Origin of the sequence: Iodobacter sp. CM08 (assembly GCF_033446605.1) — a bacterium.
Lineage (GTDB): Bacteria > Pseudomonadota > Gammaproteobacteria > Burkholderiales > Chitinibacteraceae > Iodobacter.
The window spans coordinates 1-57,671 of sequence record NZ_JAWQUO010000028.1; the positions used below are offsets into that span (position 1 = coordinate 1).

General features: G+C 46.7%; 41 protein-coding genes and 2 rRNA genes (1 of these 43 running past the window's edge). 20 read left to right on the forward strand and 23 right to left on the reverse strand.

Features of this window, described 5'->3' with window-relative positions:
* Positions 1–1,153 (forward strand): 23S ribosomal RNA (locus tag R6242_RS15550); the annotation flags it as partial.
* A gap of 260 nt (positions 1,154–1,413) precedes the next feature.
* Positions 1,414–1,527 (forward strand): 5S ribosomal RNA (gene rrf, locus R6242_RS15555).
* 196 nt (positions 1,528–1,723) lie between these two features.
* Here the strand turns inward: rrf and R6242_RS15560 are convergent.
* Together R6242_RS15560 and R6242_RS15565 are read right to left on the reverse strand one after the other, a co-directional pair.
* A complete protein-coding gene (locus R6242_RS15560; RefSeq protein WP_318428465.1) occupies positions 1,724–2,770 on the reverse strand; it encodes a glycosyltransferase family 1 protein in 1,047 nt (348 codons plus the stop codon).
* Positions 2,767–3,585, reverse strand: a complete 819-nt coding sequence (locus R6242_RS15565) for a UDP-2,3-diacylglucosamine diphosphatase (protein WP_318428467.1) — start codon at positions 3,583–3,585, stop codon at positions 2,767–2,769. The genes R6242_RS15560 and R6242_RS15565 overlap by 4 nt, the downstream gene beginning before the upstream one ends.
* A gap of 135 nt (positions 3,586–3,720) precedes the next feature.
* Between R6242_RS15565 and R6242_RS22315 the strand changes: the two genes are divergently transcribed.
* On the forward strand, positions 3,721–3,924 hold the full coding sequence (locus tag R6242_RS22315) for a DUF1289 domain-containing protein (RefSeq protein WP_412100312.1): 204 nt from the start codon (positions 3,721–3,723) through the stop codon (positions 3,922–3,924).
* Positions 3,925–4,382: 458 nt separating this feature from the next.
* On the opposite strand, the gene R6242_RS15570 is transcribed toward R6242_RS22315, so the two are convergent.
* Positions 4,383–6,356: a DUF2298 domain-containing protein gene (locus R6242_RS15570; protein WP_318428469.1), complete on the reverse strand. Its 1,974-nt coding sequence runs from the start codon at positions 6,354–6,356 to the stop codon at positions 4,383–4,385.
* A gap of 342 nt (positions 6,357–6,698) precedes the next feature.
* Here R6242_RS15570 and R6242_RS15575 point away from each other — a divergent pair, with 342 nt between their 5' ends.
* From R6242_RS15575 to R6242_RS15590, 4 genes are all read left to right on the forward strand, one after another.
* Complete coding sequence (locus tag R6242_RS15575; protein ID WP_318428471.1) at positions 6,699–8,705, forward strand: site-specific recombinase; 2,007 nt, start codon at positions 6,699–6,701, stop codon at positions 8,703–8,705.
* Positions 8,680–9,279 (forward strand): 2OG-Fe(II) oxygenase, encoded by a 600-nt coding sequence (locus tag R6242_RS15580; protein WP_318428474.1) that lies wholly within the window; start codon positions 8,680–8,682, stop codon positions 9,277–9,279. The genes R6242_RS15575 and R6242_RS15580 overlap by 26 nt, the downstream gene beginning before the upstream one ends.
* Before the next feature lie 127 nt (positions 9,280–9,406).
* Positions 9,407–10,588, forward strand: a complete 1,182-nt coding sequence (locus R6242_RS15585; RefSeq protein WP_318428477.1) for an ABC transporter substrate-binding protein — start codon at positions 9,407–9,409, stop codon at positions 10,586–10,588.
* Positions 10,589–10,650: 62 nt separating this feature from the next.
* A complete protein-coding gene (locus tag R6242_RS15590; RefSeq protein ID WP_318428479.1) occupies positions 10,651–12,468 on the forward strand; it encodes a GGDEF domain-containing protein in 1,818 nt (605 codons plus the stop codon).
* Here the strand turns inward: R6242_RS15590 and metF are convergent.
* Complete coding sequence (gene metF, locus R6242_RS15595) at positions 12,440–13,270, reverse strand: methylenetetrahydrofolate reductase [NAD(P)H] (RefSeq protein ID WP_293933146.1); 831 nt, start codon at positions 13,268–13,270, stop codon at positions 12,440–12,442. The two genes, R6242_RS15590 and metF, sit on opposite strands and share 29 nt — an antisense overlap.
* Positions 13,271–13,539: 269 nt before the next feature.
* Between metF and R6242_RS15600 the strand changes: the two genes are divergently transcribed.
* On the forward strand, positions 13,540–14,853 hold the full coding sequence (locus R6242_RS15600) for a glycosyl hydrolase family 18 protein (RefSeq protein ID WP_318428483.1): 1,314 nt from the start codon (positions 13,540–13,542) through the stop codon (positions 14,851–14,853).
* Positions 14,854–14,908: 55 nt separating this feature from the next.
* Here the strand turns inward: R6242_RS15600 and R6242_RS15605 are convergent, their stop codons facing one another.
* From R6242_RS15605 to R6242_RS15620, 4 genes are all read right to left on the reverse strand, one after another.
* Positions 14,909–15,799 carry an endonuclease gene (locus R6242_RS15605; RefSeq protein WP_318428485.1) on the reverse strand — a complete coding sequence of 297 codons (891 nt, stop codon included), beginning with the start codon at positions 15,797–15,799 and terminating at the stop codon, positions 14,909–14,911.
* A gap of 116 nt (positions 15,800–15,915) precedes the next feature.
* The gene (locus R6242_RS15610; protein ID WP_318428488.1) at positions 15,916–16,635 is read right to left on the reverse strand and encodes an EAL domain-containing protein; all 720 of its coding nucleotides are present in this window, start codon (positions 16,633–16,635) and stop codon (positions 15,916–15,918) included.
* 146 nt (positions 16,636–16,781) lie between these two features.
* Complete coding sequence (locus tag R6242_RS15615) at positions 16,782–17,465, reverse strand: LrgB family protein (protein WP_318428490.1); 684 nt, start codon at positions 17,463–17,465, stop codon at positions 16,782–16,784.
* Complete coding sequence (locus tag R6242_RS15620) at positions 17,462–17,941, reverse strand: CidA/LrgA family protein (protein WP_318428493.1); 480 nt, start codon at positions 17,939–17,941, stop codon at positions 17,462–17,464. Before R6242_RS15620 ends, R6242_RS15615 begins: the two co-directional genes overlap by 4 nt.
* A 130-nt stretch (positions 17,942–18,071) precedes the next feature.
* Here R6242_RS15620 and R6242_RS15625 point away from each other — a divergent pair, with 130 nt between their 5' ends.
* The 3 genes from R6242_RS15625 (at position 18,072) to R6242_RS15635 (ending at position 26,820) form a co-directional block, all read left to right on the forward strand.
* Positions 18,072–21,518, forward strand: a complete 3,447-nt coding sequence (locus R6242_RS15625; protein WP_318428495.1) for a DUF748 domain-containing protein — start codon at positions 18,072–18,074, stop codon at positions 21,516–21,518.
* Positions 21,519–22,093: 575 nt separating this feature from the next.
* The gene (locus R6242_RS15630; RefSeq protein WP_318428497.1) at positions 22,094–23,929 is read left to right on the forward strand and encodes a diguanylate cyclase; all 1,836 of its coding nucleotides are present in this window, start codon (positions 22,094–22,096) and stop codon (positions 23,927–23,929) included.
* A 332-nt stretch (positions 23,930–24,261) separates the two neighbouring features.
* Positions 24,262–26,820, forward strand: coding sequence for a TonB-dependent receptor (locus R6242_RS15635; RefSeq protein WP_318428499.1), 2,559 nt, complete (start codon positions 24,262–24,264; stop codon positions 26,818–26,820).
* Between the two features lie 50 nt (positions 26,821–26,870).
* On the opposite strand, the gene R6242_RS15640 is transcribed toward R6242_RS15635, so the two are convergent.
* From R6242_RS15640 to R6242_RS15650, 3 genes are all read right to left on the reverse strand, one after another.
* Positions 26,871–27,155 (reverse strand): GyrI-like domain-containing protein, encoded by a 285-nt coding sequence (locus R6242_RS15640; RefSeq protein ID WP_318428502.1) that lies wholly within the window; start codon positions 27,153–27,155, stop codon positions 26,871–26,873.
* Positions 27,156–27,503: 348 nt separating this feature from the next.
* On the reverse strand, positions 27,504–29,024 hold the full coding sequence (locus R6242_RS15645; RefSeq protein WP_318428503.1) for a thioredoxin family protein: 1,521 nt from the start codon (positions 29,022–29,024) through the stop codon (positions 27,504–27,506).
* Positions 29,025–29,154: 130 nt separating this feature from the next.
* The gene (locus R6242_RS15650) at positions 29,155–29,763 is read right to left on the reverse strand and encodes a class I SAM-dependent methyltransferase (protein WP_318428505.1); all 609 of its coding nucleotides are present in this window, start codon (positions 29,761–29,763) and stop codon (positions 29,155–29,157) included.
* A 168-nt stretch (positions 29,764–29,931) separates the two neighbouring features.
* On the opposite strand from R6242_RS15650, the gene R6242_RS15655 reads away from it, so the two are divergent.
* Positions 29,932–31,851 carry a S9 family peptidase gene (locus tag R6242_RS15655; protein ID WP_318428507.1) on the forward strand — a complete coding sequence of 640 codons (1,920 nt, stop codon included), beginning with the start codon at positions 29,932–29,934 and terminating at the stop codon, positions 31,849–31,851.
* A gap of 456 nt (positions 31,852–32,307) precedes the next feature.
* Here the strand turns inward: R6242_RS15655 and R6242_RS15660 are convergent, their stop codons facing one another.
* The 7 genes from R6242_RS15660 to R6242_RS15690 form a co-directional block, all read right to left on the reverse strand.
* A complete protein-coding gene (locus R6242_RS15660; RefSeq protein WP_318428509.1) occupies positions 32,308–34,341 on the reverse strand; it encodes a M3 family metallopeptidase in 2,034 nt (677 codons plus the stop codon).
* Between the two features lie 171 nt (positions 34,342–34,512).
* Positions 34,513–35,166 (reverse strand): glutathione S-transferase family protein, encoded by a 654-nt coding sequence (locus R6242_RS15665; RefSeq protein ID WP_318428511.1) that lies wholly within the window; start codon positions 35,164–35,166, stop codon positions 34,513–34,515.
* Between the two features lie 9 nt (positions 35,167–35,175).
* Positions 35,176–35,670 (reverse strand): DUF1993 domain-containing protein, encoded by a 495-nt coding sequence (locus tag R6242_RS15670; RefSeq protein ID WP_318428513.1) that lies wholly within the window; start codon positions 35,668–35,670, stop codon positions 35,176–35,178.
* Positions 35,671–35,825: 155 nt separating this feature from the next.
* Positions 35,826–36,887: a DUF1513 domain-containing protein gene (locus tag R6242_RS15675; protein ID WP_318428515.1), complete on the reverse strand. Its 1,062-nt coding sequence runs from the start codon at positions 36,885–36,887 to the stop codon at positions 35,826–35,828.
* 176 nt (positions 36,888–37,063) lie between these two features.
* A complete protein-coding gene (locus tag R6242_RS15680) occupies positions 37,064–38,044 on the reverse strand; it encodes an imelysin family protein (protein WP_318428517.1) in 981 nt (326 codons plus the stop codon).
* 374 nt (positions 38,045–38,418) lie between these two features.
* Positions 38,419–39,819 (reverse strand): di-heme oxidoredictase family protein, encoded by a 1,401-nt coding sequence (locus R6242_RS15685; RefSeq protein WP_318428519.1) that lies wholly within the window; start codon positions 39,817–39,819, stop codon positions 38,419–38,421.
* Positions 39,820–40,127: 308 nt separating this feature from the next.
* The gene (locus R6242_RS15690; protein ID WP_318428521.1) at positions 40,128–41,291 is read right to left on the reverse strand and encodes an imelysin family protein; all 1,164 of its coding nucleotides are present in this window, start codon (positions 41,289–41,291) and stop codon (positions 40,128–40,130) included.
* A gap of 139 nt (positions 41,292–41,430) precedes the next feature.
* Between R6242_RS15690 and R6242_RS15695 the strand changes: the two genes are divergently transcribed.
* Positions 41,431–41,958 carry a gamma carbonic anhydrase family protein gene (locus R6242_RS15695; RefSeq protein ID WP_412100331.1) on the forward strand — a complete coding sequence of 176 codons (528 nt, stop codon included), beginning with the start codon at positions 41,431–41,433 and terminating at the stop codon, positions 41,956–41,958.
* Between the two features lie 74 nt (positions 41,959–42,032).
* Here the strand turns inward: R6242_RS15695 and R6242_RS15700 are convergent, their stop codons facing one another.
* Positions 42,033–43,655 (reverse strand): methyl-accepting chemotaxis protein, encoded by a 1,623-nt coding sequence (locus tag R6242_RS15700; RefSeq protein ID WP_318428526.1) that lies wholly within the window; start codon positions 43,653–43,655, stop codon positions 42,033–42,035.
* Positions 43,656–43,963: 308 nt separating this feature from the next.
* Between R6242_RS15700 and zapE the strand changes: the two genes are divergently transcribed.
* Entirely contained in the window at positions 43,964–45,115 is a 1,152-nt protein-coding gene (gene zapE, locus R6242_RS15705) for a cell division protein ZapE (protein ID WP_318428528.1), read from the forward strand.
* Between the two features lie 46 nt (positions 45,116–45,161).
* On the opposite strand, the gene R6242_RS15710 is transcribed toward zapE, so the two are convergent.
* From R6242_RS15710 to R6242_RS15720, 3 genes are all read right to left on the reverse strand, one after another.
* Positions 45,162–46,082, reverse strand: coding sequence for a lipase secretion chaperone (locus R6242_RS15710; protein WP_318428536.1), 921 nt, complete (start codon positions 46,080–46,082; stop codon positions 45,162–45,164).
* Positions 46,082–46,996, reverse strand: a complete 915-nt coding sequence (locus R6242_RS15715) for a triacylglycerol lipase (protein ID WP_318428539.1) — start codon at positions 46,994–46,996, stop codon at positions 46,082–46,084. Before R6242_RS15715 ends, R6242_RS15710 begins: the two co-directional genes overlap by 1 nt.
* 251 nt (positions 46,997–47,247) lie before the next feature.
* The gene (locus tag R6242_RS15720) at positions 47,248–48,399 is read right to left on the reverse strand and encodes a benzoate/H(+) symporter BenE family transporter (RefSeq protein ID WP_318428541.1); all 1,152 of its coding nucleotides are present in this window, start codon (positions 48,397–48,399) and stop codon (positions 47,248–47,250) included.
* 358 nt (positions 48,400–48,757) lie between these two features.
* Between R6242_RS15720 and R6242_RS15725 the strand changes: the two genes are divergently transcribed.
* From R6242_RS15725 to R6242_RS15750, 6 genes are all read left to right on the forward strand, one after another.
* Complete coding sequence (locus tag R6242_RS15725; protein WP_318428543.1) at positions 48,758–49,591, forward strand: phytanoyl-CoA dioxygenase family protein; 834 nt, start codon at positions 48,758–48,760, stop codon at positions 49,589–49,591.
* A gap of 148 nt (positions 49,592–49,739) precedes the next feature.
* Complete coding sequence (gene typA / locus R6242_RS15730; protein ID WP_293935959.1) at positions 49,740–51,560, forward strand: translational GTPase TypA; 1,821 nt, start codon at positions 49,740–49,742, stop codon at positions 51,558–51,560.
* A gap of 66 nt (positions 51,561–51,626) precedes the next feature.
* A complete protein-coding gene (locus R6242_RS15735; protein ID WP_293935958.1) occupies positions 51,627–52,031 on the forward strand; it encodes an RNA-binding S4 domain-containing protein in 405 nt (134 codons plus the stop codon).
* 128 nt (positions 52,032–52,159) lie between these two features.
* Positions 52,160–53,422, forward strand: a complete 1,263-nt coding sequence (locus R6242_RS15740) for a diguanylate cyclase (RefSeq protein WP_318428546.1) — start codon at positions 52,160–52,162, stop codon at positions 53,420–53,422.
* A 167-nt stretch (positions 53,423–53,589) separates the two neighbouring features.
* Positions 53,590–55,398, forward strand: coding sequence for a M61 family metallopeptidase (locus tag R6242_RS15745; RefSeq protein ID WP_318428548.1), 1,809 nt, complete (start codon positions 53,590–53,592; stop codon positions 55,396–55,398).
* Positions 55,399–55,565: 167 nt separating this feature from the next.
* Positions 55,566–57,638 carry a putative bifunctional diguanylate cyclase/phosphodiesterase gene (locus R6242_RS15750; protein ID WP_318428552.1) on the forward strand — a complete coding sequence of 691 codons (2,073 nt, stop codon included), beginning with the start codon at positions 55,566–55,568 and terminating at the stop codon, positions 57,636–57,638.
* Positions 57,639–57,641: 3 nt separating this feature from the next.
* Here R6242_RS15750 and R6242_RS15755 read toward each other — a convergent pair whose 3' ends face one another.
* Positions 57,642–57,671, reverse strand: partial view of a PLP-dependent aminotransferase family protein gene (locus R6242_RS15755; RefSeq protein WP_318428550.1) — the end only. 984 nt of this gene lie beyond the right edge of the window; only the last 30 of its 1,014 coding nucleotides appear in the window; its start codon lies off the right edge, out of view; the stop codon is at positions 57,642–57,644.

The window sequence follows — 57,671 nt, forward strand, 5'->3', positions numbered from 1 at the left end:
GAAATGGGTCGCAGAGAAATGGGGGCTGCGACTGTTTATCAAAAACACAGCACTCTGCAAAGTCGAAAGACGACGTATAGGGTGTGACGCCTGCCCGGTGCTGGAAGATTAAATGATGGGGTGCAAGCTCTTGACTGAAGTCCCAGTAAACGGCGGCCGTAACTATAACGGTCCTAAGGTAGCGAAATTCCTTGTCGGGTAAGTTCCGACCCGCACGAATGGCGTAACGATGGCCCTACTGTCTCCTCCTGAGACTCAGCGAAGTTGAAATGTTTGTGAAGATGCAATCTCCCCGCTGCTAGACGGAAAGACCCCGTGAACCTTTACTGTAGCTTTGCATTGGACTTTGAAGTGGTTTGTGTAGGATAGGTGGGAGGCATTGAAGCATGGACGCTAGTCTGTGTGGAGCCGACCTTGAAATACCACCCTGACCCCTTTGAGGTTCTAACCTTGGTCCGTTATCCGGATCGGGGACCGTGCATGGTAGGCAGTTTGACTGGGGCGGTCTCCTCCCAAATTGTAACGGAGGAGCTCGAAGGTCGCCTAGGTACGGTCGGACATCGTACTGATAGTGTAATGGCATAAGGCGGCTTAACTGCGAGACAGACAAGTCGAGCAGGTGCGAAAGCAGGACATAGTGATCCGGTGGTTCTGAATGGAAGGGCCATCGCTCAACGGATAAAAGGTACTCCGGGGATAACAGGCTGATTCCGCCCAAGAGTTCACATCGACGGCGGAGTTTGGCACCTCGATGTCGGCTCATCACATCCTGGGGCTGTAGCCGGTCCCAAGGGTATGGCTGTTCGCCATTTAAAGTGGTACGTGAGCTGGGTTCAAAACGTCGTGAGACAGTTTGGTCCCTATCTGCAGTGGGCGTTGGAAATTTGAGGGGGGCTGCTCCTAGTACGAGAGGACCGGAGTGGACAGATCTCTGGTGTACCGGTTGTCACGCCAGTGGCATCGCCGGGTAGCTAAATCTGGAAGAGATAAGCGCTGAAAGCATCTAAGCGCGAAACTCGCCTCAAGATGAGATTTCCCCAAGGCTTTAAGCCTTTTAAAGGGTCGTTCGAGACCAGGACGTTGATAGGTCGGGTGTGGAAGTGCAGTAATGCATTAAGCTAACCGATACTAATTGCCCGTAAGGCTTGATCCTATAACCTGAGACGCGTGTTGTGCGACAGGATACAGGTATCAGTAGGCAGGAGTCAGGAGACAAAACCTGAAGCTGTACTGATACTGACAATCTACCTAATTCTGATTTGAGTTTAAAAGTGAGCAAGCAAGCAGATTGTTTGCGATATCTACGCGTGGGCACAGGTGCCCACCCTACTTCTTCTATTGATTGCAGGGCCAGTATTGGAGGACGTGTATTTTACCTGTCCCCCGTTACCTGTCCCCTGAAACCCGTTAAAGTCTGGCGACCATAGCGAGGTGGTCCCACTCCTTCCCATCCCGAACAGGACAGTGAAACACCTTAGCGCCGATGATAGTGCAGATTACCTGTGTGAAAGTAGGTCATCGCCAGACACCTTATGTAGTAAACAGAACCCCCGTACTCGAAAGAGGCGGGGGTTTTGCTTTGCGCGAAAGGAATGTGGGGAGTGGGGAGTGGGGAGTGGGGAGTGGGGAGTGGGGAGTAAAAATGCCCATCGACTTCCCACTCCCGACTCCCCATTTACTGTCGGGTGACGCATCAAGCTGCTAACCCGACCCAAGGGAGGGGCTATTCGCCCGTATTGGCCATGCTGAGTGCGAGCTCGTTCTGTGCTGTAGGGGTGAATGGGTGTAGGTGAGTTAAGAATTGCTGGCTGGCTGCGGCCCATGAGAATTTTTCGGCGTGTTTGCGTACGTCTTCACGGCTGATTTTTAATGAATCAAGGCAGGCTTTTTGCAAGTCTTCACAGAGTGCGCCTGGGCCATCTTTACCGATCACATCAATGGGGCCAGTCACTGGATAGGCGGCAACAGGGCAGCCACATGCCATGGCTTCAAGTAATACCAGCCCGAAAGTATCTGTTTTGGATGGGAAAACAAAGGAATCTGCTGCGTTATAAACCTTGGCTAATTCTTCCTGGCTTAATACGCCCAGCCAATTGATGTCTGTGTATTTCAAGCGTAATTGAGCAGCGGCTGGGCCATCACCGCAGACCCATTTAGAGCCTGGTAAATCGAGCTGTAAAAAGGCTTCGATATTTTTTTCGACCGCTACGCGTCCTACATACACAAAGATAGGGTGGCGGGTTTGCAGGCGGTCACGTTCGCCTGGGCTGAATATTTTTAGATCTACGCCGCGCGACCACATCACTACTTTTTTGAAGCCACGCGCTTCTAAGTCTTTGACTACTACGTGAGTAGGGGCCATCACAGCTTCGGCGGCGTTGTGGAAACGGGCCAGCCAAGCGTAAGTCCACGAAAGGGGAATACCAAAGCGCAGCTGAACGTATTCTGGAAAACGCGAGTGATATGCCGTGGTAAAGGGAAGCTTGTTTCTGATGCAATAGCGGCGTGCTGCTAAGCCAAGCGGCCCTTCGGTGGCGATATGAATGGCATCGGGGTGGAAGGCCTTGATGCGCTGGGCTATTTTTCTGCCGGGAAATAATGAAAGCTGAATCTCTGGGTATGTAGGGCAAGGAATGGTACGAAATTCCAGTGGAGAGAGCACGTCAACGATGTGCCCCAAGTGTTCTAATTCTTGACGTGTTTGCTTAAGTGTACGCACTACGCCGTTGACTTGAGGTTCCCATGCATCTGTCACAATCAGAATATTCATGCTGCAATTCCTTCGAAGAGAGGAGGATGAGGAGCGTATAAATTGATCAGCTCTGCTTGTTGATCGATAAAGAATTTTTGCCAAGTAATAATGCGTAATTCACCATCGGGTAATTCAACTAAGGCGGTGAGGCTTTCTACCCAATCGCCATCATTACAGTAGAGAACACCATCAATTTCGCGCATTTCTGCTTTGTGGATATGGCCACAAATCACCCCATCTAAGCCTCTTTCCTTTGCTTCGCTGGCGACAGCGGCTTCAAAATTAGAGACAAAATTAACCGCAGACTTTACTTTGTGCTTCAGGAATTGTGAAAGCGACCAGTAACCGAGGCCTAAGCGGGCGCGAGCCCGATTGAACCAATGATTCAGTTTCAATGTAATGGTATAGAGGCGATCACCGACAATCGCCAGCCATTTTGCGCATTGCACCACGCCATCAAATTTATCGCCGTGTAGCACTAGGAAGCGTTTACCATTGGCCATGGTATGAATCACTTCATCTTCAATGATAATGTCACCAAACATGAGGCCCAAAAATTGCCGAGCACCTTCGTCATGATTGCCGGGTATATAGGTTACTTTGGTGCCTTTTCGGGCTTTTCTGAGGATTTTCTGGATCACATCATTATGGCTTTGTTGCCAAAACCAAGAGCGCCTTAAGGCCCAGCCATCAATGATATCGCCCACTAAATAGAGATGGTCTGAATCGCAGTGTTTTAAAAAATCAAGTAGGTATGCAGTTTGGCAGCCTGAAGTGCCAAGATGAAGGTCAGAGATCCATATACTACGAAACTTGAGAGTGCTCTCCGACATACGAGTAACTCAGCTAGGTGATTGGGTAATAGTGACGATGTTTGATGACAGATTCGAGTAGCTTATGTGACAGCTTAATTTATTTTAAGTTTTGCGCTGGTGGAGCTGCCGCTAGCGATTCATTGTGGAGATCATATGTTGAAAAAAGAGCGCCCTAGCTCACCTTGTATCGCTGTTTGCTCAACGGCGTTAGGGGATGAAATATGCCGTGGCTGTGGGCGTAGTGTTGTAGAAGTGTCAACTTGGGTAATGATGAATGAGGAACAGAAGGAGCTAATCTGGGCACGCTTGGAGGAGCAATGGCGGCTAGGGGGAAAAACTGCGCCATGGCTGAGGTGAGCATGCTTCAAATATAAATAAGAAAGTGCAGCGTAGAGTCTTTTTTACGCGGCGCTTTCTTATGTCAAGCACATCTTTTTTAGCAGTCTGTCGGACTTAGGCGTCCGTAGCGAAAAAATGATCGGTTCGAGACAGATTTTGTGCATTTTTGAGGCGAATAGCTGATTATTTAACGAAAAAATGCGCGAAATATGGCCGAATACGGTGTTTTTGCAGTAGGACAGTCCTTAGTCCGCCAGGCTGCTAGGGTCTGTTGACGTTTCATTCACGGCTGCGTTTAGCCCAGTTTTAGGGCTGAACAAGGCAAAAATTGCGACATGGCACGAGTACCATTAGCGATTTTTAACGCTGTGCAGCCCCAAAACTGGGCTAAACCCTCTGCGTGCGAGGGATTTTCCTCGCTCAGCGCAATTGCGAATGAAACGTCAACAGACCCTAGCTAAATAGAGCTTAGAAAACTAGTTCCGTCGTTCCCACACGCCCAATTCAACGCCATTTTCTGCAAGCAGGACGCGCCATGCGTATTGTGCGTCAAGTTGTTGGCGAAGTAAGGCAAAGGCAGCTGGGGCGCGGGCTTGATCGAAGCGGCTCCATACAATGTAGCGAATATTTTGGCTGACTAACCAAGGCCCTGCATCGGGCAAGGCACCGTGGTAAAAAGCACGGATTTTACCCGCTTGGGTTTGAATAAAGGCCGCTTGATTGCGCCAAAGACTTTCATGATCTGGCCAACCTAAGGCGGCGGCTTGGCCACTATGTAGGGCAAAGGCGCTGGCTGCGGTGTAGGAGCCAGCATCTAATCCCTCCAATACCAAACCTTTCTCGGCACTACGCAGGTGTTTAAGAATGGCCTGATGGGCAATATCATTTTTTAACCAGCCATCTCCGGCAAATTGGCCAAGGCTGGTTTTAGGTTGATAAAGCCAATATTGCGCTTGCGGTAGCGCATACGTGCAGATGGCAAGCAAGGGGACAACAGCAAGGCAACGCCTCCAGTAGGCTTGGCTGCTTAAGGCCATTGAGCCCAGTAATAAGAGTGCTGCAGGATAAAGCCAAGACCACCATTTTAAGGTGGAATTAAACCGGTTATAGCTGCCAGAAAGGGGATCATCGATATAGATTATTTCCATGGCAGCAAGTAAAAGTAATACGCCTATGGCACTCCACAGTGCAAGTCTGTTTTCTTTTCCTTGGCTGATGGCCAGGGCGGCCAGCCATAACACCGGCCACCAAATAGCTAAGCCTTGGCGTAATGGGGTGTGATCTTCGGCGGCAACAAAGGCAAACCCCGCTGAAAGCGCATTGGGTGCATAGCTATTCATAAAGGGGTAAAGCAGTAGCAAGGCTAAGCTTGCGCCAAAGATTAGATATTTTAAATAGCAGCTTTGCCCTGTGCAGCGGCGATAGCCACACCATGCTAGTAGCAGCAAACCTTGCAAGGGCAGATTCCAAGCATTAATGGCCAAGAGCAGCGGCACGCTTGCCCCAAGCGCTATAGAAAGTGACTTGGTTTGTTGCGTGTTTTCTAATTTAATCATCAGTGCTAACGCAAAAAACAGCAGCGCAAATCCTGCCAATGGCGGATGTAAATCACCGAGGTAGATATAGTAAGCTAGCGTTTCAAGGGGTAGCTCACGTGCTGTGCCCTCTACGGCTTTAGGAAAAAGGGCCGTGCCGACGGAGGTATTGATTTGCTGATCATATAGCCCTACAAAGCGGGTATTGGCCCATAGCTGATTTATGGCGGCTTGCGTGCTAGCAATTGGGCTAGAGTCGGTTTGTGCGTAAAGTATGGGTAAGAGTGGAGAAACGCCCGTACCACCGATTAATAAAGCAGCGATGACAAGGGCTTTTTTCCAAGTTGCTGAACAAAAATGGCTAACAACAGTCCAAGCTAAGCTGATGCTAAAAGCAATCGTTAAGCAAAAACCTAGATTCATGGCTAAGCCAGCAGGGATCGCGAGTATTCGGCCAGCTAATGCGGTGGCGTAATGTAAGAAGCCGTAATAGATATCAAACTGGTAACCAGGCAGCCAAACATCGCTGGGAGGAAGGCGGCTGCCACTGATGTAATTAGAAACGAAAGCTAAGTCGGTAAGATGTTCAGATTGGCCATCAATATCAGGGAAAGCAAAGCGCCAAGCAAAAACATAAAGAAAAGGTAGCCAAAAGGGTAGCTCTGAGCGCCAGCCACCTGTTTTCCAGTGCTTGGATAGGATTGCAATACTGCAAAGTGTACTCAGTGGCCAAACCCAACTGAGCGAGCCAAGGCCCACGAAATGCTCAATAAAGAATAAGCTGGTGATCAGTGTGAGCGTGCCGCAGGCTCGTGCAAGCTGGGTATCAGTAAAGTAATAAGTAAATACGCGGCCTAATCCTGCTAAATTGATAAGCAGAATAAAGACCGTTAATACTAAGTAAATCAAATACATATGGCTCTCCCGCATCGTCATCAGGGTGATGATCTGATTTTATTGGTTTGATTGTACATAAACCATCAAATGAAATGAGCTAATCTAGCGGCCTATTTTTTGTAAGAGCTGCAGAGTGAGTAATGTGAAATTGTAATAAATGGGAAAAGGGAAAAGATGGCTTGCCAACGATACGTGATTCCCGTTCAATTCGTGCTGGATTATTAAAAGAAAGTCATGTTGAGCTAAGTATGAGTGGTTTAAATCTCTGTATTTTAGTGGCAGTGGGGTCATCTTTAATATGCTGTAATGTGGCGTTTAAACTAAAACGCTCTCATATGAATGATATAAAAAGAGTACTGAATGGAAAAAATATTAAAATCAATGCAAGTAGCAACGGTAGAGCAGGCTGTTGAGCTACTCATCAAGCTGATTGCTGCATTACGCCCCGCTAAACTGGATGACACCACACAAGCGATCAATAATATTCAATCGCTCTGCTATTTACTTGAGCAAAATATTGAGCTGCGCAGCGGATTACGCCGCCACTTATTGCATATATTATCGACCAGCAAGCAGGTTCACCTTTATACCGACACGGGTATTCTTTCCAATGAAAGTCTTTATGATGCATTGGTGAGGCGAATTGGTCATCGGCTGTTGCCTCCAACTATTAATTTAGCCTCGTTAAAAGATTTATTTGCTGCAGTATTTAATCATCCAGAGGATCATGTTTGGTTTGGCAATGTGCCGCATGAAATTTGGTTTGATTTAGGCAAAGCACTGCATTTTCACGATGAAACGGATCGTGACAGTATTAATCGCACCTTGGTACAAATGTTAGAAGCGATACAAGTTTTGTCTTGCCGAGTTTCTGCGATTGGGCTTGAGCCGGAAATAGTTAAAAACCATCCTGATATTGAACGCTTTGAATCTCCTTTTGTGCGGCAGAATGTAGAAACATTAGCGTGGATAGAGCGCTATCGCCAAGATTTAATTCATGATGGTAAGCCTAGCGAAGATGATTTGCAGATTCGGGTATTACTGGCTCAGTGCGAAGACGTAATTGCAAAAGTGCGTAAAAACGCAGCCAAGCAGGGTGTGTCGGTTAGCCTTACCTACTTACTGATTCGATTGCGGCAGCATATCGATAGGCTAAAAACGCTATTAACTTTAGCTAATCCTGAGCCATCAATAGAAAAAGCAAACACGTTACTTAATACCCTGCATGCTTTTGTGCTGGCAGAGAATCGCAAATATAGCTTAAGAGATTTATTTGCTGAAAATACTGAATTGCTGGCCTTGCAAGTCACTGAACATGCTAGTCACACTGGCGAGCACTATATTGCTGAAACACGCCGTGATTGGGCTGGGATGTTTAAATCTGCAGCGGGTGCAGGAATAGTGGTCGGTTTTATGGCAATGTTTAAGATTTTAATTACCAAGGCGCATTTGCCTTTAGTATTAGAGGCGATTGCGTTTAGTTTTAATTATGCCTTTGGTTTTATGCTTATTCATATGCTGCACTTTACTGTGGCTACTAAACAGCCAGCAATGACTGCGGCTAAAATTGCCGCATCAATTCACTACTCTTCTAAGCAGAAAGATAGTTTGAGCGAGCTAGTCGAGCTCATTGTTAGTGTGTTCCGAACTCAGTTTGTGGCTATTGCAGGTAATGTATTACTGGCTATGCCAGTGGCCTTACTATTAGGTATGGCTTGGCAGTGGCAGCTAGGGGAGCCCTTTATAGGCGTAGAAAAAGCTGAACATTTGCTACACGATTTAAGCCCGATTGCCAGTCTAGCTATTTTTCATGCTGCGATTGCTGGCGTGTGCTTATTTATGTCGGGGCTTATTTCAGGATATTACGATAATAAAGCGATTTATAATGAAATTCCTGCGAGAATTGCGGCGCTACCTTGGCTAAAACGGTGGTTTGGAGAAGGCCGGGCGAAAAGAATGGCTAATTATATTGAGCATAATTTAGGTGCTTTAGCGGGTAATTTTTATTTTGGAATTATGCTAGGCTCTATTGGCACTGTGGGCACTTTGCTGGGTTTGCCTATTGATATTCGCCATATTACTTTTTCATCGGCTAATTTTTCTTTTGCACTTGTTGCCCAAAACTTCCAAATGAGTTGGCAGATCGCGGTGATTTCATTACTAGGTGTGGCCATTATTGGTATGACCAACCTTGTGATCAGTTTTTCTTTGGCGCTTTGGGTGGCATTACGCTCACGTAAATTATCCTTTAGGCAGACTCGGCCATTATTGGGCCAATTGATGCGGCGTTTTTTAAAGCGGCCTGCAGATTTTTTTATTCCTACGAAAGATGATACATCGAGTGAAACAACGAGCAATGGGCATTGAATTCATTATAGATGGCTTGGTCAAGAATGGCTTTGCCGTGTTACCGCAGTTTTTAAAGCAGCATGAAGTAAATGCACTTGCTCAAGTGATGCAAGAGCGAAAAAATTTATTTCATCAGGCTGGAATTGGCCGTAATGCATGCCATGCGGTGCTTGAGCAAATTAGAGGGGATGAAATTTGTTGGATTGAGCCAACAGACCCTCTGGCGGCTACGGCATTAGCGCAGTTAGCTGAATTAAAATATGCACTGAATTCCCAGTTATATTTGGGCTTGGATGAGTTGGAATGTCATTTTGCTATATACCCAGTTGGGAGTTTTTATAAGCGCCATTTAGATCAGCACCGTGGAGAAGATACTCGGGTTGTGACCATCGTTTTATATTTAAACCCAGCATGGCAAGCTCATGATGGGGGTGAATTGCGTTTATATTTAGGTGAGGAGCAATATATGGATATTGCTCCTGTGGGAGGTAGTTTGGTGGTATTTTTATCTAATCAATTTGAGCATGAAGTCTTGGTTTCTAAGCGAGAACGCTTGTCACTTACAGGGTGGTTTCGCCGCCGCCTTATATGATTCAGTTCATAGGCCATTTCATTGGCACGTATTACAATGGTGAAATAGCCACATCGGGGCCGCCATTTGGGGAAGTAGTAATCATGCTGGATCATAATGCTCGCCCTATTCATTATATGGGTGATATGTGAGTCTTTTTCGTCGTTGTTCTATTTTGATATTGCTGTTAAGTAGCTCGCCTAGCTGGGCTATTTCGGTTTTATTTATTAATCCAGGCAAAACTAGCGAAGCATTTTGGGTAAGCGTAAGCCAATCTATGGCTGCTGCTGCGCAAGATTTAGGCATGGAGCTGCGTATTATTTATGCTGAGCGCGATCATTTGCGCATGCCTTTATTGCTACAGCATGCTATCGATCAAGGGGCAAAGCCGGATTATTTAATTGTGGTGAATGAGCGGCAAATGGCCCCACCATTATTGGCGATTGCAGAGCGCGCACATATTCCTACACTGCTAGCATTTAATGATTTAACCTCGGAGCAACTCATGCAATCAGGGCTGCCTAGGGAAAAACTAAAATACTGGATTGGTAGCTTAACCTCAGACAATCGCCAAGCAGGCTATTTAACCGGCAAGACATTATTAAAGCGTTTGGTGCAGAGTAAAAAACCTGCCGCAGATGGCCGATATCAATTGTTGGCCATGGCAGGAGATAAATCTACTCCCGCTTCTCAAGAGCGTTTACTGGGTTTACAAGATGCACTGCAAGAGTTTCCCAATGTAGAGCTTAAACAAGTTATTCACGGTAATTGGAGCCGTGGCTTGGCTGCCGAGCAAATGACCGTCTTATTGGATCGCTATCCTGATTTAGCTGCAGTATGGTGTTCTAACGACCTGATGGCTTTTGGAGTGTTATCTAGCTTGGAGCGCCGTTATGGGCGTGACCAAGCTATTTTAGTCTCAGCAATTAATCATTCTAATGATGCGATATCAATGATAAAGAAGGGCCGTTTGACAGCTTTAGCGGCAGGGCACTTTCTATTAGGCGCATGGAGTATGGTGCTGCTGTATGATTATGCACATGGCTATGATTTTGTCGCACAAGGTACGCAAATACAATTGCCTATGTTTAGCATGGTGAATGCAAATAATGCGGATTTATTTTTATCGCGCTTTAGCCGCCAAGGTTTAAGCCTTTATGATTTTTCACGTTACAGTAAAGCCATTAATCCTAAAATAAATCATTATAGTGGGGAATCTTTCGCTACTTTGGATACTTGTGTTTCGACTAGAATGGCTGGAAAAACAAATAAATCGAGGGCTTGCGCGCAGGATAGTAAGCTGCTTATTGCAAGGAGTAGTATGAAGTGAGTGGCCATTCTTCGGCGAAGCTATCCAGATCAAAGCGAAATTTTCAACCGATAGCGAAGCGCTTGAATAAAGTATTACTACGGATTGGCATATTATTTATGCTGATCCTGATTGTTGCGTATGCAGGGATTGTTTATTTTGATATTTCATCTGGATTACGCTCACGGCTTAGCAATACTGTACAGAATCATGGCCCACGCTTAACGGCGGCTCTATGGGATATTGACCCAATTACGATTAATGAAGAACTCGATACGCTGGCGGCCTTACCCAGTATTGCTGGCGTGGTGTTAATTACGCCAAGTGGTGCTCGATACGAGCGCGGCTTAAGCCAGCGGGTTGAAAATGAGTTTAGCTATTCCGTTGCATTGGTGCATAAAAATAGCAGTAACACGGTTGGCACATTAAGTCTTATTGGCGACGCCTCGGCGGTATGGTCTCAATTAGCATATCGAGTACTGCCTTTTTTTATTGCACAAATTATTCTAGTGCTAGGCATTCTATTGGTTTTGCAATGGTTATTACGCCGTGTTGTGGTACGGCGTTTGGATGCTTTGGCTATTCATACTCATTTATTGCAAGCAAATCGCATAGAAAACGCACCTGCTCCCCCTGCTTTTTCTACCGTGGTACAAGATGAGCTGGATTGTTTATTAGAAGGTTTTGCATCCTTACAAGGTAATTTATTAAAAAATGAGCAAGAGCGCGAGCAATTAATTCATGCTTTGGCAGAAAGCCGTGATCAATTAGAGATTGAAGTGGCACAGCGTACAGGTGAAACGCTTTATTTATCTGGTTTTTTGCATATGTTATCTAAAGATGCTCAGCGTTATTTGGATTTGCCATTAAATCAGGCTCAATTTGGATTAGAGGAAACATTGGCTCAAACAGGCGTACTGTTAGGGCTAGATGCTTTAGTTGCCGTGTGTTTTTCAGATGATGTTTTGCCAGAAGAGGTGTATTTATGGCATAAAGAGGGGCGTAAGCTTCGTGCTGATTTTATATTAGGGCGGCGTGCTTTATATCAGCTTAGTGAATACAATTTAAATATTAAGTCAGTGTTTTTTATTAATAGTGTGGATGAGTTAGATGCAAGCTGTGGTGAAGCAGTGCTGTGCCGAGATTTAAGTCTAGCAAAATTAGTGGCTTTACCTTTTGATTTTAATGCAGAGCGCCTTGGTGTTTTATTTGTAGGTTTGAAAAACCCTCATCGGCAGTATTCTAAATTAGAAATGCGTATCTTACCAATGGTGGTGGGATTGTGTTCCAATGTATTAGCACATCATCGCCAACAATTGGCCTTGCAGGCGGCTAAAGAGGCTTTACTTGCCGCCAATGCAAAATTGGCATTGCAGGCTAATCATGATGGCCTTACTGATATTGCTAATCGCCGCGCTTTTGATGATTGCTTGTTGCAAGAAATGCGTCGAGCAACCCGCAGTGATAAGCCATTATTGCTGATTATTTTAGATGTGGATTTATTTAAACAATATAATGATTCCTATGGGCATGGCGAAGGAGATATTGCGCTAAAGAAAATTGCTGCCGTATTGGCGCAATTTGCCGAGCGAGCTGGGGATTGCGCTGCTCGGATTGGCGGCGAAGAATTTGCGCTATTATTGCCTCAGACAGATATGCGTATTGGAAAATCATTAGCTGAACGGATACGGCTAGCGATTATTAAATTGGGCTTATTGCAGGCAGATGGCGGGCCTCTAACCGTGAGTCAGGGTGTGGCTATTTTTTTAGGGGATGAAGAAGCCAGCCCTGCTGACTTCTTACGCATGGCAGATCAAGCGCTGTATCGTGCTAAACACGGTGGGCGTAATCAGGTGAGTATTGCCAAAATGCCTAGCGCCCCAAGCGCTGGCACACTGTAGAAACGGCACCGGCAGCATTTAGGGTATAAAAATGCAGGCCGGGTGCGCCACCTGCTAATACACGGTCAGATAGTTCGGTAACGAAATCAAGGCCAAAAGCACGAATAGAGGCGGTATCGTCGCCAAATGCTTGTAAACGTAGCCTTAACCAGCGTGGAATTTCTGCGCCGCACATTTCAGAAAAACGAGCTAATTGGCTAAAGTTTTGGATAGGCATAATGCCCGGCACGATAGGAATATTGATGCCGCGTGCATTCACTTCATCCACAAAGCGGAAATAGGCGTCGGCATTAAAGAAGTACTGTGTAATGGCCGAATCTGCCCCTGCCCGTACTTTATTTACAAAGTTACGAATATCGGCTTCGGCGCTTTGAGCCTGCGGGTGAAACTCTGGATAGGCTGCCACTTCAATATGAAACCAATCTCCAAACTCTTGGCGTAAAAAGCTGACCAATTCATTGGCGTAACGAAACTCGCCAAAATCCCTCATTCCTGAAGGGATATCACCACGCAAGGCCACAATATGGCGAATGCCGTGGTCTTTATAGTTTTGCACAATGCTGCGGATACTTTCTTTGGAGGAGCCCACACAGGAAAGGTGTGGCGCTGCAGCGTGCCCTTCTGATTGGATGTCGAGCACGGCATTGAGCGTACCTTCTTGCGTGGTGCCGCCTGCTCCAAACGTCACGGAGAAAAACTCCGGTTTAAATTGGGCGAGCTGCCTGCGCGTATTGCGTAGTTTTTCTGCACCTTCGGCGGTTCTAGGCGGGAAAAACTCAAAGCTGATAGGGGAAGGCGTCATGTTTTTTTATCCAAAGCACTAATCGGTTCATCTTAACATTGTCGCATTAGAGATTGCATGCAGGCTATTCATTGCAAAGATGAAAGAAATTAATAATTTTTGCGGGGAATGGGCTCGTCATATAGATGATACTGTAGCGCGTTTCAATAAATATTTTTTTATATTCAAAGGCTTACGTCTTTATTGGCTTGTTGTATGCTGACGTCGTGCTTAAAACTACTTCATAGAAAGTAGTGGGCACTTTCAATATACTTAATAAGGATGGAGTTATGACTAAAAAGACTAGCAGCACCCGTATCGCCGTGCTAATTGCCTCGCTGATGCTGAGTTTTTCAGCATTTGCTTTGGATAATTGGCAAGAAGGCAACACTTATAATAGCGGCACACAGGTGGCTTATTTGGGGAAAACCTATCAGGCCCTTGTGACGCACACTGCCTATGTGGGTGCCAATTGGAACCCCGCAGCAGCGCCTTCTCTATGGAAGCTTGTTGCGACGCCAACCCCGACCCCGACCCCGACCCCGACCCCGACCCCGACCCCGACCCCGACCCCGACCCCGACCCCGACCCCGACCCCGACCCCGACCCCGACCCCGACCCCAACCCCAACCCCAACCCCAGGCACCCTAGCTAAGCATGCTTTAGTGGGCTATTGGCATAACTTCACCAATCCTGCGGGGGATACTTTCCCGCTGGCCTTGGTAAGTGATGATTGGAATGTGGTGGTAGTAGCGTTTGCAGATAATGCAGGTGGCGGCACGGTGGCGTTTAATTTGGATAAAAACGCGGGTGGCGAGGCGAAATTTATCGCCGATGTGGCCAGCTTAAAGGCTAAGGGCAAGAAAGTGGTCTTGTCTTTAGGTGGGCAGGATGGCTCGATTACGCTGAATAATGCCTCGGATGTGAGCCGCTTTGTGGATAGCCTGTACGCCATTATCAGCAAGTATGGTTTTGATGGAATTGATTTAGATTTGGAAAGCGGCAGCGGCGTATCCATTGGCGCACCGATTATTAATAATCTCATCACGGGGGTGAAGCAGCTTAAAACCAAGGTAGGGCCAAGCTTTTACCTATCGATGGCACCCGAACATCCTTATGTACAAGGTGGCTATATTGCTTACGGCAGTATCTGGGGTGCTTACTTACCGATTATTGATGGCCTTAGGGATGAGCTGACGGTATTACATGTGCAGTATTACAATAATGGTGGCTTCACCTCACCGTATTCTACCGCCACGCTAAATGAGGGCACGGTAGATGCTTTGGTGGCGGGCAGCATGATGCTGATCGATGGTTTTGCCACCAGTTATGGCACGGGGTGGGTGTTTAAAGGCTTACGCCCAGATCAGGTGGCATTTGGCGTACCGTCGGGGCCACAATCGGCGGGGCGGGGTTTTGTAACTGCCAAAGTGGTGGCTGATTCACTGAGCTGCTTAACTCAATTAAAAAACTGTGGCAGCATTAAGCCCGCCAAAGCTTATCCAGATTATCGAGGCGTGATGACTTGGTCGATTAATTGGGATAAACACGATGGCTATAACTTCTCTAAACCTGCGGCGGCGGCCTTAAAAATACTGCCGTAAGCGTTGCAAAGGCACTGAAGCGATCTACTGACATAGAGATCGCTTCAGCTTTGCATTAAACGCAATATTGGGCGAGCTTGCTCTCGCTCACAAAGTGATTGCCATCGCCTTGCAGTTTAATAATGCGCTGATTGCGTTTCACCTCCCAATCATCTACCGGATAAGTTTTTGCCCAAGCGCACATCAGCTGCTGATCTTGCTTGGATAGGCTGAGTTGATAGCGCTCATACATATAGAAATGAATTCGCGCAATGCGGCCACGTACTTCCTCCCTAGGCTGGGCTTTTTTATTTTTAAAATCGACAATGGTTTTGCATTGGCCATACATAGGCTCAGGATTACGCGTCCATGCGCTATAGGCAAAGTTACTGCGATCGCCATTTACCTCGCCGACTGATGGCACTAAATTCACCAAATTTCCTTCGGCGCTTTTAAATTGCGGATCATTATCGCTACAGTTTTTGCGCCCGCCATTTTGCCAACATTGCCGCTGGTGGCCTAACACCCAAGCCGGAACCACATGCTCCCATTCCAAACGCTGGGCGCGGGTTTCGCTTTTTCTGGGGGTGTAGCCACAGCTGGCCAAGTCCATTTCTTTGCCCTTATAGGCGCAGCCACAGTAAAAATCGCTTTCCATACCGCGAAATACATCCGGTAAAACTTGCTTAGCACGATTGAAATCGCGTTGGCCAACGGCAGTACGGCCTGTGACCAGCTCTATGGGATCTAATGAATTGTTGTTTGGATCGGGTGGTGGCGCTTCTTCATTTTTAAAAACTTGACTGAGGGCGATTTCGCCGAGCTTGGCTAAGGTTTTAATTTCTTTGCTGTGCACTATTTTTTCGACTTGAGCAATATTACTATCGTCACAAGCACTTAAAAAAAGACTGCAGAATAAAACAATAATTGAAGTGGTGTGCGGGGCATACTTTTTATTGAACTGCATTACTTACACATATTCCTATATTAATTTAAGGCCGAGCGATAGATTGCAAGTGGCCAATGACCATTGCCATTTTATTAGATGGTGTTTACAAGATGGATATTATCAATGTCTTGCTTTTAAGCTCTTACCTGAATAAAGCGCTGTTTAAATAAAAAACCTTGCACCATATCTACATTTAGCTGGCGGGCAATTTCTAGTTGTTCTGGTGTTTCTATACCTTCTAATACAGTACGCTTGCCGGTATCTTTAGCATAACGAATAAGGCTTTCTAAGGCCATGCGATGATTGGGTAAATAAAGCTCATTAAACCAACTGCGATCAAACTTTAAGCAATCTACTGTAATTAAAATCGGGAGGGATAGCATTGAATGGGGGGAGCCAATGTCATCCAATGCTAGTTGGATATTTTTTTCATGGAATGCTTTGGCCATATTAGCACTTTGGCGTGCATCAGAAATATCACTATTTTCGATTATCTCTAATACAATATCACTACGGCAATGAATAAGGGAGAGTAAAGGATTTTCTTCCCCAGCAATATCGGCTACGGCGTAAGCATCAGGGTCTAGATTTAAAAATAACTCCCCAGGGGGCGCATTTTCTAATTGCAATTGCTTCATACAATATTCCACTTGAAATAGCGTCAGTGGGCTATGGTGTAACTCATTAAATAAATGATCAGTGCGCAGCAATTGCTCATCGGCCCGATAAAAGCGGGCAAGGGCTTCATGGGCGATTGTTTCTAAATTGTGCGTATGAATTAATGGCTGATATTCAACGCCAAACCGTTGCTGTTGAATCACATCAAGCAATAGGATTGGGGATAATTTAGGCATTGCTCTTGTTTGTAATGAGAATAGTTATCATATTTTATAATGACTTAGTAAGGCTATGGGCAATAAAATACTTTCTTTTTTTGTCAGTTTTTGCCGAGGCGTGAGCGCAGGTGCATGCTACACGCTAAAAAGACGCTATTGATTTATCAAGCAAAAAGCGGAGTCAGTAAAGGGGCAATTAACACCATAACTACGCCTGAAACCATCATGGTGATACAGGCGACTACCCCTTCTTCATTGCCAATTTCCCTTGCCTTTGCGGTACCTACGGCATGGGCTGCAGCACCAAATAAAGCGCCTCTGGCTAAGCGGGAGCGTAGGGGCAAAATCAGCAGCATAAACTCACCAAACAGCATGCCCATTAAGCCGGTAATCACGACAAATAAAGCGGTTAGCTCCGGCGAGCCTCCCCAAGTGCCAGATACTGCGATTGCAAAGGGGGTGGAAATTGATCTAGGTAACAGGCTGCGAGTGAGCTCTGGTGATAAATGAAATAACTTAGCCAATAACACGCAGCTAAGTAGAGCAGTAAAGCAACCAGCAATCACGCCTGCAGATAAAGAGAGCCAATGCTTAACCATTAAAGCGCGATATTCATAGAGTGGCACTGCAAAAGCAACGGTGGCAGGGCCAAGCAACCATAACAACCAGCGGGTATCTTTATAATAAACCGCATAAGGGATATGGGTGAACAGCATAAAGACAACCAGCAGGGTAGGCGTTAGGACTAAGGGAGCAAGCCACCAGCGTGTATAACGCGCATACAAATATTTGGCCAGTACATACGCGCCAATAGTCAGTAGAAAGCAAGTCATCGCGATCATACTCATGATGCGGATCGCTTTTTGGCACGGGCCAAGCGTAAGTGGTGTTCCCATTTAAAACAGCGATCAACCACAATAGCCGTCACGCACATGACTAAGGCTGTGCCAAGAAAAATCACCACCAATAACTGCCAACCTTCGGCGATAAACAAAGCTTTATATTTGACGAGTGCCACCACGGCGGGCACAAAAAACAGCAGCATTTCTGCCAGCAGCCATTCCGCACCATCCTTCACCCAGTTTAATGGTGCACCCAGTAGCAGTAACATAAATACAAGGCCTAAGCCCAGTACGCCTCCTGGTACAGGTAAGTCTATTTTTACGACTAGCCAATCAGATGCTAGCCAAATTGCAATCAGTAAGCCAATTTGGGCTAAAACACGGGTAAAGGAAAACAGCTTGCTGGCCACCACATACACTCCTGTCATATTGGCGCTTATTTTACGCGCATTAGATTGATCACCTAAATGACTTATTGCCATCGCTAAGGCTTAAGCCGCTATATGAGTGACAAGGGGCACGCATAAGGCATTCTGCCGTTTTTATCCCATAGGCAGCTGCAAAGACAGCGCTTAGAATAGAGCTTATCTACTGGAAAATGGGCATTATTTAATGAGAAGTCTTATCAATACAGGCTTCAAGCGCTGCTTATTGTTTTTTGTTTTATTATTGGGCATTTTGGGCGTGGTGGGAAGCATGTGGCTACCTCACTGGGCCCAGCCGCGCTTAGAAAGCATGCTTTCTACAGCATTGCATCGAAATGTCAGTATAGAAAAAATAGATTTTAACCCCTTTACGTTGCAAGCCACTTTATATAATGGCAAAATTACTGATGGTAAAGCGCCATTTGCACAATTTAAAACTTTAACATTAGATATTGAATGGGCTTCTTTGTGGAGGAAGGCCCCTATTATTAATGAAATAACGTTGCTTGAACCTCAGGTTAATATTGTTCGTATCAATGATCATCAATATAATTTTTCTGATTTACTAGTAAAAGACGATAAGGCCAAAAAAGATGAAAACTGGCCAAAATTTTCATTAAATAATATTAGAGTTGAAAAAGGGTCGCTTAATTTTGACGATCAACTACTGCATACCCAGCAAAAACTCAGTGACTTTCAGCTAGCATTACCTTTTATTTCTACTTTAGAACATCGTGTTAATGAATATATTCAGCCTAGTATGTCAGGTAAAATTAATGGGGCTCCTTTTAATATTGCAGCAACAAGCAAGCCATTTACTCGCCAAAAAGAAACACGTTTATCATTTTCTCTAAATAAATTAGATATAAATAAATATGTTAACTACATTGTACTCCCTGATGAATTAAGACTGCTATCTACCCAGGTGTCAGGGAAAATTAATATTGTTTTTAATATGGAAAAAGACAACTCAAGATTAGTGCTAGAGGGGCCACTACAGTTTAATAATGTGAATATAGAGCAAGCTAAACAGCCTTTTGTAAAAATAAATCAACTAACCTTGAAGCTAAAAGATTTTGAGCCACTCGCTGAAAAATATCGCTTTGCAGATATTAAAGTTGATGCTTTAGATATAGCATTGGAAAAAGCCCTGCAGCTAATTAATAAGCCTACAAACCCGGCTACAACTAAGACTAAAATGCTGCTGGATATTGGCCATTTCCAAGTGATTAATAGCCGAGTTACTTATCAAAATCTTATTTTTGATGCAATTAAGTTTGATGTACATGGCTTTGTTAATCAGGGAAATAAAGCACTTCCTGTAAAATTGGCCGTAAATAGCCCCGATGGGGAACAGCTATTGGCTGACTTAAGCATACAAACTCATCCATTTAGCTTAGCTGGAAAAATAAATGCTTCAAAGTTAAAGCTGGCCCATTATAGCCAATATCTTGCGCCATACTTCAAGGGTGAAATAAGTGATGGTTTATTGGATATAGCAACAATAGCCCATCTTAGTGTAAATCCACTTATTTATACTTTAAAAGATACCGATGTAGAATTAAGTAATCTAGCGCTACAGCAAGCAAATAAACCTTTATTGCTAGTTAATCAGCTAGCTATAAAATCACTTGAGCTAGATTCTGCTCAGCAATTAATAAAAGCGGCAAGTATAGAAAGCAAACAAGGGCAATTAGCGGCTCAGTTATTGGCTAATGGGCAGTTAAATTTAGCAACACTTATGCCCGATCCAGCTACTGCCGCTACGCCTGCTGCACCATGGCGGGTGCAAGTTGAAAAAATAGACATTAATGATTGGAAGCTTGATGTCGCTGATAAAAGCTTAGTACATGCTCCTACCATTTTTATACGTGATATTGCTTTGGGTTTTGATCATTTTGATAGTAAGCAAGGTAGCAAAGGTATATTAAGCTTAACGGGAAAATGGGGAAACAAAGGTTTAATTAATATAGCGGGTGATGTGACTCCCTTGCCTTTTGCTAGTAAAGTGGCTGTTGACGTGCGTAATGTTGATGCCGCTTTTTTACAGCCCTATTTTACTAAATATATCAATGTATCTTTGGCTAGAGGTTTTTTAAATGCTAAAGGGGACTTGCAAGTCGTTACTGAGCCTAAACTAAATGGGCGCTATCGCGGTTTATTGAGTGTAGATAACTTCTATGCCTTAGATAAACAAACCTCTACGGCTTTTTTAAAATGGAATAAATTAGGATTTAAAGGCGTTGATATTGCTTTATCCCCGTTGCGCGTTGATATTGCTGAGCTTGCTTTAGATAAATTTTACTCTCGGCTGATTTTGTCACCTACTGGGCGTTTAAATTTACAAGATATCTTGGTGCGTGATGGTAAGCAAGTATCGGTTGCCAATGCGCAGCAGGCGAGTTCAGTCACGGCAGCTGTTCCTGTAATTAACAATACAGCTCCTTTAGCGCCAATCAATATTCAGAAGATTGTCTTTAGTAATGGGGATATTCGCTATAGTGATTTTTTTATTAAACCTAACTTTACCGCTAATTTAACCGGCATGACTGGGGTGATTAATGGCTTGTCTAGTGCAGACAACGCATTGGCACAATTAGATCTACATGGATTTGTAGATAAGGTTGCACCTGTTAAGGTAAGTGGGGCGTTTAACCCATTGGCTAAAAAAATATTTCTTGATCTTAAAGGTGGAGTGAAAAGTTATGATTTAGCTTCTGCCTCAACATATTCCAGTAAATACGCTGGCTATGGGATAGAGAAAGGCAAGTTATCTATGGATATTTCTTATAAAATTGAAAATAATAAATTATTATCAAATAATAAATTATTTTTAGACCAATTTGTTTTAAGTGATGACAGAATAGCGAGTGAAACCGCAACTACGCTTCCCGTTAAATTAGCGTTGTCATTATTAACGGATCGCCGAGGGCAAATTAATTTAAATATTCCGATTGAAGGCTCTTTAGATGATCCTGATTTTAGTGTCAGTGGAATTGTTTTACAGGTCATTTCTAATCTTATGGAGAAAATGGTGACCGCCCCCTTTGATGTATTAGCTAATAGCTTTGGAGGGGAAAATATTACGCTATCACATATTGCCTTTATTGATGGTAGTGAAAAAACAGATGAGATGGCTATAAAAAGTATTAAGAAGTTAGCTGAGGTACTGAAGGATCGCCCAGCTTTAAAATTGGATATTCAAAGTTACTTAGATCCAATTATTGATCGAGAAGCGTTAAAGAAGAGAATATTACAAAGGAAAGTACTTGCTTTAAAGTTGGCAAAGCTATCAGAAAACACTCAATCTCTTGAAGATGATAGCCAGTTAGCGCTGACAAAAGATGAATATCCTCATTTGCTAGAGCAGGCCTATAAAAAAGAAACCTTTACAAAGCCGACTAACCTCATTGGCTTTGATAAATCGCTCTCTATTGTAGAGATGGAAAAATTAATGACCGAGCATATCGAGGTAAAAGATGATGATCTATACGCTCTTGGCCTGAGGCGTGCTTTATTGGTGAAAGCGGCCTTACTAACCGCAGGGGTGGAGGAGGCTAGGATGTTTGTGGTTAAAGCCAAATTTAATAGCAGCCAAGATAAAAAGTCACGGGTGCAGTTTGATTTGAAGTAAGCTTTTAAAATGAATAGTCGTTGTGCTGTGATAGGTAGCACCACCCAACAAAGACACACAAATAAAGGGTAATCCTATCAACTTAAGGGCACTGAGGATCGTTAAACCTTAATCGATTAACTTAGATCTATCTATTGCAAGCGTTGAAACATCTTAGGGCGAGTATAACCCGCGTTTTTTTCAGCATCACTCGGTTGCACCGGCCCTAAGAATGGCAGATTGCTTAAGTTGATAGGATTGAAATAAAGGGGGGAGTGTAAAAATGGAAAGCAATATTCTCTTTCTAATGCGCTCGCGTACTTTGTGTTTTTTGTATATCTAGAGAGTAATAGTGTTGGTAATAAGGCTTTATGGTGCGCTAGCACGCCATAAAGCCTTTTTTATTGGCCAAACTTACAATTTTATTTACAAGATTAACTTACAGGTTAATATGGTTTTGTGCTTTTTTATGGGGTTTTCTTGAAAATTCTGCTAAAAACACCTTTACTAGCTATGTGTATTGGATATTTATAGGTTTCGGCTGGTTGTATGACTCTTACTCTTTTAATGAGTGTTTTACTTGTATTGGGGCTGTTATGTTGTTGTACAGTGAATCGCCTTCGCATTTAAAAATTCTATTATTACTAGGGCAAGATGCCGATAGTTTATCATTGATTAAGGTTATTCAAAGTACAGAGCTGCCTTGCACCATCCAAGAGTGCCGTGATTTTCATAAATTAGATCAGCTTATTAATAATTCACCTCAAACATTTGATGCCTTGCTTATTGATCTCTCTGAAAGCCATCTAAAATATATGCAGCAGCTGGCACATATAATCAATCATTTGCCTATTGTAGTTTTGGCTCCATTGGGATGCGAGCATTGGATAAAGCATGCAATACAATTAAAGTGTGAGCACTTTTTAATTAAAGATTCGGCGGGTGGTTTTTTATCTTTATTGCCAATGTTATTGCTGCGTGCCATCAATGGGAGCAGGGAGCAAATTGCGCGTACCCAAGCAGAGCTAGATATGATGGAGCATCGCTTAAGCTTAAGTCAAATTGTTGAGGGTAGCCCTGTTGCTTCATTTGTGATTGATTGTAATTATATGGTGACGCATTGGAATTCAGCGTGTGAATTATTAATAGGTAAAAAAGCCTTTGAAGTGATTGGCACAAATAATCAATGGCAGGCTTTTTATTCTGAGGCCAGGCCTGTATTGGCAGATTTAATGTTGGATGATGCTTTAGAGAAAAATGTTGATCTTTTATATAAAGGAAAAGTGCAGTCTACTAATAGCATCTGTAATGTATTTGAGGCTGAGGATTTCTTTACCCAATATGGTGAGCAGGGCCGTTGGATTTATTTTACCGCCACGCCTATTCGTGATGCCTGCGGGAAGATTGTAGGGGCGATGGAAACCTTACAAGATGTGAGTTTAAGGCATGAGGCTGAAGAAGCCTTGCAAGCGAGTAAAGTTTTTTTGGCACAAATTGTAGATGGTAGCTCGGTGGCGACCTTTGTGATTGATCGCAATCACACGGTGACGCATTGGAACCGCGCTTGTGAGGCTTTAACAGGCTTGGCGGCAAAAGAGGTTATTGGTACTCAGCAGCAGTGGCGGGCATTTTATTCCAGTGAGCGGCCAGTAATGGCTGATTTAATTATGAATGGCGCGATGGCCGATGATGTTGATCAGTTTTACCACGGTAAATTTCGCCCCTCGCAGCTAATTGAAGGAGTGTTTGAGGCGGAAGATTTCTTTGCTCATTTTGGTGCTGAAGGTAAATGGGTGTTTTTTACGGCCGCACCTTTGCGGGATTTGAATGGCAATGTTGTTGGGGCGATTGAAACCTTGCAAGATATGAATGAGCGCAGATTAGCCGAAGAGGCTTTAAAAGCCAGCGAAGCGCGCTATCGAGATTTGAGCATTACGGATGGTATGACGGGTTTATTTAATAGCCGGCATTTTTATGAAAATATTGAAAAAGAATTAGAGCGTGCTCGGCGCTATGGCCGACCTTTATCTTTATTATTGATGGATATTGATAATTTTAAAAAAGTGAATGATCAATATGGGCATTTAGAGGGGGATAAAGTACTGCAATCATTGGCGATGGTGATTAGGGGCTGTTTGCGAGAAATGGACAGCGCCTATCGCTACGGTGGAGAGGAGTTTATTGTTATCTTGCCCGAAACGCGCAATGCGGATGCGATTAATGTGGCGGAGCGTTTGCGCCAACGTTTTGCTGACCAAGTTCATCGGCCTAGTGCAGGGGGGATTATTAACTGCACAGTCAGTATTGGTGTGAGCCAGTTTGTGATGGGGGACGATGCTAAAAGCCTAGTGAAGAGGGCTGATGATGGCACTTATCAGGCCAAGCATCAGGGTAAAAACTGTGTGGTATTGGTGGAGATTAAACCTATCTAGCCTGCGACTATTTGCAAAAGATTAACTTATATTTAGCCACTAAAATAGCAAATCAGTAATAAGCCCCGCCATTGTGTATGCAAATCAGGTGGGGTTTATTGTTTTAAATTCTATAGATATGCATTAATTAATTGTTGTATCTTTGCCTATTTATTAATTAATAAATATTTACATATAAATCAAGTGCTTAGCCTGCTGTTAAAGTGTTTTCTCTTATTCTATTGTCATACCTCCCTTGTTTATGATATTTTTGGTTATTGATATATAAATACTACTTTAAATAACTTTTAGGTATAAATGGTGAGTGTTTTGTGCCTACTCAAGGGGATGATATGCGCTTTAAACCAAAACTCTTGGCGATTGCGATTACCCAAATAACCGCTTCAGCGCTCAGCTATGCCGAAGCGCTGCCAGCTATCAATCAGGTGGAGCGTATTGAGGTGGTGGGGTCCAATATTAAGCGGATTAATCAGGAAGGCCCTTCTTTGATTACCGTGTTTAAGCGTGCAGAAATTGAAAAAACCGGCGCAACCACGGTCGTAGAGGCTTTGGATCAGCTTATTCCTAAAGCCTCGCTTGAGTTTGCTACGGATGGTGGCCGCTTTGCGCCAGGCTCTAGCACCGTGGGTTTGCGCGGAATGGGGGCCAAAAATACGCTGATTCTATTAAATGGCCGCCGCTTAGCATCTAATGGTTTTGCCAATGTAGATACTAGCCCCGTTAGCCTGAACAATATTCCGCTCTCGGCTATCGAGCAAATTGAAGTGCTTTATGATGGGGCGGCAGCGATTTATGGCTCGGATGCGGTAGCTGGGGTGATTAACTTTAAAACCAAGCGCAATTTTGAAGGGGTGGCACTGACCAGTAAGATTGGCCAAAATTTTGCAGGTGATGGGCAAGATGTGGTGCTGGGTATTGCTGCAGGGTTTGGTAATGTAAATGAAGACGGGCAAAATTTATTGTTGACGCTGGATGTTTTAGATAAGCAGCCCACCAAAGATAGCGAGCACGATGCAACGCGCAGTTTAGATAATCGCAGTCAAGGCGGTGCAGATAATCGTTTTACTGGCCTGTATGGCGGCGCTTATAAAATCAAAGGTGGCACGACCACTTTATTGCCAGGCTGCGAAGGCCATGGTGAAATTGCTATCGATAAGTTTGGCAATCAAAAATGCTTAGCCAATGATAATTTATATCGCACTGCGCATATTCAGCGAATGAGCGCCAATGCGCTTTACAATTATCAATTTAATGATCGCTTCTCCCTCTTTGCCGAATTAGGTATAAGCAAAGATAAGCAAGAATTTGAAACTTGGCCTGTGGCTATCCCTGCTGCCCAATCTGTGCTTAAGCAAGGGGATGCCGCTTACCGCGATGTGATCAATGGGGTAAAAACCGATGGCAAAGATGTCACCATTACACGGCGGATTTATGAGGCTGGTTTAGCGCAAAATGATGTGGATAGTGATTCGCTACGCGCTGTACTGGGGGCGAGGGGCTCGATTGAGGCTTGGGACGTTGAAACTGCGCTAACTTATAGCAGTAATAAAAGTAGCCAGTCTAGAGAGCGCGCAGATGCTACAAAAATCAGCAATGCATTAAAAAACGGCGGTTACGATCCTTTTTTGGCGTGGAATCCAGAAGCACAAGCTAGAGCGCTGCTCACTCGGCGCAATCGTGAGGGCACAGCCTCGCTGCTGATCGCGGACGCCAAGATCTCTCACTCTGCGTTATTTAGCTTGCCAGCAGGTGATGTGGGTTTTGCTACGGGGATTAACCTGCTAAAAGAAAAAGCCGATGAAGATGCCACGGTAGCAAGCAGCCGTTTGGTGAAGTCTATCTACGGCGAGCTAAGTGTTCCGCTGCTTAAAAACCTAGAGTTACAAGCCGCATTACGTTATGACCATTACGACGACGTGGGTGGAGCAACCTCACCTAAACTGGCACTGGCTTACCGGCCGCTTGATACCTTATTACTGCGTGGCTCGGCAACCAGCACTTTTAGAGCGCCAAGCCTGCAGCAATTGAATATGTCCCCAACCCCTAGCTACTATTTTTATAACGATTGGGCTAGATGCAAACCTATGGGGGTAGAAGGTGGCGAATGCACGGGGCGAGTGGATTTAAACAGCCGGAGTAATCCGCAGTTAAAGCCTGAAACATCTAATAACCTCACTTTAGGTTTTGTATTTGAGCCCACTAAAGATGCTTCGGTTAGTGTGGATTGGTATCAAATTAAGCAAAACGATGCCATTGAAAGATTAAGTGCACAATACGTGATTGATCATGAAGATAGCAATCCAGCCTTGGCTAAATTGATTAAACGCTTAGCATTAGATCCGGATGATGCAAAAAATTATCCAAGTTTAACTAAAGGCAAAATTGACGTGATTGATTTGCCATTATCCAATATCGGCCAAATTGAAACATCAGGAATTGATGTGGATTTAAATCTTGGATATAAAACAGATGGCTGGGGTAAATTTACGCTGCGGGATCAGTTTAGCTATTTGCTAAGTTATAAAAGCTCTGATTTGCAAGATACCCCGCCGGTTGATCGCACGGGCGGTTATAACTATCCAGATTGGGAAAACCGCATTACGCTGGCTTATCAATACGCAGAATTTGATGCTACCGTTTCGGCTAAAACCTTTGCTAGGGTAAGAGATGCAGCAGATGATCCTGAAAACAGTAGTAATCCCGATGGATATTTACCTTCATATACCACCTTTAATTTAGCCTTTGGATATAAATTAAATAAAAAGACTTCGTTTGCATTTGGCGTAAATAATATCTTGGATAAAGTAGCGCCTTATTCTGTGGATAATGGCGGATATAATGGCATTACGTCTGGGCGTTATGGTTTTTTAAGTGTTGATTACAAGCTATAAGTTTTATCGCTAAAACAAGCAGGCCTGAGTGGCCTGCTTGTTTGCGTGGGTTAGTTGCTAAGCGCAATCCAGATTTCGGTGCGTAAATCTTTAGGCGGGGTGTTGTGGGGCAGATTAAGGTATTGCTCAATCACCGGAATATTGGCCGGTTGCTCACCGCTTTGGGGTAGCCATACGCCAAATAGCCAATGATAAGCCTGCTGTAGCTCGCTATAAGGGCCGCGATGTTCAATCACCCCATAACGCCCAGCTGGGATTTGCGTGCGGGCAAGCTCGCTTGGCAAAACGCCATCGGCTTTGATTTCTACGCAGGCATCCGAGCGAAAATCATCCATCGCCACGCTTTGCGGATCATCATGGTATTGACCACCCGCATCAGCCGCCGCCCGTAATCCTCTGCCGTCCTACTCTTACTCATAACACCTCCATGCCTTGCAGATTAAACCGGTGCGACTGATATAAGGGAACCTCGAAAAACCCATCTGGTCTCATAATACTGCGTTGCGCACTAAAAAAAATTTCCTTACATATCAAACATATGCGGCGTCAATTTTTTTAATACGCGCCTTGTCTTATTTAGAAATATAGGTTTTTCGAGGCCCCCATAGCTTGCTAAGTTGGCAGCGTGTAAAAAAGCGGACACTGAATGTGGCCGCTTTTTTCGAATGATGCCAGATGATTAATTAAGCTTTAGGCTTGAGTAAATCCTGGCAAACACTGCGCTGTGGATCGCTTGCTGGCAGCTTGCTGCAGATGCCATCTAGCTGAGTTAATACACGGCCAACTGCCGCTGCGTGCTGCTTGTCTTTATTCCATGTAGTCAGCTTTGCGACAATTTTTTCTAGTGAGCGGCGGCTGCGTTCGTAAAAGGCGTTGGGCGTGACGGCAACCTCTTTCAGAATGCTTTGCGCCGTTTGCTCGATACGCTCCTCGTTTTGTGGAGCCAGATCAACCAGTGCACTTACATAGCTGCTGCCCCATTGCACGCGGGTAGCGGGGCCTTCGGATTTTTTATACGCTTCTTCGTACCAGCCTAGGGCTTCATCTTTATTGCCACGTTTCTTGGCATTGGCCCCCAAGGAAAGCATAAAGTAGTAAGGCGCGTGCGAGCGTTTTAGCTCGGCTTTGAGTAAGGTATCTGATTCATCTAACAGGCCCGCTTCGCTCAGGGTGTAAGCGGCGGTGCTGATTACTGATTGGCGTTCGTAACCATTCGTGGTGTTTTTATCGGCATCGCTGACGCGTGCACGCACCTCTTTGAGTAGCGGCTCGGCCAGCTTGGCATCTTTAGCGAGGTCCAGCTTGGCGAGTGCCACTTGGCTGGTTAGTGCGCTTAAGCGGTCGTTAGCGGAGAGCGTGGTGTCTAAAGCCAGTTTTTGCAGCGCATTGCTCCATGCGGCAGTCAGCTGGCTTCTTTCTGCAGAGGCCGTTTTACTCTGTTGGCTGACAATATCGCTGGCGCTATTGACGATTACGTCAAAGTTATCGCGGCTAAGCTGCTTATCTGCCAACACTTTATGTAGCAGGGCTAGCTCTGCTGGCGAGCTGCTGGCTTGCTCATCCCCAGCGGCAATAGAGATGGCTTTTAGCTGTAAATGCGTGGCTGCATAAGTCTCTGTGGCGGGTACGGCTAGGGCTAGGGTTTTGAGTGTGCTGGCTAGTTTGCTTTCTTCGATGAGCTGGGCTTGATCCGATTCCCATGAATAATCTGCCAGCAAACGCCAGTCATCCGCGCTGAGCTTGCCACCGGCCAGTGCGCTGCTTAGCGTTTCTTTAACAGGGCGGGCGTTAGAGAGGCCTAGTTCCAGTGTGCTGAGATAGCGCTCTGCATCTACTTCGCCAGGCAGACGGGTGATTTCTGTGCCGTCTGGTTTGAATAAAATCATGCTGGGATAACCGCGCACCTTAAACTGGCTGGCCAGTTTTTGCGCACCCGGGCTATCGCCATCGACATACACAGGGATAAATTGTTTGGTACGGTCAATAAAGCGCTGCTGATTAAAAATCGTCGCTTTAACTTGATTGCATGGCGGGCACCAAGTGGCTCCCCAGTAAAGAAACAGCGGTTTTTTCTCTGCTTTGGCTTTGGCAAAAGCGGCGCTCACATCCCCTTGCTCCCAGGCGATTCCTGCAGGCACGGTGGATGGAGAGGCAAAAGTGCTGCCGCTGACAAGAATCAGGGCAAGGGCGTGGGTGAGTTTCACGGTATCCTGTCTTATATTTTTTTGTGTGAATATATCTTAGCCTATATATTTGTTTGGAATAAATGAATCAGGCTAATTTTAATAATTTGTTGTGTTGTGGCGACAAGCTACAATTTTGAGGGGCTTATTTTTAAGCTCGCCACACACTTGCCAGCCAAGGCTGCTGCTCACAGGGTAAGCCGGCAGGGCGGTAGTAGTGTTCTAGCTCGGTAAAGCCTGCTGCAATTAAATAGCTTTGCCAAGTTGGCAAGTTGTAATAAGCGCCATAGCGTCCTTGATTCCAGCCTTCTTCATTATTGCCACGCGGGTTAGAGCAAAATAGCACGCCGCCAGTTTTTAGCGTGGCGTGCAGCTGTAGCAAAATGTGCGGTAGCGCTGCGCTGGGGATATGAAACAACACGGCATTGGCAAAGATGCCGTCAAAGCGGGCGTTGGGCAGATCGAGTGCTAAAAAATCCTGCAGCCAGACTTCGCAGCCACTGTCTGCTTTGGCCATTTCAACAAAGCGTGCCGTGCCATCTAGGCCAATGGGCTTATGGCCAAGTGCGCTAAAGCGTTTTAAATCACGGCCTGGGCCACAGCCAAAATCTAAGATATCAAATGGCGCAGTGCCGCTGATATGGCGCAAAAGTGCGATGATATTCTGGCTTACATCATGATCGGCAGTGCCTGCTTTAAATGCCTCGGCGTTGGCTTGGTAGTGGGCTAGTGTTTGCTGGCTAATCAGGTCTTGGCTCATATTTATCTCTGTTGGGAATAGCCGCAGTTGCCGAGGGTGGCATAATTCATTACCGTGGTCTGGGATTTTTCCAGCATATCTAGTCATGTTGGTGTAATTAAAAGGAGTGCTTGTTGTTTTGCTTCAGCGGGCAAGCGATAAGCGTGATGCAGAGACAGGGATAAAACAATGAAAAAAATAATCAGTAGTTTATTAGTATGCGGCTGCTTTACCAGCAGCGCCTTTGCCGCCGATTATGCTGGGCTGGGTGCTGATAGCATCAGCAAGGAAAACATAGAAGCCTTTCGCCCTAAGCCGCTAGAGCCTAGTTTATCGCGGCGGATTCAAAGCATGCTGGATATTTCTAGCCCCAGTGCTGGCATGCTCAGCCCAGATGGTGCAAAGCTGTATTTTAGTTGGCGAGTCACCGGGGTTAGCCAAGTGTGGCGCCTTGATGGGCCACAGCGTTTTCCAGTGCAAATGACGGGCGGAGAAGATGCCACCCAAATTGCGGGCATTAGCCCAGATGGCCAAACCTTAGTGATTCAGCGTGATCGCAAAGGCGAAGAAAACCCTGGCCTGTATTTGCAGCCAGCGGGCGGTGGGGCGCTCAAAGAAATTCAGCATATTGCCGGTGTGCAAACTCGCTTTGCTTTTGTTTCAGATGATAATCAGTACGTGTATTACAGCGCCAATGATAAGCAAAAAGACAGCTACACCATTTACCGCTATCACATTGTCAGTGCGACCAAACAAGTGGTGTTTGACCAGCCAGGTTTGTGGAATATCGCGGATCAGCGCCATGGGCGAATTCTGCTGGAAAAAACCATTACCAATCTAGCGGCAGAATTTTATGAGCTGGCCGATGGCGAGCTTAAACCCCTGTTTGGTCAAAATGAGAAAGAAGAATACAGCGCCGCCTACGGTGCAGGGCCAGATGAATTGATTGTGCAAACGTCTAAGTTTGGCAATTTCCGCCGCCTGTATCAATGGAAGGCGGGCCAGTTTAAGCCGATTTCCCCCGAGATAAACTGGGATGTCAGCAGCTTTGAGTTGGATAAATCGCGCCAGCATATTAGCTATAGCGTGAATGAGGCGGGTTATCTCCGTAGCTTTGCGCTGGATGCTAGAAACCTACAGCCAATTAAGCTGCCGCAGTTTAAAGGCAGCGATCATGTGTTGATTAGCGGCCACAGCCCAGATGGCCGCTATAGCCTGATCAGCGTAGAAACCGCCACTTCGCCAAGGCTGAGCTATCGCTATGAATGGAGCACCGGCAAGCTGGTGCAATGGCAGCAGGCCATGAGCCCAGAAGTGGATACGCAGCGCTTTGCCAAGGCCAGTTTAGAAAGCTATCCCGCCAGAGACGGCACTAAAATCCCGATGTTTGTCCGCCGTCCTGCGCAGTGTGCAACGGTGACGTGCCCCGTGGTCGTGCATTTTCATGGCGGGCCGGAAGGGCAAACTAAGGCAGGCTTCTCGCCTGTGGCGCAACTGTATGTGGATGCCGGTTTCATCTTTGCCGAGCCTAATGTGCGTGGCTCGGATGGCTATGGCAAAGCATGGCTGGCGATGGACGACGGCCCGAAGCGCTTGCAAGTGGTGAGCGATATCGAGGACGCCTCGCGCTATATGCGCAGCCAGTGGGCTAAAAATGGCCAAGTGCCTAAGATCGGCATTATTGGTGGCAGCTACGGCGGCTATTCCACCTTGGCAGGCATGACCATGTTTGCAGGCGCTTACGATGCGGGCGTGTCTACCGTGGGCATTTCAAACTTTATGAGCTTCTTGCAAAACACCGCGCCTTATCGCCGTGCGCTGCGTATTGCCGAATATGGCGATCCGGTGAAAGATCGTGAGGCCCTGATCCAGCTGTCACCGATTAACCACATCGATAAACTAATCGCCCCGCTGATGCTCATCCAAGGCGTGTCTGATCCGCGTGTGCCGGTGGGTGAAGCGCTGCAAATGTACCAAGCCGCGCAAAAACGCAATGTCCCCGCCGAGCTAATGCTCTTCGCCGACGAAGGCCACGGTGCGGCTAAACGTGAAAACCGCGTGTACTCGATCGGGCATACGATCAGGTTTTTGGAGGCGTATTTAAAGTAGATGCTATTTTAGGAGTGGAAAAAACGGGCGGAATGGCCCGTTTTTTTTTGAGTTAGCAAACAGCAAAATAACTTTTTAACCACGTTTTTTGCATGGGGCTTAACAATCCCCTTGAAGCACGCCGAAGCGAGGAACAAGCGGGGCGGGGTTTCGGCGAGGATGTTTGAGCGAGCGTAGCGAGTGAGTCCCGCAGCCGCCGCCTCGATTGTCCGCAGTGAGGGGTTTCGTGCTTCGTGGGGTCGCCTTCTTTGCTTACTTTCTTGGCGAAGCAAGAAAGTGAGTCCCAGCGCGGACTGCGCACCAAAATTAACGTGCCGTAGGCACTAATTAAAAGACTTTGGGGGAGACTATGGAGAAATCACTAGACTTATCAATTCATATTAAAAACTGGCGGGTTTCACCCGCCCCTTCGAAGGCTTAATGCTTGGGTATTTTTCGTATACCCAAGCCAGCCTCTTAATTCAAACCATTATGCCTCAGCAAGGCTGCCACTTCTGGTTTGCGGCCACGGAAAGCGGTGAAGGAGTCGATGGCTGGGCGGCTGCCGCCCATGGCGAGCACTTCGTTTCTGAAACGCGCGCCAGTGGCGGGGTCCAGAATCGACTTGCCCGCTGCGGCGGCTTCTTCAAAAGCAGAATAGGCGTCGGCAGATAGCACTTCGGCCCATTTATAGCTGTAGTAACCCGCCGCATAGCCTCCGGCAAAAATATGGCTAAAGGTGTTGTACCAGCGGTTGTAATCGGGGGCGACGGGGGTTTCAAACTCGGCGACCAGTGCGGCATTGTGTGCGGCGGCGTCGATTACATCTGCGTTGGCGTGTAGGCCCATATCAAATAAAGACAGTAAAACTTGGCGCACCATGCCGCTTCCGCTCATAAAGTTTTTGGCGGCCAGCATTTTATCGAATAGGGCGCGTGGCAGTGGCTCGCCGCTGTCTACATGGCGGGTTAAATCGGGCAGTACTTGCCATTCCCAGCAGAAGTTTTCCATAAACTGGCTAGGTAGCTCTACCGCATCCCACTCCACGCCATTGATGCCGGATACGCCAGATTCATCAACTTCGGTTAAGAGGTGATGCAGGGCGTGGCCAAATTCGTGGAATAGCGTGATCACATCGTCATGGGTTAGCAGTGCAGGCTTGCCATCTACCCCGCGCGAGAAATTACACACCACCAGCGCCACTGGGTTTTGCAGCGAAGTGCCTTTACGGCTGCGTGAAAGCACATCATTCATCCACGCGCCGCCTTGCTTACCGTTGCGGGCGTACAGATCCAAGTAGAGGCCACCTACCGCGCTACCGTCCATATTTTGCAGCGCGTAGTAATTGACATCGGGGTGCCAAACGGGCGCTTCGGCCTTTACAAAGCGCAGGCTGTAGAGCGTTTCAATCACTTTAAACAGGCCAGCCAGTACTGCGTCTTCGGTAAAGTAGGCTTTGACTTCTTGGGCAGAGAAAGCGTATTTCGCTTCGGATAATTTTTCTGCCGCATAGCCGTAATCCCAAACAGCCAGCTCGTTCAGTCCTAGTTGTTCTTTGGCAAAGGCTTTAAGCTCGCTTCGATCTTTGGCCGCAAACGGCTTAGCGCCGTGACCTAAATTACGCAAGAATTCGGCCACCTGATCAGGCGTATCGGCCATTTTGGTGGCGAGCGATTCTTCGCTGTAGTTATTGAAACCTAGCAACTGAGCGGCTTCAGAGCGTAGCGCGTGAATGCGGCTAATCAGTGGGCCGTTATCGCGCTCGGCGGGGCCAAATTCTGCGGCGCGGGTTACGTTGGCGTGATAAACCGTTTCACGCAATGAGCGATTGCTACAAAACTGCATCACTGGGCCTTGGCTAGGCTGTTTAAGCGTGACTTTGTAGCCGGTTTTGCCATCTGTCTCGGCGGCAGATTTTGCCGCAGACAGCCAGTCTGGCGGCAGGCCATCTAGCTCAGCGATGTCTTCAATATAGAGCGCCCACTCATCGGTGGCATCCATCACATTTTGGCCAAATTTAACCGTTAGCTCAGATAGCTCTTCTGATATCTCGGCAAAGCGTTGTTTTTGCGCCTCCGCTAGCTCCGCACCAGAGAGGCGGAAATCCCTGAGCGTGTCTTCAATAATGGTTTTTTTAGCGGAGTTGTAAGTGGCGAATTCGCTGCTGGCTGCAATTAGCTTGTATTGCGCATATAGCAGCTCGTTTTGGCCTAGCTCGGTATAAAAATTAGAGATGCGGGCGATATTAGCATTGTAAACATCGCGCAGCTCAGGGGTGGTGACTACACTTTCTAAGTGAGCCACCACGCCCCACGCTAAGCCCAGTTTATTGAGCGCTTCATCCAGCGGCTCTACAAAACTTTCCCATGTTGGGTTCTGGGCTTGCTCGGCGGCGGTAACGGCAGCGGCACTGCTAGCCAGCAGGGTATCGAGCGCTGGGTTGATATGCGTCGGTTTAACGCTTGGGTAATCAGGCAGTTTGCCGGTCAGATCGAGAAGTGGATTGCTCATGCAGCTGGCTCACGTATTTAGAATGGTATAGAGGCTAAATGCGCGCGATGGCGCGTAATTCAAGGTGATATTGCTTATAAATTACGTAAGGGGGCATCAAAAAACTTATCCACCAAATAAAATAAGGCGAATTTAATTGTAAGGTTTTTTGATGCCCCCTTATGTCTGCCCTTATTGGCTAACCATGCGCTGTATTTCTTCGACCTTGATGGTTGCAGAAGGTGGCATAAGCAAGCCGCGCTGGCAGGCTGGGCGATCGGCCATGCGCTGAATCCATCCGGCTAAATGCGGCAGGCCTTCGATGCTGATGCCGCTCCATTCATAAATGCGTACCCATGGCCAAGTGGCGATGTCGGCGATGCTGAATTCAGCCACCAGATAATCACGGCCATTCAACTGGGTATTGAGCACTTCAAAGAGCCGGCGGCCTTCGTTTTGGTAGCGGGCAATCGCCAGTGGAATTTTTTCTGGTAGATAGCGATAAAACACATTGGCCTGCCCCATCATCGGCCCAATCCCACCCATTTGAAACATTAGCCACTGCAATACTTGCGAGTGTTTTTTTGTATCGCTAGGGAGTAAGCGGCCTGTTTTTTCAGCCAAATAAATCAAAATGGCCCCAGATTCAAATACGCTAAAGCCACCATTATCGTGATCAATAATGGCGGGGATGCGGCCATTGGGGTTGATGGCCAGAAACGCAGCTTCTTTTTGCTCTAGCTTACCCAAGTCCAGTGCAATCACGCGGTAGGGTAGGCCTAGCTCTTCGAGTGCAATGCTGATCTTATGGCCATTGGGCGTGGCGGCGGTGTAGAGATCGATCATGGGGCTTTCTCAGGCGTAGTGGTGAAAGCCATCAAAATCGGCTTTACCAATGGCAAATCCAGCTTGGCGCAAGAGTGCATACACCATGCTGAAATGAAAAAAGAAATTAGGTAGCGCGTAGTGTTGTAAAAACTGTTGCCCAGCTAATGTCAGCGTGGCCTGCCCTGCTTGGCTGGCAGGGCCGGTGATAATGCGTAGCTCGCTGCCAGTAAATTGTGCTTCGTCGAGCGTGGCCAGCCATTGTAATGTGGTGGCTATTTGTTGTTGTAAGCCTGCTAGATCGCGTTGATCTACAATATTGGGCGGTGTTTGCTGGCTTAAAGCACTGGCAATACGGCGAGCAAAACTAGCTACATAATAGATTTGGTTTGCCAAAGGGTGCATATCAATGACGAGCCGAGCATCCAATAATGGCTGTACTTCATGCTGGCTAAGTAGTTGAGTTAATTGTTGCAAATAGCGCTGTAATACGGGCACGCTGCTGGAATACATACTAAGGGTCATGACAGATCCTCATCGCTATTGGTTTTCGGGTGGGGAGTATCTTGCTGGTCATTTCTGCTCAGGAGGCAATGCACGATATGGGGGCGTTCTATTCTCCCCATAAGCAGCGTTTCTTTTATACCTTACATCGCTTGTATTGTCTGCTTAGGTGTCTTTTAGCGATGTTTGGGGCTGGCCAAAATCAAATGATTGTCCCATTTTATGCTGGGGTAGCTGGCAAGAGGGGTAAGCTTGCCGTTGTGCGGGTCTAGCTGGGTGATTACGCCCAGCTCGGTGCTGATCAGTGCTTTGCCCTGCCATGCGGCAATGCCTGCAGGGCGGAGCAGGCCGTATTGTTGGGTGGCGCGGCCGTTTGTATCCCATAGCGCAAGGGCGTTGCCCTCCAATGCGCTTACAATAAACTGATTGCCCACCGCCGCGATACTGGCTGCATAGCCACCTAGGCCGGGCACGGTTTGGGCAAGGCTGAATTGGCCGTCTTTTAAAATAGCCAGCAGCGGAGCGTCGTCCACGCTGCTCCCTGTGCTGGATTCGGCCTGAATGGCGATGCCCAGCGTGCCGTCCTCGGCTAATGCCAGATGGCGCAGGCTGAGTGAGGGATCGGGCAGGATGTGCTGGCTGCGTTTTTTGCCGGAAGGCCAGTCGAGCAGCACGATGCTGGGCTCCATACTGGCCAGATTAAGCTTATTACGGCCACTTTGTGGCAGGGTTAGAATGCCGCCGTTGGCAATCGCCAGCGTTTGTTCATCAATAAATATCAGCTCGTGCGGGCCGATGCCGTGGCTGGGCAGCTCGCCCAATTTTTGCAGCGTGGCCGGATGATAAATGCCGATCAGGCCTTGGCCTGTTTGAATATTGTTTTCACTGGCCAGCAGTTGTTTGCCATCTGGGCTGAGTACGGCGTGGCCAAAGAAGTGGCGTTCGGGGGCGGCGGCAAGCTGCCGGACGATTTCACCACTTTGCCAATTGACGCGCATCATCCAATAGCCAGGCCGACGCGCGATCACAATCGCTTCAGAGGCGGATACCGGAATAATGCCGTGGCCTCGGCTAGGCGTGGCTACCGTGGCTCCGGCTACAGGGCCAAAGGATTTACCCCAGCGTGCCGCCAGTAAAGTCGGTACAGGGCCTAGCGTATCTTCTCCTTTGGCAAAAACAGGCAAAGCCAGTAAGGCTAGGCTTTGTAGAAAGCGGCGTCGGGATGGATCAGTGCGCATTGTAAGCTCGCTTATATAGAGGGTGCAGCGTACTTGGCGCTAATTCTTAAACCACAGAGAACACAGAGTTTCACAGAGGGAAAATATGTCAAACCTAGCGAATTTCTCTGTGGTTCTTAGTGCTCTTTGTGTTCTCTGTGGTTCAGGGTTTGGCTCGGGCTCGGATTCTAGCGGAGTCAATCCCCATCCGATTCAGATAAACCCAGTGTCAGGTCGAGCGCTTCGGCCACATCGGTTTCTATGCTGCGTTTGAGTTCTTTAATGCTAGCCAGATAATTGCTACGTGCTGCTTTGGCGGCAGGGCTGTCAAAGGCTTCTGGGATGGCCGCCTGTGCGGTTTTGGCATTGGCGATGGCAGTTTTTACTTTAGCGATCACTTCGGGTTTGTCGGCCAGCAGCAGGGTAATGCCGCCGCTTGGGCTAAAGAGCGTGCTAGCGACGGTATTGAGGACGGCCACTGAGCTGGCTTTGCCCGTGCCACTGCGCCACTCGGCAAAGGCTTCGCGTTTGGCTTCTTTGGGTAGGCGTTTGGCTTGGCTGTCCAGCGCGCCTAGCATCAGATTTAGCGTTTCTGGCAGTAAATTTTGGCGGAAAAACGGGTTTTCTGCGCCCAGCTGCTGGTGATAGTTCTGCCAACCTGCGTTAAGTAAGCTCACATCGCTGACAATGCGCTCGCTAATGCCCACTAGATAAAGGCAGCGATCTTGCGCTTTGAGTTTGGCTAGCTGGGCCTTGGGCTCTTGATTGCCCCAGAGCAGATATTCAGCGGCGGGTAGGCCACGTGCGCCTACATTGCGCTCATCCAAACCCTTAGGAATCATGGCTTCGATGTCGGCTTCACGCGTTGGCCAAAAATCAATCTTGCGGCCCGTTCTTTCCAGCACAATGGGCCCGCCGGGCGCGGCATCCATGGCGTGCCAGGCCAGGGCGGCTTGCTTCCAAGTATTGCGGGTGATGGCTAGGCTTTTTTCATTGGGCGCGGCACAAAAGGCCTTGCTTTGCGTGGCAAAGGCATCGCTGGCGGCAAGCAATATTTTGTGCCGTGGCAGGTAAGCTTCCTCTAGCCAGCGCACGCTGAATTCTGGCGTGGGGATGGTTGGCTCGGCGTGAACGAGAGGGCTGAGCAGGGCGGTGCTTAGAATAAGGGCGAGTTTCATGTGGTGTTTTTAGTGGTTCGGCATGTTGTGGCCCTATATGCATCACTCATGGTCATGATTCAATGCCGCTTTTGAGAGGCATGTTTTCTTAGGGCGGGTGCAATCCCATTTGCGCAAACTAAAACCTTAACTGAGTATGAAATAGCGCTAAACCTTGAAGCACAGAGGTAGTGAGAGCACAGAGGACACAGAGAAAGACCCAAAAAAGGGCCTTATTTTCTCTGTGAAACTCTGTGGGTCTCTGTGTTCTTTGTGGTTTGAGGTTTAACCCGCTAATTCATATCCTTGTTTTTTGCTTGCACCCGCCATACATGATTTGCATGGCAATGTATTAGTGTGCTTACAGGGTACGGTATGCCGTTCCTCTACCTTGTTTAGAGTGATTGTAAAAACTTCAGCAGCATATCTCGGTCTGCTTTAGATAGTTTCAATACGGCTTGCTTGGCGTTTTCTGCCTCGCCCCCATGCCAAAGTACGGCTTCCATCAGATTGCGGGCGCGGCCATCGTGCAGATATTGGCTATGCTCGTTCACGGCAGGCACCAAGCCTAAGCCCCAAAGCGGTGGTGTTTTCCATTGCTTGCCATTGGCAAGGCCATCTGGGCGGCCATCGGCTAAGCCATCTCCCATGTCATGGATCAGTAAGTCGGTATAGGGCCAGATTTTTTGTCCAGATAAGACCGGCACGGCTTTAAAGTGAGCGGTGGTATAGCTTGCTGTATGGCAGCTGACACAGTTACTTTCTTTAAATACCTGTTTGCCACGTAAGACATCAGGGTTTTGCGGATCACGGCGCGATGGTACGGCTAAAGTACGGCTGTATAAAATAACTTTATCGAGTATCTTTTCGCTGATTTCTGGCTTGCCACCATTGGGTGCATGTAAGCAATCTTTTTGCACCGGCATGCATTCTTCTTTTGGAAAATGCTTAGATGTGATGCCGATATCGCCGTTAAATGCACCCGCAGATTGATGAGCTACGGTGGCAACATTGGCTTTCCAGCCAAAGCGGCCCAGCATGGTTTTGCCTGAGTACACGTCGTTTACATAGTTGGGCTTGCCTTTAATGCCCAGCCCTTCGGCTTTTTGGCGGGCAGCATTGGCTAGAATATCCTTTTCGCTGATGGCTTCCAGTAAGCCAAGTCCGATCATTTGCGGGGCCACGCGCGGGGACATCATCAGCTTAGCATGGGTTTTTCCATAAGCTAAATCGCCGAGTGTGTAAGTGGGCGCGCGCAGGCTATATGGCTCGCCGTCAGTAAATTGCCCAGCTATTTCGCGGTAAGTGATCTTAACTTTGCCTTCAGGTTTTACGCCCTCAACCGCATCATTATTAAACTGGCCACCGTAGCGTGGATCTGGCTTATTGCCAGGGATAGACAGCCTTAGTAGCAAGGAGAGCGGCTGCTCATCTTGCAGGCCATTAGTAAAATTGGGCGGTGAGCCACGGCCGTCTTCGGTATGACAGGCTCCACAGGATCTGGCTACAAAGTGCGGGCCAAGGCCATCTCGGGCGGTGGTGGAGGATGGCGCGGCTACCCAAGGCTTCTTAAAAAAGGAGTTACCGACAGCAAAGTCGGTTTTTTGTTGCTCTGTAAGGGCGGGTGCATCTAGCGAAAAGGCATTACGGCCATGATCGTCAGCCGTTGCAGCCACGCCGCCAGGGCGATCTTCGCCTTCCTCAAATAGGGCGAGCGGGCTGGTGCCATAAGCAATGGCGGCAGAGGCAAGAAGGGCCGAGCTGAGTAGAGCAAGGCGAAGCGATATTTTGGTCATGGTCCAGGCTCTGAATGGCAAAGGCCCTGCCACGATTATCGTGAGCAGGGCTGTTTTTTTACGAGTGCATGCCGTTTTATCCGTCCTAGAAGTGAATGATCTAGCCGGCATTAACGTCTTTATTTAAAACGCCATATATAGGGTGGGCAAAGCGTTTTACCTTGCCACCCTATGCGCATCAATTTAAACCGTGCCATGAAAAAATACGGCTTTTGCAACAAGATGAATTTTTTGGCATATGGCCTACATTGATGCATACGTGAGCATAAAACTTGCCCACCTAAATAGGGCGTACTTTTAGCTAAGTTTTAAGGCTGTTTGGTTGTTAAACGCTTAACGCCCAGTGTTTCCGCTGCGGCGACTAGATCTTTACCCTGTTTTTTTAAGGAATCGATCACGGCTTGCACGCGTTTGCGCCCTGGAGCGTCTTTTTTGCCAATGATTTCTTGGTCAAAAGGCGCTTGGATTTCATTGGCCAGCTTTAAGCTTTGTGCAATATCGGCGCTTACTAAGTCAGCAATGGCTGGATTTTTTTGCGCAACTAGCGCTTTAAAGCTTGCGCCTTCCAGTGTTTTGCCGTCTTTGCCGGTATAGCGGCCTTCCCATACGTTTTGCATGCCGACGATATCGCCGATGATGTCGCGGTGGGTGTTATCCGAGAAGCAAGAGTGCTCGTCTTCTTGGTTTTGTGTATCCATTGCGACTTCCATGCGCTGGCCTGCTAGCTCGCCACGGGTCAGTACGCCAAGGCCGGTTAGGGCTTTTTTCAGGCTTTCTTTATCGCCAGCAACAAAGCGCTGACGGTAGTTTTGTTCTGCAGGTGCCCATTGCTTAGCCACGTATTCCAGATCTTCGATTAGCATCTCGTTTGCTAATTTCATGTAAAGGCGGCGGCGGTCTGCATTGGCGGTTTTACCATCTATAAAATCAGTGAACTTACGATCACCTGGGCCCTTAGCGTTAAAGTCTTGGCCCCAGAGCAAAAATTCAATCGCGTGCCAGCCAGTGGAGACGTTTTCTTCGCCGCCTTTTTCATTCAGTGATTTCAGTTTTTCTTTGGTAATGGCCACTTTAGGATTGTTGATAATCCCTGCTTTGGCTTTACCTTTTACATAATCAATATAGCTTTCATCGATTGGCCAAGCATTGATACGGCCCTCTGGCCCTTGCGCATCATCAATCGGGCCGGAGTAGAAGCGGTAAGCTTCGGTAGGCAGGTAAAACTCACGGGCAGCGAGCCAAGCTTTGCGGGCGCTTGCAAGGCTTTCTGCGCTAGGGGCGGCTAAAAACGCATCAATCACGGCGCTCATTTCACGTGCAGCGGCAATGCTATCGCTATAGCTTGCGTGCACAATGCTTGAGTATTGTTCAAGTGCGGCGCTGGTTGTGATGTCTGCAGCTTGGGATGCTAAGGGTGTCAGCAGTAGACCGGCTGTCATGGCGGCGCACAAAACGCGATTGAATCGTTTCATTTAATGATCTCTAGCACTTGTAAAAATCAGATGATAATGATTCTTATAGCATATGCAATACATTATTGATGCCGTCGTGCTAAAAGGACGGCGGCTATCGCTTACAATAGATATTTAAAAGGATTAAACAACCATGACGATGGGTGTATTTGATGGCATTAAGCCAGTGGTAGCAGCGGGCGCTTGGGTACATGAATCGGCACAGGTGATAGGCGAAGTCAGCTTGGCAGAGAATGCCTCGGTTTGGCCGGGCGCGGTCATTCGTGGGGATGTGAACGCCATTAGCATCGGCAAAGATAGTAATGTGCAAGACTGCGCGGTGTTGCACGTTAGCCACAAACGTGCGGATGATCCACTAGGCGCGCCCTTGGTGATTGGTGAGCGCGTCACTATTGGCCACGGTGTGATGTTGCATGGTTGCACGATTGGTAATGAGTGTTTGATTGGGATGGGCACGATTGTGCTCGATAGAGTAGTGATTGAAGATCGCGTGATGATTGGCGCAGGTTCTTTAGTGCCCCCCAATCGTGTTTTAGAATCAGGCTGGCTGTATATGGGCCGCCCAGCAGAGAAAAAACGCCTACTTACCGAGGCCGAGCTGGCCAATTTTAATTATTCAGCGGCACATTATGTGCGGCTGATGGCAAAGTACCGAGATGCAAAATAAGAATGGTTTATCACCAGTCATATTGGGCTAATTAAAGATCGAGCAAGGGGCGATGTTGCGCCCCTTGCTGCTGCTTAGCTTAGGCGGAATCGCGTAACTGATGTGCTGAGCTGCTTAGCCATATCATCCAGCCCAACAATGGATGAGGCCATGCTGCGCACTGCAACCGCGTTTTCTTCGGTCATTTGGGATATTTTTTCAACATTTAAGGCTAAATCGCGTGCGGCAGTGCGCTGTTCTTGCATTTGATCGGTGATGTTTGTGACCGAGCTAATCACGTCATGGCTGCTGTTATCAATTTTAAGAATGCTCTCTCTGGCTTGATTGGTAAGGGTTAAACCATCCCCTACGCGCTTATGCCCATTTTGCATGCTGCCGATTGCATCGTGCGCGCCTTGCTGAATGGCACTGACCATCGCGGTAATTTGCGCTGCGGATGAGGTGGTGCGCTCGGCTAGTTTTCTGACTTCATCCGCGACTACGGCAAAGCCTCGGCCTTGTTCGCCGGCTCTGGCAGCTTCAATTGCGGCATTGAGGGCTAATAAATTTGTTTGATCGGCTACTTCACGAATCACTACAACAATGCTGCCTATTTCTTCAATTTGCTTACCTAGCCCTTCAATTTTTTCAGAGGCATTGCCAACATCTTTAGCGATTTCTTCCATTTCTTTGGCGGCTGATTGCACATCGTTACTGCCTGATTGGGCTAAGGCTCCTGCTTCAGAGGCTTGGCTGCTTACGTCTTCGGTGTTGGAGGCGACTTGATCCATGCTGGTGCTCATTTGTTCCACCGCAGCGGCCATTGAGCTGGCGGATGCGGTTTGTTGATCTGTGCTTACTGATACTTGTTGTGATGCTGAGGCTAATTCTTTGGCCGCAGATGAAACCGCGTGCGAGTTATCCATCATCATTTGAATAATCGCACGCAGGTTGCCATGCATTTTTTTGATGTCGTTTTGTAATGTGCCAATTTCATCATTGTAAATGGTAATGTTTTGCCAATTATAAGAAAGATCACCATTAGCAATTTCTTTAGCCACTTCTGCAACTTGTGTCAGTGGTTTGGTAATGAGATTCGCAATATAAAATGCCATAAACAAACCCAATGCGATGGCAATTATGCTGGCGCTAATCAAAACTGATTGGGCAGAGGCATAGCTAGCATAAGCCGCTTCTTTACCCTTTTGCATTAAACCTTCTTGAAAAATTGCCATTTCATCGAGTGCTTTAATATAAGTATTGTTATTAGGTGCCACTTGGGTTTTTATAAATGCCCAAGCTTGAGTGGAGTCATTCGCTGTTTTTTGAAATTCATCAAGTTTAGTAGCTAAAATTTTTTCTGCCTGACTCAGTTTTTCAAATAGCTCGCGCCCCTTAGGTGTGGTAATTCTTTTATCTAAATCTTGTAGTTTTTCAACTGTTTTTTTGCGGTTTTCATTCAGCTTGCTGAGTGCTTTATCGTCATCTTCTTTATCTGGTGAGAGCGCTATATTGCGTACTTGTCTGCCGTTGTCGAGAGATAAATTCATTAAATCGTTGGATAGCGCAATTTTGGGGTAGCGATCTTCTATTAGGTCGCGCATAGCATCATCGATTTGCCCCATGCTTTTTAAACTTAGGATTGCCATGATGGCCAGCAGAACTAAAACTGCGGCAAAACCAATAAATAGTTTGCCTCTAACACTGATGTTATGCATGAGAAAATCCTTTAACTAATATGTTGAGCTTAACGTCATCAATAAGCGCAATTGCACACTTATCGTCATTAACGAAAGCTTTGCTAGTAGCTATTGCCGTTATAGGAAGTTGTAAGGTGTAAATGGTACAAGCGTGCTTGCGATTGTCATTTTTTCCTGCTCGGCGGCTGAAGTAGGTTTTTGTGTCTTGCTTGGAGCTGGGAGGGCTTTTTAGAGAGGGAAAGAAATGCAAGTTTGGGACTTATAAAAATAGGGGAAAGTGCTTGCTGGCTTTATAATTGAGGCTTGTTACTCGAAAGGCTTTAGTAATGTCTCTACACGTTATTGCCCCGCCAACGCAAGGAACTAGCCCTAAGGCTTGGTATGCTGGCCTTAGCACCAGCCCAAACTTTATTCCAGATCCTGCTCAGGCCGAGGCGATTGATCGCCTAGATGCGCTTTATCATCAATTGATCTTCTTTAAAACCAAGCGTAGCCGCTTGTTTGGTAAGTCTTTGCTGCCGCAGCCAGATTTACCACGCGGCTTGTATTTTTGGGGTGGCGTGGGGCGGGGCAAAAGTTTTTTGATGGATGCGTTTTATGCTGCTCTGCCTTATAAGCGTAAGAAACGGCTGCACTTTCATCAGTTTATGCAAGAAGTTCATCATGAGTTGCGTCAGTTAAAAGGTGAGACAGACCCTTTAGCAGCTGTCGCGACAAAAATTGCTAAATCAGTGCGTGTGCTGTGTTTTGATGAGTTTCATGTCTCAGATATTGCCGACGCGATGATTTTGGGGCGGCTGATGGAGCATTTATTTAAGCGCGGCGTGGTGCTGGTCACCACTTCTAATTACCCGCCTGATGGCTTGTACCCCAATGGTTTGCAGCGCAGTAATTTTTTGCCAACTATTGCCCTGCTCAATAACACGCTAGATGTGTTTAATTTGGATGGGGGAAATGATTACCGCATGCGTACTCTTACCCAAGCTAGAACCTATCTCACGCCTAATACGGCAGAGAGCGTTGGCGAGCTAGATAGTCTGTTTTCGGCCATGGCCACCAGTAAAGACGGTGCGCCGCAGCTTAAAATAGAAGGGCGCACCATTAAGGCCAAACGGGTGGCGGCAGGAGTGGTGTGGTTTGATTTTTTTGCAATTTGCGGTGATGCACGCGGGCAAGCAGATTATTTGCAAATTGCACATAGCTATCATACGGTGATGGTGTCGGATATCCCAAAGTTGGCGGGTCATCAGGCTGCTGAGGCAAGGCGGTTTACTTGGCTGGTGGATGTGTTTTATGACCACCGCGTTAAGTTGATTATCTCAGCTGAAGTAGCCGTGGACTCGCTGTACCAAGAAGGTGTGCAGGCGAGTGAGTTTTTTCGCACCGCTAGCCGTTTAACCGAGATGCAATCTGAGCAATACCTTGCCCTGCCACACCAATCCATTGAAGCGCAATTAACAGGTATTGCAGAGACGTGATTTGTGGCGGCTTACGCTTCTTAGCCTAAGCCGCCATGTGGTCGTTTTATTCAAATGCGCCTAAGCGCTTTTGCTCTAGTGGGCTAAAGTTGGCATCACGTAGCTTTTGGATGGCGGTGTTTTGCTCGGTATTTGGCAAAGCATGGATGGCATTGGCTTTAGCAATCAGATAGCGATCAATTTTGGCCTGCCACTGGTTTTCTTCTTGGTCTAAGGCGGCTAGCCGATCTGCCGCCTGCTCCCCCACGCTAGCGCTTCTGAGTGCATGCAGTTGGTTTGCTGTTGCGCCTTGTGATCTTGCGGATTGAACATTCGCGGCCAAGCTTAAATGCGCTATCAGGCCCGCGCGTGCTTGTTGCTCAGCGGGGCTTAATTTTGCATCAAGCGCGGCTTGTTTTTGCGCTTTTTGCGTGGCATTGAGTTGGGTATCTTGATTAATCACTAAGCGATCCAAAAGCAGCTCGTCTTGTTGATCATCGCTGGCAAATAAAGCACTGATTTCCGCTCGATTAAAAAATCGGCTGCGGGTATTTTGGATGGCAGCAAGCCGTAAACGCATGGTGGCAATGCTTTGTCCGGCGATGGCTGGGTTGTTGGCGAGCTCGCTTAAAGCGCGTTTAAATTGAATATATTGCGCCAAGATTCGTTTGGCTTCTTTGGCGGCAACGGGTTTGAGTTCACGGTCTAAATCTTGGCCGATTTGCGCCATGATGTCGGAGAGGGAGCGCTCACCAACGGTGGCCAAGTAATAATCAAAACGGCGCAGCAAGGCTTGGTTAAGTTGTAGCTCCCCCTTAGCGGGCTCTATATCGCCATCGGGTAAAGTGCCAAATAATGAGGGAGCAAAGGTGGGCTTTGCTTGGATGGCTGCGACCGGAGCGGCTGCCGGTGCTGGCTTGAGTGACCAAGCCGCAGCAGCCACCAAAAATACGGTGGCCGCCATCGCCGCAAAAATCCAACGCAGCATTACAAACCTGCGTTCTTTAAACGATTTGCGTGCTGCCTAAATACACTAACGGGATTGGTTTCAAATAAGCTAACAATCCCAACAAATTGATTCACCTCATCTAAGTGATTCATGCGGTAATCATCACGAAGCACTTGGCCTAAATGGCTAGAGCAGGATGAAACCAAGCCATCGTTTTTTTCTTTAAATGCCAATGAAGTTAACCCCATCGCGGCATCGCTGATATCAAAAAGATTGGTGAGTGGGCTGGCGCCGCTCCAAGAGTAATAGCGCACGCCATTGACTTGATAGGCACCTTCATTGCAGCTGCCTGCTGGTAGGCCTTCGGGAAATTTAGCATTGAATTTGGCCGCGCCTGCTGTGGTCAGCGAATCGAGAGCTGCATTTGAGCTTTGTGGCAAATTGCCATCCTGTGATGCAAGGCCAATCAGTTTTGCTAGCCCATCGGCAATGAGCACGGCAACGCTTTCATTGACTGAGCCTGGTGCAGCTACTTTTCTAACCACATCTGCTACGGTAGAGCCTTTATTGACCCCCGCAATATTGGTTACTGATGCAATTAGATCGGGCCGCACCGATGCCACATAGCGAGTTGTAGGGCCACCATGGCTATGACCGATGAGATTGACTTTGCTGGCTCCTGTAATGGCTAAAATTTGCTTTACCTGCGCCAATAACTGTTCCCCCCTTAGCTCGCTAGAATTGGTGGCAGAAACTTGTGCAACGTAGACTTTTGCGCCATCTGCCTGTAGGGCTTGCGGCACTTTATAAAAGTAATCAACACCTAGTACTTGATCAAAACCAAAGAGGCCATGGACTAAAACAATTGGGTAGCGGGTCTGTGTGTAGCCTGTTGCCATGACTGGGGCGGCTAAGGATATAAATAATACAAAGCATTTCAGAAAAAATTTCATTCCAAATTCCTCATGGCTTTTTATAAAACGTATGGAGCGGTGTGGCGCTCCTTGTTTAGCCAATCAAACACGTGTTTGATTTGGCTTACATACGTCGTAGCTCATTTGTGGAATGAATCCCATTTTAAACAGTGTTTATTTTTGTAAGGAAATTCCCCTGGGTATTGTTTTACGGGTTTGAAATGAGCTTAGTAGATCTAGATAAAGCTGATTTTTGAGGTGTAAAACAGCCTAGCAAGGTGGCTGTCGGCTTAGGCAGATAAAATCATGCTGGCGATGGCCCCAGCAATCAGCCCCCAAAATGCGGGGCCAATTCCCATTAAGGAAACACCAGATAGGGTGACTAAAAAAGTGATGATGGCCGGTTCACGAAATTTTTCATGGCTCATTGCCACGTTTAAACTATTGGCAATGGTGCCAAGCAGGGCAAGGCCTGCAATCGCCAATACAAGAGCTTTAGGAAAGGCTGTAAATAGCGCCCCAATCGTGGCGCCAAATAGCCCAAGTAATAAATAAAAACACCCTGCTGCAATACTGGCTTTATAGCGCTGGGCTGGGTCTTCATGCGCTTCTTTGCCCATACAAATTGCTGCGGTAATGGCCGCCAAATTAAGCGAGAAGCAGCCAAACGGTGCAAGCAGCAGAGTCGTTAGCCCTGTCCATGTTAGTAGTGGGGAAACCGGTGTGTTGTAGCCATTGGCGCGAATCACCGCTACACCCGCCATATTTTGCGAGGCCATCGTCACCACAAACAGCGGAATGCCGACGCTAAGCATGGTTTGCCAATTAAAAATGGGCATCATCCATTCTGGCTTGGCTAAAGCCAGCTTAAGCCCTTGTAGATGCAATAGATCCTGAGTGGATGCAATCCCTATTCCAAGCGCCAATACCAGCATGATGGCATAACGGGGCCAAAGTCTTTTGCAGATTAAATAGGCGGTAAACATGCTGAAGACGAGCACAAACTGGCCTTGCATCTCCGTAAAAATATTGATGCCAAACCTTGCTAAAACACCAGCGAGCATGGCTGCTGCAATGGGCAATGGAATCCGCCCCATGATGCGTTCAAACCAGCCGGTGATGCCGCAGAGCGTAATCAGGGCGGCGCAAAACATAAACGCGGCAATGGCTTCCCCCATGGGTACGCCTGCCAAGCTGCCAGCCAGTAATGCCGCGCCTGGGGTAGACCAAGCGGTGACAACGGGATCTTTATAGCGTAGCGATAAGCCAATACAACTTAAACCCATGCCCAGCCCTAAGGCCCACATCCAAGAAGCTAGCTGTCCAGCCGTAGCTCCTGCACTACTTGCGGCCTGAAATACAATCGCTGCCGAACTGGTATAGCCAACCAAAACGGTGATAAAGCCAGCGGCCAATAAAGAAAGGGAGAAAGATTTATTCATGGGCTAGGCTCGGTAAGGGGCGAGCTTTTAATCATGCCTTTTGCATGGCGGCTTGGCTAGCTACACCTTAAACTGGGAAAAGAGAGTACAGATTGATGGTGGCTGAAGTGGGTGCAAGTTTCTATCCTCGCTTTGGAGGGGGATAAATATAGGGAATAATTTGGGCGTTATTTTGGCGTAAACAGCATATTGATAACGGCTGGCTGGCGGCTGAGATGCTTATAAATAAAGCAAATTGCAGGATGTAAGATCTGTTTTAGAAAAAGACCTTGACCAAAAGGGCTGAGCTTGTAAGGGATTTCCAAGGTATGAAATGCGCGGCTAAGGCAAGACGTGGTGAAATAGGGACTGTTACAATTTGACTTTATCTGCCGGAGTAACGGTCTTGCTTGCCCAATTTTGCCTGCCCATTGATTTAGCCTCGCTATCTACGCGCTTCAAAGCGGATGGCATTGTCGTTTTGCGTGGCTTTGTTGCTCTGGAGCGAGTCAATCAAATTCGCAAGGTGGCGATGGATGCCGTCGCTCAGCGTATTCCTCCTTTTGAGCTGGAAGCCGAGCTGGGTTACCCAGGAGCCCCCACTTCTACTGCAGATATAGGTGGTGGCACGATCCGGCGTTTAAGAAACATGGCAGGGCGAGATCCAATATTTGCAGAGTGGGCAGGTGATTTAGAACTACTCACTATTATAAGTAGCTTGTTGGATACGCCACAGATCACCCTTACCCAAGTGCATCACAATAGTTTAATGAGTAAGCAGCCCAGCTTTAGTAGTGATACGCGCTGGCACCGCGATGTACGCTACTGGTGCTTTAGTCGCCCAGAATTAGTTTCTGCATGGCTGGCTTTGGGTGATGAAACCACAGAAAACGGTGGCTTGGGTTTTGTGCCAGGATCACATCAGGTTGATTTTCCTAGCGATGCTTATGATAAAAATGAATTTCTAATGGCCGATCACCCTAAAGCGGCATCTTGGGTGGCTCAGGCGCAGTTTCCTTCTTTGGCAGCAGGCGATGTGGTGCTGTTTGATGCTCGCACTTTTCATGCAGCAAGCCGTAATCGCACTGCACATACCAAATATTCTTTGGTTTATAGCTATCACGCCAGCAGCAATACACCCATTGCGGATACCCGCTCATCCAGTCAAGCGGGATGGGTGTTTGAGCTAGCAAGAACTACCGCTACTGCTTAATTTAAATAATGGCAGTCGATTACCGGTTTGGGGCGACCAGTAATCGACTGATTTTTAAGAATTATTTCCTAAGGCGAAGGAACTTAGTAGCACGTGGCACTTCGCGTGGTACAATCGCGCACTTTTTTACAAATCTGCAGCCCAGACAATGACAACCCGCGCCATTCGTAATATTGCAATTATTGCCCACGTTGACCACGGTAAGACTACCCTCGTTGACAAACTCCTCCGCCAGTCCGGCACATTCCGCGATAACCAACAGGTTACAGAACGCGTGATGGACAGTAATGATATCGAAAAAGAGCGCGGTATCACTATTTTGGCTAAAAACACCTCCCTTCAATACGAAGGCTACCATATCAACATCGTAGACACTCCAGGTCACGCCGATTTCGGTGGTGAAGTAGAGCGCGTGTTGGGCATGGTTGATGGTGTATTGCTGCTGGTTGATGCGGTTGATGGCCCAATGCCACAAACCCGTTTCGTGACCAAAAAAGCCTTGGCTTTGGGTCTGAAACCTATTGTTGTGATTAACAAAATCGACCGCCCTGGTGCGCGTCCGGATTGGGTTGTAGACCAAACTTTCGATTTATTCGACAAGCTCGGCGCAACTGATGAACAGCTTGATTTCCCAGTTATTTACGCATCTGCGCTAAATGGCTACGCTAAGCTCGAACTTGAAGCTGAGTCCGATACCATGCGTCCATTGCTTGATACTGTACTGACTCATGTTCAAGCCCCAGTTGGCGATCCAGATGCACCGTTGCAGTTACAAATTTCTGCACTGGATTACTCTACTTACACCGGTCGTCTTGGGGTAGGTCGCGTCTTGAATGGCCGTATCAAGCCAGGTCAAGCCGTTGTAGTCATGAACCACGATGATCAAGTTGGCCAAGGCCGTATCAATCAAGTGCTGGGTTTCCAAGGTCTGGAACGCGTAGCGGTTGAAGAAGCACAAGCTGGCGACATCGTTATTATTTCTGGTTTAGATGAGATCGGTATCGGTGTAACCATCTGTGATAAAGACTTGCCAGTAGGCGTACCGATGTTAACCATCGATGAGCCAACGCTGACTATGGACTTTATGGTGAACACTTCACCATTAGCCGGTACAGAAGGTAAGTTTGTTACTAGCCGTCAGATCCGTGATCGCCTGACTAAGGAATTGCTGATCAATGTGGCTCTGCGTGTAGAAGACACTGAAGACGCTGATATTTTCCGCGTTTCAGGCCGTGGTGAATTACATCTGACTATTCTGCTAGAAAACATGCGCCGTGAAGGCTTTGAAATGGCCGTGGCTAAACCACGTGTTGTTTACAAAGAAATCAATGGCGTGAAGTGCGAGCCATACGAAAACCTATCTATCGATCTTGAAGATGAACATCAAGGTGGCGTGATGGAAGAAATTGGTCGCCGCCGTGGTGAGCTGACCAATATGGAATCTGACGGCCAAGGCCGTACTCGTCTGGAATACCATATTCCAGCACGTGGTTTGATTGGGTTCCAAGGCGATTTCATGACTATGACTCGTGGCACTGGCTTGATCGGTCACGTATTTGACGACTACGCTCCAGCTAAGGCTGATATGCCAGGTCGCCATAACGGCGTATTGGTTTCACAAGAAAACGGCGAAGCAGTTGCCTACGCACTGTGGAAGCTGGAAGACCGCGGTCGTATGTTTGTAGCCCCAGGCGACAAACTGTACGAAGGTATGGTTATCGGTATTCACACTCGTGATAACGATTTGGTGGTTAACCCAGTTAAGGGTAAGCAACTGACCAACGTTCGCGCATCTGGTACTGATGAAGCCGTTCGTTTGACAACAGCGATCAAAATGACGCTGGAATCAGCAGTTGAGTTTATTGATGATGATGAATTGGTTGAAATTACACCAACCAGCATCCGTATCCGTAAGCGTTACTTAAATGAAACAGATCGTCGTCGTCATTTTAAAGCAAAAACGCACTAAGCTTTGCTTGAATGATTGCAATAGAACACCCCGCCATGCGGGGTGTTTTTGTTTCTGGAGCGTAAAATGGACAATGTAAAAGCTGTGCGGATCGATAAATGGCTGTGGGCGGCACGGTTTTTTAAAACACGCTCTTTGGCCAGTGCCGCGATTGATGCGGGGCATGTGCATCTAAATAAAGAGCGAATTAAACCCGCTCGAACGGTAAAATTAGGGGATCTACTGCGTATTCATACTGAGCAAGGAGCGTTTGAAGTAACAGTACTCGGTGTTTCTGAGCAGCGAGGCCCTGCAACTGCTGCACGCCTACTCTACGCAGAAAGCTTGGCAAGCCAACAAAAAAGAGAGCATGAGCGTGAAGCGCGGCAATTAGCTCCTCGGTTCGATCATCCTAGCGGGGAGGGCCGGCCAAGTAAAAAATGGCGGCGACAATTACATGAGTTTGAGCGTAAAAATAATGGGGAAACCTAATATTGATGAAACATACATAAACGTGGCTGAGTGTTTTCAGCTATTTTATAAGGAGTAGATAAATTTAGCTGTACTGAATAAAAAATGGCGGTATTTTAAGCTTAATTGAGTATGAAACTGGATTGAAAATGACTGAAAAATCAATAAAGCCTATCGTGTATGTTTCTGCTAGGCAAGCACAAGGAGGTGCTGAATTAGCTAAACAGCTTACATTTTTTGGCTTTGAATGCCATGTTTTTTTAAAGCAAAGCCCATTTTTGGCCGCCATGCATACCACGCCGCCCTTTGCTGTTTTGTTGGGAGAAGCGGGCTTAGAGGATTGCTCGACGGAGCAAATTTTGCCATTTATGGTCAAATTGTCGCGTGGGCCTATTTTATATCTAACCTCTACTTTGAATATATCTCAACAAATAGAGCTCATGAATAATGGTATTACAGATTTTATTTATTTTCCTTTAGATATTCAAAAACTCATTGATAGGCTAGATGTCTTGTTAGAGCGCTCACGTAATACTCCTTATCGAGTGTTAATTGTTGATGATTCAGAGGCAATGGGAAAATTTAATGCAGATGCGCTTGGCCAAGCGGGCATGCAAGTCCAGCTTTTAAAAAATCCTTTAGAAGTATTTTTATTATTAGAGCGGTTTGTTCCCGATATTGTGTTGATGGATGTGTATATGCCGCAATGCTCGGGTAATGAAATTGCCAAAGTGATTCGCCAATACACTCAATTTGATAGTATTCCGATTGTTTTTTTATCTACAGAAACCAATCGTAATAAACAGCTTATGGCTCGTAGCATGGGAGGGGATGATTTCTGGGTTAAAAGCATGCCTAGAGAAGAGCTGGTTGCCTCGGTTACGATTACCTGTGCTCGCTATCGCTCATTACGGCGGTGGATGACTTGTGATAGCCTAACTGCCTTGCTAAATCATACTAATATTATTGAATTACTTGAGCGTGAAGTTATTCGGGCAAAAAGAGAATCGCTTTCGCTCTCTTTTGCTATGATTGATATTGATTCTTTCAAAAAAATTAATGATTCTTATGGTCATGGAATTGGTGATCAAGTGATTAAGAGCTTAGCGCGATTATTGCGTCAATCTATTAATGGTGATGGCTCCGTGGGGCGCTATGGCGGTGAAGAATTTGCCGTTTTTTTTGTTGAAACAAGCTTAATTCGAGCAGCTCAAAAGCTAGATGAGTGGCGTATGCGTTTTGCTGAGTTAACTCAATCATCCGGAGAGATTCAATTTAACGTTACATTTAGTGCGGGTGTGGCCGCATTAAAGCCAAATATGGATGCTCAGCAATTGATTGATGCCGCAGATCAGGCGCTTTATCAGGCTAAGGGGGCGGGGCGTAACCAAATTGGCTTGCATAAAAATTAATTTGATTACTAATATTTTAGAAAGTAAAGCCATGTTTTACTAAATAAGGCTATACTTTTAGCCATTTTTACACTGTATTTTAGATAAACACATCTACCTGTAAATGACATTTCTTTCTAAACGCTTAGTAAGCAGACTTTTCTAGATATTTTTTTTAAAGAATAATAATGAACATTCTATATAAAATTGTCCCTGCGTCTTTGCACGCCCATCTTTTTCACGTTTCTATTACAATTAATAAACCAGATAAAAATGGCCAGCGCTTGTGGCTGCCTACGTGGATTCCGGGTAGTTATTTAATTCGTGAATTTTCTCGCAATATTGTTGAGATCCGTGCCGAATCAGCTGGCAAGCCGGTAATGCTAGATAAGTGTGATAAACACACGTGGCAGGCCGCCAGTGTTAAAGGGCCATTAGAAATTCATTACAGTGTTTACGCCTGGGATTTATCGGTACGTGGTGCTTATTTAGATCAAAGCCGTGGTTTTTTTAATGGCACCAGTGTGTTTTTGGCCGTAAAAGGCCAAGAAAGCAATCCCTGCTACGTTGAAATAGCGGCACCCGAGGGTAAGGCATATAAGCAGTGGAAAATCGCTACAACTTTAACTAGGGATGACGCTAAAGCAGGTCAATTTGGCCGTTATCAAGCGGCTAATTATGATGAGCTTATTGATCATCCTGTTGAAATGGGGGAGTTTAGCCAGATCAGCTTTAAAGCATGTGGCATCCCTCACGATATCGTGATTGCTGGCCGGCATAATACCGATTTAAAACGGCTAAAAAGCGATTTAAAACAAATTTGCGAATATCAAATTAAGTTTTTTGGCGAGCCAGCACCATTTGATCGCTACCTGTTTATGACGATGGCGCTTGGCGATGGTTATGGTGGATTAGAGCATCGATCATCCACGGCATTAATGTGTAATCGGGATGATTTACCTTTAGCGCATGAAACACAAATCAAAGCCGGTTATCGCCAATTCTTAGGCCTTTGCAGTCATGAGTATTTTCATAGCTGGAATGTGAAAAGAATTAAACCTGCGGCTTATGCCCCCTATGATTTAAGCCAAGAAAATTACACGCGTTTATTGTGGGCATTTGAAGGGATTACCTCGTATTACGATGATTTAACTCTGCTGCGCACGGGCTTAATTAGTCAGCAGGATTACTTAGATTTATTAGCACAAACAATTACGGGAGTAGAACGGGGTAATGGCCGCACTAAGCAAAGCTTAGAGGATTCTAGTTTAGATACATGGGTCAAGTTTTATCGCCAAGATGAAAATAGCCCAAATAGCTTGGTGAGTTATTACACCAAGGGGGCTTTGGTGGCCCTTTGCCTCGATTTATTGATTCGCCAGCAAAGTGCAGGGCAAAAATCCTTAGACGACGTGATGCGCGCGCTGTGGCTGCGTTACGGTAAAGACTTTGCCGCGACAGGTTTGGGCGTAGCAGAGGCAGATTGGGAGCGTTTAGCCAGCGAGGTTACCGGCCTTGATTTGCAAAGCTTTTTTGATTTGGCGCTGCGCTCCACGCAAGAGCTGCCACTGCAAGCTTTATTAGCCGAGTTTGGTGTGGATTGGCAAATGCGCGCGGCTGTAGGCACAAGTGATAAGGGGGGGTGGCTAGATAAAGCGTTACCACCAAGTAATAGCCTAGGCATACGCAGCAGTAGCGACGGTAGTTTTGTAAAGTTGAGCCATGTTTTAGATGGCGGCGCGGCGCAAGCTGCAGGGTTGTCTGCAGGTGATTTATTGATTGCAATAAATGGCTTGCGTGTGACCAGTGGCAATTTAGAGGCGCAGCTTGTTAGTCAGCCGATCAGTGGCGAGCTGGATATCTTGGCTTTTCGCCGTGATGAATTAATGCGCTTTAATGTGCGTTTGCAGCATGCTGCGGAGAATACCTGCGGCTTGAAACTAAAGGCAGTGTCTGCCGAGCAAAGTATTACAAGAGATGCATGGCTTCTTGGGTAAAAGAATGGGTTTGCCTTGTATGCGTCTGACTGCTATCAATTTGGGATGACTAGGATTAAAAAATGTCACTCCAGAGGGTCTTTCATTTCTTTCAGCGTCGGTTTAGACGGATTAACACAGCACGAGTAAAAATTTTACTTGTGCTGTTGGCGTTAAATTTGCTGCTGATGCTCGTGTTTACATTCCTGATTCAGTGGGTAATGAGTGCAGAGGTGCGCCGCGATGCTGACAGTCGTTTGGCGGTTGCGGTGCATACCTTCCCGATGCTACTACCGGCTGATTACCTTCCCCGTGCGATGGCGGGAGCGGTTTCCTCTGCCGAATACCTCAGCCTTGCCGCGCGGTTAAATCAGTATTGCCAGATTGCAGGGATTCACTATCTCTATGCTTTTCGCTTAAAGGATGGCCTCGTCAGCTATGTGCTCGATAGTGCACCTGCTGTAGAGCTTGCTGCAGGTCGCTATGGACATTATCAAGGCAAGTATCAAGACGATGATGGCTTGGTGATGGCGGCTTTGCTGGATGGCAAGGCGCGTAAGGGTACGCTGAATGATGCTTATGGTAAGTTTCACTCCTTTTTGCAACCCATTAAACAAGCTGACGGCTCTTACTACTTAGTGGGCGCAGATATTGACGATCAGCTTATCGAGCACTTGATCAATCAGGCTAGGTGGCGGGCGCTGTGGTTGGGGATGCTGCTCTTTGTGGTGTCATCTGTGGTGTGTATGTTTGTGGCGCATCATTTCTCTGCCCCGTTAACAACTTTCTCTAGGGCCGTGCGCAGAATGGCGGCGGGTGATTTTGGGGTACGCGTTCAAGCAGGCAGAAGCGATGAGTTAGGTAGTCTAGCCCATGCGTTTAATGCGCTGGGCGATATCGTTTCTTTGCGGGATAAGGAGTTGCGTGAACTTGCGTTTGTTGATTCATTAACTGGTCTTGTTAATAGAGTTGGTTTTTTACATTTTATTGCCGAGAATTTACATCCTGAATCTGGAATGAGTGCTTTATTAATCTTAAATATTAATAATTTTCATTATATTAATGAGCACCTAGGCTATCAAGAAGGCGATATGGCTTTACGCTGTATTGCCGATCGTTTAAAAGGTTTTAATCGCCCAGTGGTTAAGGTAGCACGATTGGGTGGTAATATTTTTTCATTAATGCTTGAGCGAATTAATGATGATGATTTAAATAAGGTATTAGCGCAGGTTGATACTTATTTTTCTGAGCCTATGTTTATTGATGGGCAGCGCTTAGATATTAGCGCTACATCTGGGGTGGCTATTTATCCCGCCCATGGTTTAAGCGCAGAAGTTTTATTACGTAATGCAGAGATTGCACTATGTAATGCCAAGTTGGCACGGCGCTCGTTTGCTTTTTACGATGCAGAGCAAGAGGCTTATTCACGCAATCAACTTACTTTAATGGGGGATTTGCGTGAAGCATTGGCAGAAGGGCATTTACGCGTGTATTACCAGCCTAAAGTTAAAATGATTGATGGCACGGTGTGTGAGGCAGAGGCTTTGGTGCGCTGGCAACATCCCGTGCGGGGATTCATTTCCCCTGCTGTATTTATTCCTTTTGCCGAGCAAACCGGTAAATTGCGCTTAATTACTGAATGGGTGGTGCATGATGTATTAATGCAGGCGGCACAATGGAGCGAGCAGGGTTTGCTTCTTTGCATTTCAGTCAATGTGGGCGTGAGCGATGTAGAGGATGCCAGTTTTGTTACTTTTTTAGAAAAAGAATTAGCACTTTGCCAAGTTGATCCAGAGAGCTTGTGCCTTGAAATTACCGAGACCGGCGTAATGAGAAACCCACGTGAGGTGCTGCGCAATTTAGAGCATCTACGCAGTATGGGGGTGAAGCTATCGATTGATGATTTTGGTACTGGTTATTCCTCATTTGCCTATTTAGCTAAAATGCCGGTGCATGAATTAAAAATAGACCAGAGTTTTGTGATGTCGATGAATGAGCGCTTTGAGAATGTCTCAATTGTGCGATCAATTATCGAGCTTGGGCATATTCTGGGCTTATCGGTGATTGCCGAAGGGGTAGAAACGGAGGCCGTATGGCAGGCTTTGGCTGTGATGGGCTGCGATGAGGCTCAGGGTTATTTAATTGCCGCGCCCATGCCCGCCCAAGATTTTTTGCTGTGGTGTAACAGTGGTTCTTGTGCCCATTTGCCGATTACGCCTAGCAATATGGGCGAGGGTGGACGGCCGGTACGTAGTTTTTAGGGCTTAGCGCTGCATTGCATAAAAACTATTTAT

Coding starts and splice junctions, on each gene's coding strand:
- R6242_RS15560 (WP_318428465.1), bottom strand. CDS start 2,770: ATGAATATTCTGATTGTGACAGATGCATGGGAACCTCAAGTCAACGGC.
- R6242_RS15565 (WP_318428467.1), bottom strand. CDS start 3,585: ATGTCGGAGAGCACTCTCAAGTTTCGTAGTATATGGATCTCTGACCTT.
- R6242_RS22315 (WP_412100312.1), top strand. CDS start 3,721: ATGTTGAAAAAAGAGCGCCCTAGCTCACCTTGTATCGCTGTTTGCTCA.
- R6242_RS15570 (WP_318428469.1), bottom strand. CDS start 6,356: ATGTATTTGATTTACTTAGTATTAACGGTCTTTATTCTGCTTATCAAT.
- R6242_RS15575 (WP_318428471.1), top strand. CDS start 6,699: ATGGAAAAAATATTAAAATCAATGCAAGTAGCAACGGTAGAGCAGGCT.
- metF (WP_293933146.1), bottom strand. CDS start 13,270: ATGACGCCTTCCCCTATCAGCTTTGAGTTTTTCCCGCCTAGAACCGCC.
- R6242_RS15600 (WP_318428483.1), top strand. CDS start 13,540: ATGACTAAAAAGACTAGCAGCACCCGTATCGCCGTGCTAATTGCCTCG.
- R6242_RS15605 (WP_318428485.1), bottom strand. CDS start 15,799: ATGCAGTTCAATAAAAAGTATGCCCCGCACACCACTTCAATTATTGTT.
- R6242_RS15610 (WP_318428488.1), bottom strand. CDS start 16,635: ATGCCTAAATTATCCCCAATCCTATTGCTTGATGTGATTCAACAGCAA.
- R6242_RS15615 (WP_318428490.1), bottom strand. CDS start 17,465: ATGAGTATGATCGCGATGACTTGCTTTCTACTGACTATTGGCGCGTAT.
- R6242_RS15620 (WP_318428493.1), bottom strand. CDS start 17,941: ATGGCAATAAGTCATTTAGGTGATCAATCTAATGCGCGTAAAATAAGC.
- R6242_RS15625 (WP_318428495.1), top strand. CDS start 18,072: ATGAGAAGTCTTATCAATACAGGCTTCAAGCGCTGCTTATTGTTTTTT.
- R6242_RS15630 (WP_318428497.1), top strand. CDS start 22,094: ATGTTGTTGTACAGTGAATCGCCTTCGCATTTAAAAATTCTATTATTA.
- R6242_RS15635 (WP_318428499.1), top strand. CDS start 24,262: ATGCGCTTTAAACCAAAACTCTTGGCGATTGCGATTACCCAAATAACC.
- R6242_RS15640 (WP_318428502.1), bottom strand. CDS start 27,155: ATGGATGATTTTCGCTCGGATGCCTGCGTAGAAATCAAAGCCGATGGC.
- R6242_RS15650 (WP_318428505.1), bottom strand. CDS start 29,763: ATGAGCCAAGACCTGATTAGCCAGCAAACACTAGCCCACTACCAAGCC.
- R6242_RS15655 (WP_318428507.1), top strand. CDS start 29,932: ATGAAAAAAATAATCAGTAGTTTATTAGTATGCGGCTGCTTTACCAGC.
- R6242_RS15660 (WP_318428509.1), bottom strand. CDS start 34,341: ATGAGCAATCCACTTCTCGATCTGACCGGCAAACTGCCTGATTACCCA.
- R6242_RS15665 (WP_318428511.1), bottom strand. CDS start 35,166: ATGATCGATCTCTACACCGCCGCCACGCCCAATGGCCATAAGATCAGC.
- R6242_RS15670 (WP_318428513.1), bottom strand. CDS start 35,670: ATGACCCTTAGTATGTATTCCAGCAGCGTGCCCGTATTACAGCGCTAT.
- R6242_RS15675 (WP_318428515.1), bottom strand. CDS start 36,887: ATGCGCACTGATCCATCCCGACGCCGCTTTCTACAAAGCCTAGCCTTA.
- R6242_RS15680 (WP_318428517.1), bottom strand. CDS start 38,044: ATGAAACTCGCCCTTATTCTAAGCACCGCCCTGCTCAGCCCTCTCGTT.
- R6242_RS15685 (WP_318428519.1), bottom strand. CDS start 39,819: ATGACCAAAATATCGCTTCGCCTTGCTCTACTCAGCTCGGCCCTTCTT.
- R6242_RS15690 (WP_318428521.1), bottom strand. CDS start 41,291: ATGAAACGATTCAATCGCGTTTTGTGCGCCGCCATGACAGCCGGTCTA.
- R6242_RS15695 (WP_412100331.1), top strand. CDS start 41,431: ATGGGTGTATTTGATGGCATTAAGCCAGTGGTAGCAGCGGGCGCTTGG.
- R6242_RS15700 (WP_318428526.1), bottom strand. CDS start 43,655: ATGCATAACATCAGTGTTAGAGGCAAACTATTTATTGGTTTTGCCGCA.
- zapE (WP_318428528.1), top strand. CDS start 43,964: ATGTCTCTACACGTTATTGCCCCGCCAACGCAAGGAACTAGCCCTAAG.
- R6242_RS15710 (WP_318428536.1), bottom strand. CDS start 46,082: ATGCTGCGTTGGATTTTTGCGGCGATGGCGGCCACCGTATTTTTGGTG.
- R6242_RS15715 (WP_318428539.1), bottom strand. CDS start 46,996: ATGAAATTTTTTCTGAAATGCTTTGTATTATTTATATCCTTAGCCGCC.
- R6242_RS15720 (WP_318428541.1), bottom strand. CDS start 48,399: ATGAATAAATCTTTCTCCCTTTCTTTATTGGCCGCTGGCTTTATCACC.
- typA (WP_293935959.1), top strand. CDS start 49,740: ATGACAACCCGCGCCATTCGTAATATTGCAATTATTGCCCACGTTGAC.
- R6242_RS15735 (WP_293935958.1), top strand. CDS start 51,627: ATGGACAATGTAAAAGCTGTGCGGATCGATAAATGGCTGTGGGCGGCA.
- R6242_RS15740 (WP_318428546.1), top strand. CDS start 52,160: ATGACTGAAAAATCAATAAAGCCTATCGTGTATGTTTCTGCTAGGCAA.
- R6242_RS15745 (WP_318428548.1), top strand. CDS start 53,590: ATGAACATTCTATATAAAATTGTCCCTGCGTCTTTGCACGCCCATCTT.
- R6242_RS15750 (WP_318428552.1), top strand. CDS start 55,566: ATGCTCGTGTTTACATTCCTGATTCAGTGGGTAATGAGTGCAGAGGTG.